At 63.9% G+C, this 57,030-nt stretch carries 51 protein-coding genes and 3 pseudogenes (1 of these 54 cut by a window edge); 28 read left to right on the forward strand and 26 right to left on the reverse strand.

Annotation, left to right across the window (positions count from 1 at the left end; genetic code table 11):
- Window positions 1-228, reverse strand: the 5' end (the start) of a protein-coding gene (locus ACVOLS_RS06145; RefSeq protein ID WP_481544881.1) for a TlpA family protein disulfide reductase. The gene continues 336 nt to the left of window position 1, outside the view; 228 of the gene's 564 nt are visible here — the first part of the coding sequence; it begins with the start codon at window positions 226-228; the stop codon falls past the left edge of the window.
- Window positions 225-1,499, reverse strand: a complete 1,275-nt coding sequence (locus ACVOLS_RS06150; RefSeq protein ID WP_481544882.1) for a YihY family inner membrane protein — start codon at window positions 1,497-1,499, stop codon at window positions 225-227. The genes ACVOLS_RS06145 and ACVOLS_RS06150 overlap by 4 nt, the downstream gene beginning before the upstream one ends.
- A gap of 78 nt (window positions 1,500-1,577) precedes the next feature.
- Between ACVOLS_RS06150 and wrbA the strand changes: the two genes are divergently transcribed.
- The 4 genes from wrbA (at window position 1,578) to ybaK (ending at window position 3,815) form a co-directional block, all read left to right on the forward strand.
- Window positions 1,578-2,171 (forward strand): NAD(P)H:quinone oxidoreductase, encoded by a 594-nt coding sequence (wrbA, locus tag ACVOLS_RS06155; protein WP_481544883.1) that lies wholly within the window; start codon window positions 1,578-1,580, stop codon window positions 2,169-2,171.
- On the forward strand, window positions 2,168-2,512 hold the full coding sequence (locus tag ACVOLS_RS06160) for a DUF2069 domain-containing protein (protein WP_481544884.1): 345 nt from the start codon (window positions 2,168-2,170) through the stop codon (window positions 2,510-2,512). The genes wrbA and ACVOLS_RS06160 overlap by 4 nt, the downstream gene beginning before the upstream one ends.
- A gap of 340 nt (window positions 2,513-2,852) precedes the next feature.
- On the forward strand, window positions 2,853-3,338 hold the full coding sequence (locus ACVOLS_RS06165; protein ID WP_282267147.1) for an asparaginase domain-containing protein: 486 nt from the start codon (window positions 2,853-2,855) through the stop codon (window positions 3,336-3,338).
- Window positions 3,339-3,815, forward strand: a complete 477-nt coding sequence (ybaK, locus tag ACVOLS_RS06170) for a Cys-tRNA(Pro) deacylase (protein WP_481544885.1) — start codon at window positions 3,339-3,341, stop codon at window positions 3,813-3,815.
- A gap of 67 nt (window positions 3,816-3,882) precedes the next feature.
- Here the strand turns inward: ybaK and ACVOLS_RS06175 are convergent, their stop codons facing one another.
- From ACVOLS_RS06175 to sufT, 6 genes and pseudogenes are all read right to left on the reverse strand, one after another.
- Window positions 3,883-4,257: a proprotein convertase P-domain-containing protein gene (locus ACVOLS_RS06175; protein WP_481544921.1), complete on the reverse strand. Its 375-nt coding sequence runs from the start codon at window positions 4,255-4,257 to the stop codon at window positions 3,883-3,885.
- Window positions 4,237-5,997: pseudogene (locus ACVOLS_RS06180) on the reverse strand (S8 family peptidase); the annotation flags it as partial. The gene ACVOLS_RS06175 and the pseudogene ACVOLS_RS06180, both read right to left, overlap by 21 nt.
- A gap of 446 nt (window positions 5,998-6,443) precedes the next feature.
- On the reverse strand, window positions 6,444-6,785 hold the full coding sequence (locus ACVOLS_RS06185) for a proprotein convertase P-domain-containing protein (RefSeq protein WP_481544922.1): 342 nt from the start codon (window positions 6,783-6,785) through the stop codon (window positions 6,444-6,446).
- Window positions 6,786-6,809: 24 nt separating this feature from the next.
- Window positions 6,810-8,543, reverse strand: a pseudogene (locus ACVOLS_RS06190) (S8 family peptidase); the annotation flags it as partial.
- A gap of 332 nt (window positions 8,544-8,875) precedes the next feature.
- Window positions 8,876-9,976, reverse strand: coding sequence for a branched-chain amino acid aminotransferase (locus ACVOLS_RS06195; protein ID WP_282267110.1), 1,101 nt, complete (start codon window positions 9,974-9,976; stop codon window positions 8,876-8,878).
- Between the two features lie 98 nt (window positions 9,977-10,074).
- Window positions 10,075-10,626 (reverse strand): putative Fe-S cluster assembly protein SufT, encoded by a 552-nt coding sequence (gene sufT, locus ACVOLS_RS06200; RefSeq protein WP_057628710.1) that lies wholly within the window; start codon window positions 10,624-10,626, stop codon window positions 10,075-10,077.
- Between the two features lie 107 nt (window positions 10,627-10,733).
- Between sufT and ACVOLS_RS06205 the strand changes: the two genes are divergently transcribed.
- The 3 genes from ACVOLS_RS06205 (at window position 10,734) to ACVOLS_RS06215 (ending at window position 14,903) form a co-directional block, all read left to right on the forward strand.
- Window positions 10,734-11,156 carry a hypothetical protein gene (locus ACVOLS_RS06205; protein WP_481544886.1) on the forward strand — a complete coding sequence of 141 codons (423 nt, stop codon included), beginning with the start codon at window positions 10,734-10,736 and terminating at the stop codon, window positions 11,154-11,156.
- 155 nt (window positions 11,157-11,311) lie between these two features.
- A complete protein-coding gene (locus ACVOLS_RS06210; RefSeq protein ID WP_481544887.1) occupies window positions 11,312-14,266 on the forward strand; it encodes a TonB-dependent receptor plug domain-containing protein in 2,955 nt (984 codons plus the stop codon).
- Window positions 14,267-14,363: 97 nt separating this feature from the next.
- On the forward strand, window positions 14,364-14,903 hold the full coding sequence (locus tag ACVOLS_RS06215; protein ID WP_481544888.1) for a 2OG-Fe(II) oxygenase: 540 nt from the start codon (window positions 14,364-14,366) through the stop codon (window positions 14,901-14,903).
- On the opposite strand, the gene ACVOLS_RS06220 is transcribed toward ACVOLS_RS06215, so the two are convergent.
- A complete protein-coding gene (locus ACVOLS_RS06220) occupies window positions 14,888-16,708 on the reverse strand; it encodes a sulfotransferase family protein (RefSeq protein ID WP_481544889.1) in 1,821 nt (606 codons plus the stop codon). The two genes, ACVOLS_RS06215 and ACVOLS_RS06220, sit on opposite strands and share 16 nt — an antisense overlap.
- 109 nt (window positions 16,709-16,817) lie before the next feature.
- On the opposite strand from ACVOLS_RS06220, the gene ACVOLS_RS06225 reads away from it, so the two are divergent.
- Together ACVOLS_RS06225 and ACVOLS_RS06230 are read left to right on the forward strand one after the other, a co-directional pair.
- Window positions 16,818-18,014, forward strand: a complete 1,197-nt coding sequence (locus ACVOLS_RS06225; protein ID WP_481544890.1) for a helix-turn-helix domain-containing protein — start codon at window positions 16,818-16,820, stop codon at window positions 18,012-18,014.
- 459 nt (window positions 18,015-18,473) lie between these two features.
- Window positions 18,474-19,421 carry a helix-turn-helix domain-containing protein gene (locus tag ACVOLS_RS06230; protein WP_481544891.1) on the forward strand — a complete coding sequence of 316 codons (948 nt, stop codon included), beginning with the start codon at window positions 18,474-18,476 and terminating at the stop codon, window positions 19,419-19,421.
- Between the two features lie 16 nt (window positions 19,422-19,437).
- Here ACVOLS_RS06230 and ACVOLS_RS06235 read toward each other — a convergent pair whose 3' ends face one another.
- From ACVOLS_RS06235 to ACVOLS_RS06245, 3 genes are read right to left on the reverse strand one after another with little or no spacing between them, the layout of a single operon-like run.
- The gene (locus tag ACVOLS_RS06235) at window positions 19,438-20,874 is read right to left on the reverse strand and encodes an NAD(P)(+) transhydrogenase (Re/Si-specific) subunit beta (RefSeq protein WP_481544892.1); all 1,437 of its coding nucleotides are present in this window, start codon (window positions 20,872-20,874) and stop codon (window positions 19,438-19,440) included.
- Window positions 20,871-21,368: a hypothetical protein gene (locus ACVOLS_RS06240; RefSeq protein ID WP_481544893.1), complete on the reverse strand. Its 498-nt coding sequence runs from the start codon at window positions 21,366-21,368 to the stop codon at window positions 20,871-20,873. The genes ACVOLS_RS06235 and ACVOLS_RS06240 overlap by 4 nt, the downstream gene beginning before the upstream one ends.
- Window positions 21,365-21,667 carry an NAD(P) transhydrogenase subunit alpha part 2 gene (locus ACVOLS_RS06245; RefSeq protein WP_282267096.1) on the reverse strand — a complete coding sequence of 101 codons (303 nt, stop codon included), beginning with the start codon at window positions 21,665-21,667 and terminating at the stop codon, window positions 21,365-21,367. The genes ACVOLS_RS06240 and ACVOLS_RS06245 overlap by 4 nt, the downstream gene beginning before the upstream one ends.
- 138 nt (window positions 21,668-21,805) lie before the next feature.
- On the opposite strand from ACVOLS_RS06245, the gene ACVOLS_RS06250 reads away from it, so the two are divergent.
- From ACVOLS_RS06250 to ACVOLS_RS06260, 3 genes are read left to right on the forward strand one after another with little or no spacing between them, the layout of a single operon-like run.
- Complete coding sequence (locus tag ACVOLS_RS06250; RefSeq protein ID WP_481544894.1) at window positions 21,806-22,357, forward strand: RNA polymerase sigma factor; 552 nt, start codon at window positions 21,806-21,808, stop codon at window positions 22,355-22,357.
- Window positions 22,354-22,704, forward strand: a complete 351-nt coding sequence (locus ACVOLS_RS06255) for a hypothetical protein (protein WP_481544895.1) — start codon at window positions 22,354-22,356, stop codon at window positions 22,702-22,704. The genes ACVOLS_RS06250 and ACVOLS_RS06255 overlap by 4 nt, the downstream gene beginning before the upstream one ends.
- A gap of 5 nt (window positions 22,705-22,709) precedes the next feature.
- A complete protein-coding gene (locus ACVOLS_RS06260; protein ID WP_481544896.1) occupies window positions 22,710-23,147 on the forward strand; it encodes a DUF3106 domain-containing protein in 438 nt (145 codons plus the stop codon).
- Between the two features lie 649 nt (window positions 23,148-23,796).
- Here the strand turns inward: ACVOLS_RS06260 and ACVOLS_RS06265 are convergent.
- Together ACVOLS_RS06265 and ACVOLS_RS06270 are read right to left on the reverse strand one after the other, a co-directional pair.
- On the reverse strand, window positions 23,797-24,900 hold the full coding sequence (locus tag ACVOLS_RS06265; RefSeq protein ID WP_481544897.1) for an NAD(P) transhydrogenase subunit alpha: 1,104 nt from the start codon (window positions 24,898-24,900) through the stop codon (window positions 23,797-23,799).
- 87 nt (window positions 24,901-24,987) lie between these two features.
- Window positions 24,988-27,297 (reverse strand): DUF1631 domain-containing protein, encoded by a 2,310-nt coding sequence (locus ACVOLS_RS06270; protein ID WP_481544898.1) that lies wholly within the window; start codon window positions 27,295-27,297, stop codon window positions 24,988-24,990.
- Window positions 27,298-27,608: 311 nt separating this feature from the next.
- On the opposite strand from ACVOLS_RS06270, the gene ACVOLS_RS06275 reads away from it, so the two are divergent.
- From ACVOLS_RS06275 to ACVOLS_RS06290, 4 genes are read left to right on the forward strand one after another with little or no spacing between them, the layout of a single operon-like run.
- On the forward strand, window positions 27,609-28,184 hold the full coding sequence (locus ACVOLS_RS06275) for a nitroreductase family protein (RefSeq protein ID WP_481544899.1): 576 nt from the start codon (window positions 27,609-27,611) through the stop codon (window positions 28,182-28,184).
- Window positions 28,172-29,119, forward strand: a complete 948-nt coding sequence (locus ACVOLS_RS06280) for a 5'-3' exonuclease (RefSeq protein ID WP_481544923.1) — start codon at window positions 28,172-28,174, stop codon at window positions 29,117-29,119. The genes ACVOLS_RS06275 and ACVOLS_RS06280 overlap by 13 nt, the downstream gene beginning before the upstream one ends.
- Entirely contained in the window at window positions 29,116-29,667 is a 552-nt protein-coding gene (locus ACVOLS_RS06285; RefSeq protein WP_481544900.1) for an NUDIX hydrolase, read from the forward strand. The genes ACVOLS_RS06280 and ACVOLS_RS06285 overlap by 4 nt, the downstream gene beginning before the upstream one ends.
- A complete protein-coding gene (locus tag ACVOLS_RS06290; protein WP_481544901.1) occupies window positions 29,648-30,478 on the forward strand; it encodes an N-formylglutamate amidohydrolase in 831 nt (276 codons plus the stop codon). Before ACVOLS_RS06285 ends, ACVOLS_RS06290 begins: the two co-directional genes overlap by 20 nt.
- Window positions 30,479-30,753: 275 nt before the next feature.
- On the opposite strand, the gene ACVOLS_RS06295 is transcribed toward ACVOLS_RS06290, so the two are convergent.
- Together ACVOLS_RS06295 and ACVOLS_RS06300 are read right to left on the reverse strand one after the other, a co-directional pair.
- Window positions 30,754-31,440 carry a DUF7716 domain-containing protein gene (locus ACVOLS_RS06295; protein ID WP_481544902.1) on the reverse strand — a complete coding sequence of 229 codons (687 nt, stop codon included), beginning with the start codon at window positions 31,438-31,440 and terminating at the stop codon, window positions 30,754-30,756.
- A complete protein-coding gene (locus ACVOLS_RS06300) occupies window positions 31,437-32,870 on the reverse strand; it encodes an MFS transporter (protein ID WP_481544903.1) in 1,434 nt (477 codons plus the stop codon). The genes ACVOLS_RS06295 and ACVOLS_RS06300 overlap by 4 nt, the downstream gene beginning before the upstream one ends.
- Before the next feature lie 104 nt (window positions 32,871-32,974).
- Between ACVOLS_RS06300 and ACVOLS_RS06305 the strand changes: the two genes are divergently transcribed.
- On the forward strand, window positions 32,975-33,862 hold the full coding sequence (locus tag ACVOLS_RS06305; protein WP_481544924.1) for a LysR family transcriptional regulator: 888 nt from the start codon (window positions 32,975-32,977) through the stop codon (window positions 33,860-33,862).
- A 490-nt stretch (window positions 33,863-34,352) separates the two neighbouring features.
- Here ACVOLS_RS06305 and pip read toward each other — a convergent pair whose 3' ends face one another.
- The 3 genes from pip to prmC form a co-directional block, all read right to left on the reverse strand.
- Window positions 34,353-35,297, reverse strand: a complete 945-nt coding sequence (gene pip, locus ACVOLS_RS06310; protein WP_481537287.1) for a prolyl aminopeptidase — start codon at window positions 35,295-35,297, stop codon at window positions 34,353-34,355.
- Window positions 35,298-35,371: 74 nt separating this feature from the next.
- A complete protein-coding gene (locus ACVOLS_RS06315; RefSeq protein WP_481544904.1) occupies window positions 35,372-36,634 on the reverse strand; it encodes an erythromycin esterase family protein in 1,263 nt (420 codons plus the stop codon).
- A 197-nt stretch (window positions 36,635-36,831) separates the two neighbouring features.
- The gene (prmC, locus tag ACVOLS_RS06320) at window positions 36,832-37,674 is read right to left on the reverse strand and encodes a peptide chain release factor N(5)-glutamine methyltransferase (protein ID WP_481544905.1); all 843 of its coding nucleotides are present in this window, start codon (window positions 37,672-37,674) and stop codon (window positions 36,832-36,834) included.
- Between the two features lie 300 nt (window positions 37,675-37,974).
- On the opposite strand from prmC, the gene ahpC reads away from it, so the two are divergent.
- The 5 genes from ahpC (at window position 37,975) to ACVOLS_RS06345 (ending at window position 43,042) form a co-directional block, all read left to right on the forward strand.
- Complete coding sequence (gene ahpC, locus ACVOLS_RS06325) at window positions 37,975-38,538, forward strand: alkyl hydroperoxide reductase subunit C (protein WP_057633045.1); 564 nt, start codon at window positions 37,975-37,977, stop codon at window positions 38,536-38,538.
- 185 nt (window positions 38,539-38,723) lie between these two features.
- The gene (ahpF, locus tag ACVOLS_RS06330; RefSeq protein ID WP_481544906.1) at window positions 38,724-40,316 is read left to right on the forward strand and encodes an alkyl hydroperoxide reductase subunit F; all 1,593 of its coding nucleotides are present in this window, start codon (window positions 38,724-38,726) and stop codon (window positions 40,314-40,316) included.
- Window positions 40,317-40,395: 79 nt separating this feature from the next.
- A complete protein-coding gene (locus tag ACVOLS_RS06335; RefSeq protein WP_481544907.1) occupies window positions 40,396-41,334 on the forward strand; it encodes a LysR substrate-binding domain-containing protein in 939 nt (312 codons plus the stop codon).
- A 282-nt stretch (window positions 41,335-41,616) separates the two neighbouring features.
- Entirely contained in the window at window positions 41,617-42,042 is a 426-nt protein-coding gene (gene rnk, locus ACVOLS_RS06340; protein ID WP_282272444.1) for a nucleoside diphosphate kinase regulator, read from the forward strand.
- Window positions 42,043-42,073: 31 nt separating this feature from the next.
- Window positions 42,074-43,042 (forward strand): transaldolase, encoded by a 969-nt coding sequence (locus tag ACVOLS_RS06345; protein ID WP_481544908.1) that lies wholly within the window; start codon window positions 42,074-42,076, stop codon window positions 43,040-43,042.
- 168 nt (window positions 43,043-43,210) lie between these two features.
- Here the strand turns inward: ACVOLS_RS06345 and ACVOLS_RS06350 are convergent, their stop codons facing one another.
- The 4 genes and pseudogenes from ACVOLS_RS06350 to ACVOLS_RS06365 all read right to left on the reverse strand — a co-directional run bounded on the left by ACVOLS_RS06350 (window position 43,211) and on the right by ACVOLS_RS06365 (window position 45,352).
- Window positions 43,211-43,720, reverse strand: coding sequence for a flavodoxin family protein (locus ACVOLS_RS06350; RefSeq protein ID WP_481544909.1), 510 nt, complete (start codon window positions 43,718-43,720; stop codon window positions 43,211-43,213).
- 3 nt (window positions 43,721-43,723) lie between these two features.
- A complete protein-coding gene (gene msrA, locus ACVOLS_RS06355) occupies window positions 43,724-44,374 on the reverse strand; it encodes a peptide-methionine (S)-S-oxide reductase MsrA (RefSeq protein WP_481544925.1) in 651 nt (216 codons plus the stop codon).
- A gap of 30 nt (window positions 44,375-44,404) precedes the next feature.
- Window positions 44,405-44,671, reverse strand: a complete 267-nt coding sequence (locus ACVOLS_RS06360) for a putative signal transducing protein (protein ID WP_481544910.1) — start codon at window positions 44,669-44,671, stop codon at window positions 44,405-44,407.
- Between the two features lie 34 nt (window positions 44,672-44,705).
- Window positions 44,706-45,352, reverse strand: a pseudogene (locus ACVOLS_RS06365) (glutathione S-transferase family protein).
- 103 nt (window positions 45,353-45,455) lie between these two features.
- On the opposite strand from ACVOLS_RS06365, the gene ACVOLS_RS06370 reads away from it, so the two are divergent.
- Both ACVOLS_RS06370 and ACVOLS_RS06375 read left to right on the forward strand, forming a co-directional pair.
- The gene (locus tag ACVOLS_RS06370) at window positions 45,456-47,204 is read left to right on the forward strand and encodes a glutamine--tRNA ligase/YqeY domain fusion protein (protein ID WP_481544911.1); all 1,749 of its coding nucleotides are present in this window, start codon (window positions 45,456-45,458) and stop codon (window positions 47,202-47,204) included.
- A 95-nt stretch (window positions 47,205-47,299) separates the two neighbouring features.
- Window positions 47,300-47,716, forward strand: coding sequence for a hypothetical protein (locus tag ACVOLS_RS06375; protein WP_481544912.1), 417 nt, complete (start codon window positions 47,300-47,302; stop codon window positions 47,714-47,716).
- A gap of 7 nt (window positions 47,717-47,723) precedes the next feature.
- Here ACVOLS_RS06375 and ACVOLS_RS06380 read toward each other — a convergent pair whose 3' ends face one another.
- The 3 genes from ACVOLS_RS06380 to ACVOLS_RS06390 are packed head-to-tail and all read right to left on the reverse strand — an operon-like array spanning window position 47,724 to window position 50,834.
- Window positions 47,724-48,776, reverse strand: a complete 1,053-nt coding sequence (locus tag ACVOLS_RS06380; protein ID WP_481544913.1) for an ABC transporter substrate-binding protein — start codon at window positions 48,774-48,776, stop codon at window positions 47,724-47,726.
- Complete coding sequence (locus ACVOLS_RS06385) at window positions 48,773-50,158, reverse strand: sensor histidine kinase N-terminal domain-containing protein (protein ID WP_481544914.1); 1,386 nt, start codon at window positions 50,156-50,158, stop codon at window positions 48,773-48,775. The genes ACVOLS_RS06380 and ACVOLS_RS06385 overlap by 4 nt, the downstream gene beginning before the upstream one ends.
- Window positions 50,145-50,834: a response regulator gene (locus tag ACVOLS_RS06390; RefSeq protein ID WP_481544915.1), complete on the reverse strand. Its 690-nt coding sequence runs from the start codon at window positions 50,832-50,834 to the stop codon at window positions 50,145-50,147. The genes ACVOLS_RS06385 and ACVOLS_RS06390 overlap by 14 nt, the downstream gene beginning before the upstream one ends.
- 186 nt (window positions 50,835-51,020) lie before the next feature.
- On the opposite strand from ACVOLS_RS06390, the gene ACVOLS_RS06395 reads away from it, so the two are divergent.
- The 4 genes from ACVOLS_RS06395 to ACVOLS_RS06410 all read left to right on the forward strand — a co-directional run bounded on the left by ACVOLS_RS06395 (window position 51,021) and on the right by ACVOLS_RS06410 (window position 56,862).
- Window positions 51,021-52,196 carry an OprO/OprP family phosphate-selective porin gene (locus ACVOLS_RS06395; RefSeq protein ID WP_481544916.1) on the forward strand — a complete coding sequence of 392 codons (1,176 nt, stop codon included), beginning with the start codon at window positions 51,021-51,023 and terminating at the stop codon, window positions 52,194-52,196.
- 42 nt (window positions 52,197-52,238) lie between these two features.
- Window positions 52,239-53,567 carry a CitMHS family transporter gene (locus ACVOLS_RS06400; RefSeq protein ID WP_296247257.1) on the forward strand — a complete coding sequence of 443 codons (1,329 nt, stop codon included), beginning with the start codon at window positions 52,239-52,241 and terminating at the stop codon, window positions 53,565-53,567.
- A 31-nt stretch (window positions 53,568-53,598) separates the two neighbouring features.
- Complete coding sequence (phbB, locus tag ACVOLS_RS06405; RefSeq protein WP_481544917.1) at window positions 53,599-54,339, forward strand: acetoacetyl-CoA reductase; 741 nt, start codon at window positions 53,599-53,601, stop codon at window positions 54,337-54,339.
- Between the two features lie 246 nt (window positions 54,340-54,585).
- Window positions 54,586-56,862 (forward strand): TonB-dependent receptor, encoded by a 2,277-nt coding sequence (locus ACVOLS_RS06410; protein ID WP_481544918.1) that lies wholly within the window; start codon window positions 54,586-54,588, stop codon window positions 56,860-56,862.
- The last annotated feature ends 168 nt before the right edge of the window (window positions 56,863-57,030 follow it).

Raw genomic sequence — 57,030 nt, forward strand, 5'->3', positions numbered from 1 at the left:
CACCACCCACTGCCCACGATGGCTGGCCAGGTCGTAGGTCTTGCCATCCACGGTCGGCACCTGCAGCTGCGGTACTTCCACCGTCTGCTGGACCACGCCGGGCTGGGTCGCCTCGGGCGCGGCCGGTGCCTCGGGTGCGGCAGCCGGTGCGGCAACAGGCGCCTGCTCGGGCTGGCACGCTGCCACGGCCAGTGCCAGCAGCGCGACGGGAACAAACTTATTGATCATCGACTCTCTCCGCGCTCTACATAGATGTCATCCACACGGCGCTTGAGCAGTTCGCGCAACGGCAGACGTAGTTGATCCAAGGCATCGCAGGCCGCTTGCCCAAGGCTGTCCTCGCGCATTGGCAGGTATTCCTCGGCGGCCGGAATACGCAACTGCGCGCTTTCGTACAGTTCATGCAGGCTGATGCTGTCCAGGTCGCGCGCCAGCAACCATTCGCCACCCTCGTCACGGCGCAGCACGCCAATAGCTTCCATCTGCTCCAGCAACTGCTGCAGCAAGGAGTCGGTGAGCATGGGTTCGAGCAACAACAGCTGGTCTTCATCCAGCCCCCGCCCTTGCTGCCGCGCCTCACGGAAGCGCCCCAACAGACGCAGCAGGCCATAGAGCTCGCAGCCCTGTGGCAGCCGCATTGACGCCGGTTGATAGCGGAAGGCGGCGATCGATGAGGCCAGTGACGCACCCAGCAATACCGACACCCAGCTCAGGTAGATCCACAGCAACAGGATCGGCACGAAGGCCACCGTGCCATAGAGCTTCTGATAGGACTGGAAGCTGCCCAGATACAGACCCATGCCCCACTTCACCAGCTCCAGCATCAGCACCGCGAGCAGCGCGCCGGGAATGGCGTGGCGCCACTTCACCGTGTGGTGTGGCACTACCCGGTAGATCAGCACCACACAGATGAATTCGATCAGTACCGGTGTCAGGCGCAGGCCAAGATCAGCCAGCCAGCGCCCCTCGGTGGTGCCGAACAAAGGCAGCGACAGCACTTTGGCCGAGATCGCCAACGAGGCGGCGGCCAGCAAGGCACCTAGGGTCAACACCGTCCAATAGACCAGGAAGCGGGTCAGCTGCGGCCGCGCCGACGCTACCCGCCAGATCCGGTTGAAGGTCTGCTCAACGCTGTTGAGGGTGATCAGCAGCGACACCACCAGGGCCAGGAAGCCAGCGGCGGTCAGCTGCCCGGCGCTGGCCGAGAACTGTTTCAGATAGCCTTCGGCCGCACGTGCCGCCGAGGGTACGAAGTTGGAGAACACGTAGTCGCTGAGCGCCTCGCTCCAACGATCGAACATCGGGAACGCCGACAGCACTCCGAACACCACGATCGCCAGCGGCACCAGTGCGAACACCGTGGTGTAGGCCAACGAACCAGCGGCCTGGAACAGGCGGTCGTCGAGGAAGCGCTTCCACAGAAAGCGCCCGAAGCTGACGTTGCGCGCCCGGTCACGCAGGCGCTCCATCCATAGGTTGAGTGAATCCAAAGGTTCCATTCGGCAAGGGTACCCGATGCAAAGCGCGGGCCGCATCGTTGATACTGCCGGTTCCTGCAAGAGTGAGTGAATGCTGCGATGGCGGAAATTCTGGTGCTTTACTACAGCCGTGGCGGTTCGGTAGCCCGGCTGGCGCGGCAGATCGCCCGCGGTATCGGCGAGGTGCCGGGCATGAGCGCCCGCCTGCGCACGGTGCCGCCGGTCGCCGCCGTCACCCAGACCAGCGCCCCGCCTGTGCCCGAAGACGGCGCCCCCTACGTGGACATCGCCGATCTGGCCGAATGCGATGGCATCGTGCTGGGCAGCCCTACCCGTTTCGGCAACATGGCCGCGCCGGTCAAGCACTTCCTTGACGGCCTGGGTGCGGAATGGGTCAACGGCACCCTGGCCGGCAAGCCAGCGGCGGTGTTTACCTCCACCGCCTCGATGCATGGTGGCCAGGAGTCGACCCTGTTGTCGATGCACCTGCCGCTGCTGCACCACGGCTGCCTGATCATCGGTATTCCCTTCACCGAACCGGCGCTGAGCCACACCAGCAGCGGCGGCACGCCGTACGGCGCCAGCCATGTGGCCGGCAGCCAGGATGATCCCCAGCCCACGGACGATGAGGCGGTGCTGGCGCGGGCATTGGGCCGACGGGTAGCCGATATCGCCCGGCGTCTGGCGCAATGAGCGGCCGCAGCCGCGATCTGATCCTGGCCTTGGCACTGGCGCTGCTGGCCGGCCTGTATGCGTGGTGGTTCCGCGCCGACCGCCACCTGCTGGCAGTGGCCTTGGTGTTCGTGGCGCCGCCGGTACTGTTGTTGCTGGGCGTACTGGCACAGCGCGCGGTGGCGCGCTTCTGGGCGGGAGTATTGGCGCTGTTCTGGTTCAGCCACGGCGTGATGAGCGCTTGGAGTCACCGCGAGACCGCACTCTACGCATGGGTCGAGATCATCCTGGCGCTGCTGATCGTGGCACTGGTCAGCCTACCCGGCATGCGCGCCCGCTTTGCGGCCAGGAAAGCCCGATAGAGCCGAGCCATGCTCGGCTGGGGCGTTACCGACCTCCCCCTGTAGAGCCGAGCCATGCTCGGCTGGGGCGTTACCGACAATCCACAGTTTGTGGGAGCGGCGCCAGCCGCGAAACTGGCATCACCGAAACAGCAGGCAAGCTGGTGATCCGATGGGCCACCGGCTTCGCGGCTGACGCCGGTCCCACAACCACAGCTGATCCGGCCCAGGGCAAGTCCCAGCCGAGCATGGCTCGGCTCTACCTATGTGACCTGACGTGGCCCGGCGCAGCCTGCGGCATTATCATTCGCAGCATCGCGGCCTGTGCCGCTGGCAGTCACCGCAAGGAATTACCGCAATGATGGAAGAACTCCTGATCGTCACCACCGGTGGCACGATCGACAAGATCTACTTCGACGACAAGTCCGATTACCAGATTGGTGATCCGCAGATCGGCATGATCCTGCGCGAGCTGGGCGTGACCTTCCGTTTCAACGTGATTCCGATCCTGCGCAAGGACTCGCTGCACATCAGCGACGACGACCGCGAACTGATCCGCGCCACCATCGCCGCGCAGCCAACCCGTCACGTGCTGGTCACCCACGGCACCGACTCGATGGTCGCCACCGGCAAGGTACTGGCCACCATTCCCGGCAAGACCATCGTGATGACCGGTGCACTCAGCCCGGCGCGCTTCCGTGGCTCCGATGCCGAGTTCAATATCGGCTGCGCGATCGGTGCGGTGCAGTCGCTGCCCGAAGGCGTCTACATCGCCATGAACGGCCGCATCTGGAATCCGGAGAAGGTCCGCAAGAACGTCGACGCCAACCGCTTCGAATCGCTGTAAGTGGCAAAAAGCACCCGCGCCACCGCCGCATTGGACAAGGCAGGCATCGCCCATGGCGTGCATGCCTATGACTACTCGGCCGATGTCGACAGCAAAGGGCTGGCGGCAGCGCAGGCGCTGGGCATCGCGCCCGCGCGGATGTTCAAGACGCTGATGGCATGGGTGGACAAGCAGCCGCTGATCGCGGTGATTCCCTCCGATCAGCGCCTGTCCCTGAAGAAGCTTGCCGCCCATTGCGGCGGCAAGCACGCGCAGATGATGGAAATACCCGAGGCCGAAAAACGCAGCGGCTACAAGGTCGGTGGCATCAGTCCCTTTGCACAGCAGCGGCCGGCCAAGGTGGTGTTCGCCGCCAGTGCCACCCAGCACGACACGCTGTACATCAACGCCGGCCAACGTGGACTGCTGCTGGATATCGACCCGGCTGACGCCTTGCAGGTTCTGCAGGCCGGTTGCGCCGATATCTGCGAGGACTGAGTCCCCTCACCGGCATGAGCCCGACGACAACACCAGACTCATCCACGCTGACGAGCACTGCCTTGCGCTAGAACGTGATCGACCAGCCATTCAGGCGCCCGGTATCGCCACTGGCCCTATCGTTGACCCGCAGCTTCCAGCTGCCATTCAAGGCCTCCTTGGACAGATCGACCTCGAAGGTCTGTTTGATGTCATCGGCACTGCCGCCTTCGTAGTTGCTCAGCAGATAGACACGGCCACCAGGCGCGAGCAACTCCACCTTCAGATCACCACGCCAGCTATGGCTGATATCCACCGTCACCGGCGTTGCTGCCGGTGCATTGGCGGTACGCCCGGATACGCTGATCGCACTTTCCACCGTGCGGTTGTCGAGGATATCCAGCCCCTCGTCGCTGCTATAGGTCTGCGCCGGCAGCAGACCCCAACTCGCCTTCAAACGCACGCCCGAGTACGTCGAGTAGCCGCTCAACATGACGTGGTACGTGCCTGCTACGGGAACGGGAATGCTGCAGCTTTCAGCATTGCCTGCACTGAACGGACGGCAATCGTAGGTGGAGGCGGTAGGGCGACTGGCAGCACGCACGTACAGATCCGTGTCGCCATTGCCACCGGCAATGCTGATCAGCAGATTCGACGCCTCCGCAGGTACCCGCACGCTGTAATAGCGGTTGCTGCCCTTGCTGCCTGCCAGGCCGTCCAGCACCACATCATTCTCCAGCTCAGTCGCCGGGTCGGGCTGCGGCTCCGGTGGCAGCGGGCCACCCAAGGCTACGGCCACCGCCGCTTGCGCATTGACGATGCCGGCGCCGATCTCACGATCCGGTGCAGTTGGGAAAGGAGTCACCGTCGCCTTGATCAAGGCTTCAATCTGCGTAGGCGTACGCACAGGATTGGATACCTGTTGCACCAGCGCCACCACGCCAGCCACATGCGGCGCCGCCATCGAGGTCCCGCCATAGGAGGCGTAGCTCTCGCCCGCCGGGCCCTTGCTGCCATTGTTGAGCGTGGAAACAATGGAGCTGCCCGGCGCCGCAACATCCACCAGCGGCCCGTAGTTCGATTGCTGGCTGTTGCTCCAGATCGAACGTTTGCCAGCGCTGTCGCTGGCAGCAACGGCGATGACATTGTTGCAGTTGGCAGGCGAGGCATTGCCCACGTTGCTGTTGCTGTTGCCAGCGGCTATGACCAGCGTTGCGCCCTTGCCTACAGCGCTGTTGATCGCATTCTGCATTGTGCTGCCGCAGGTGCCAGCGCCGCCCAGGCTGAGATTGATGACCTCTGCCGGATTGGCATTTGCGGGCACGCCGGATACCTGCCCGCCAGCGGCCCAGACAATGGCATCGGCAATATCCGAGGTATAGTCACCACAGCGACCCAGCACGCGTACAGGCACGATCCTGACACCAGGCGCAACGCCCGCCACCCCCTTGCCGTTATCGGTCACCGCCGCAACGGTGCCGGCCACATGGGTGCCATGCCAACTGGAGTTCCGCGCGCCGTGGTTGCCACCACATTGATTGGCTGTCACCCAGTCACCAGGGTCGCTGGCATCGCCATCTCGACCATCGCCATCATTGGCCACCTCCATGTCATCAATGAAGTCATAACCAGGCAGAACATTGGCATTCAGGTCGCTGTGGCTGGCAATGCCGGTATCCAGCACCGCCACCACCACGCCCGCCCCGGTCGCGCTTTCCCAAGCCTCGGCGGCCTTGATGCCATAGGCGCCGGACAGCCCCCATTGCTCACCGAACCGCGGGTCGTTGGGGGCTGCATCGATGGTGTGCAGCCGATCAATCTCGACGTACTCGACATTGCGATCCGTAGCCAATCGATGCATCAGTGCTTGTGCCTCGATGCGATCCAGCGGGATGTCCACCTGCACCACATCCGCGCCTACCGCCAACCGGCGCAGGCGTTGCAGCGAGCCTGACTTGCCAGCGCGCGTCGGCAGCGCACGTGCAGCGGCGGTCAAGGCATTGCCCAGCCCAATCCCTCCCTCAGTTTGAGTTGTGTCCTGGCGGAACTTGACGATGAAGCGTTGATGCACAGGTGCAGAGTCCAGGCCTGCAAGGTGCACTTCGCCGGCCAAGGCCGGCTTGCACAACAGCAGGGGAAGCAGCGAAGCAGTACCAACTGCCACGAACCCACGGCGAAGCGCACGGCGCGAAATGGATGACATTGTTGAACCCTTCTGCATGGAAGTTGCCGCTTGCGCGGCGCCGGTCCTGCCTGGCGTTCTCTGTGTTGACTGCAACCATCACCTGGACAGAACACTCCGGATCGCCCCCTGTTACCGACCCGCCTGCCGACACTAGGCATCCGCCTTGCACACTCCCATCGGAGTACTACTGAAACCGCTGTCCCAGCCGAAGTCAGAACCTCCCAACGCATCAGTCAGGGAAGCGCACAGCACTATCTTCAATGCATCCCAGGTACATCAATGCGGGCAATCACTGCTCGCGGCGTGACAACGCAACACACTGAAGAGTGGCGGGATCCGCACGCGCTGAAATCCACCAACGAGCAAACAAAAAGCCCCGGCGAGAACGCCGGGGCCCTGTCACATCACAACAAGGCAATGGTGCCTTCGGTCGGCCATTGCCTGCCGCTTGAACCTTGCTCAACTCAGAACCTGATCGACCAACTGTTGATACGACCGGTGTCGCCACTGGCCTTGTCGTTGACGCGCAGCTTCCAACTGCCGTTGAGCGCCTCGCTGGAGAGGTTCACGTTGAAGGTCTGCTTGATGTCATCCGCGCTGCCACCTGCATAGTTGCTCAGCACATAGACGCTGCCGTCCGGCGCGACCAGGTCCACCTTCAGATCGCCCTTCCAGGTATGGCTGATATCCACCGTCACCGGCGTCGATGCCGGTGCATTGCCGGTTCGCCCGGAGACGGCGATGGCGCTCTCCACAGTGGCGTTGTCGACGATGGTGACGTCGGTAGCGTTGCTATAGGTCTGCACACCGCCACTGCCACCACCGGTACTCCAACTGGCCTGCAGGCTGACCCCGGAGAACGCCGAGTACGCGGACAGCATCACGTGATAGGTACCTGCAACTGGTGTTGCGAAGGTGCAGCTCTCGGCATTGCCGGTCTTGTACGGCCGGCAATCATAGGTGGACGTGGTCGGCTGGCTGCCGGCGCGCACATACATGTCCGCGTCGCCGCTGCCGCCCGAGCTGGCAATCACCAGATTGCTCGCACCCGCCGGCACCTGCACGGTGAAGGACTGCGTACTGCTGGCAGCGCCGGAAAGCCCGGTGATCGGCACGCCATTGTTCAGCACCGTGCCACCCGGATTCGGATTGCCACCGCCATTGGCTGCATCCACCACTGCCTTGGCATTGAGGATGCCGGGGCCGATGCTCTGCGACGGCGTGGACGGGAACGGCGTTACATTGGCCTTGATCAGCGCTTCCACCTGCGCCGGCGTTTTCGGCGTAGTTGAAACCGCCTGCAGCAATGCGACAACACCAGCCACATGCGGGGTCGCCATCGAGGTGCCGTTGTAGGACGCATAGCTTTCCGTGCCCGGCGTGGTGGTACCGCTATTGAGCGTGGACAGGATGTTGGAGCCCGGTGCGGCGATGTCGATCAACGCACCGTAGTTGGAGAAGCTCGAACGTGCGCCGGTGCTGGTCGTCGATGCCACCGCGATCACGTTGTTGCAGTTGGCCGGCGAGGCGTTGGAGACATTGGTGTTGTCATTGCCTGCAGCAATCACCAACGTGGTGCCGCGACTGACCGCGCCATTGATCGCCGCCTGCGTGGTGCTGCCGCAGGCGCCAGAGCCACCCAGACTAAGGTTGATTACCTCGGCCGGATTGGCATTCGCCGGCACGCCGGATACCGTGCCACCGGAAGCCCAGATGATGGCATCGGCAATATCCGAGTCGTAGCCACCGCAGGTGCCGAGCACACGCACCGGCACGATCTTGGCGCCATACGCCACACCGGCAACGCCCTTGGCGTTGTTGGTGACCGCAGCAATGGTGCCGGCCACATGCGTGCCGTGCCAGCTGGAACTCTGCGCGGCATGGGTGCCACCGCATTGGTTGGCGCTTACCCAATCACCCGGATCACTGGGATCGTTGTCGCGGCCATTGCCATCGTTGGACACCGTGGTGTCGTTGATGAAGTCATAGCCCGGCAACAGATTTGCAGCCAGGTCGCTATGTGCGGTGATACCGGTATCCAGTACCGCAACCACCGAGCCGGCGCCATTGGTCACATCCCAGGCCTGGTTGGCCTTGATGCCGTAAGTACCCGAATAGCCCCACTGCTCGCCGTAGCGGGTGTCGTTCGGGGTCAGGCGGATGGTGTTGAGACGATCGACCTCGACGTACTCGACGTTCGGATCGGCAGCCAGCTTGCGCATCAGGGTTTCGGCTTCGACGCGGTCCAGCTCGGCATCGGCGCGGACCACATCCGCACCTACCGCCAGTCGCCGCATGTGCTGCACGCCGACGCTCTTGCCGGCACGGGTCGGTAGTGCGCGGGCAGCGGAGACCAGGGTTTTCTGCAAGGCGGCGTCGCCTGCGGCCTGGCGGCTGTCCTGACGGTATTTGACGATGAAGCGCTGATGCGTCGGCGCGGAATCCAGACCGGCCAGATGCACATCACCGGCCCAGGCCGGCGCACACAGAAGCAGGGACGACAACGAAGCAGTGCCAACAACCAACAACCCACGAACAAGCGTACGGCGCGATTTGGATGACATTGATGAGCCCTTCTGCATTGAGAGGAAGCCGCTTGCACGGCATGCGTCCTACCCCAGGCCCTGCCAGATGCGAAGAGGTTGCTGCCCGGGTAGAACTACCCGAACCAGTCCCCTGTTACCGATCCGTTGGCGGACAGTAAATGGCGACTGAACCGATGACAAGAGGGTTACAACAGAAACTGTTGCTTCGTCACGTTTACCTAAGTGAGTGATTCGTAAAGATTATTTACTTATTCCTTGGTACAGCTGGGCTGCGCGGGTGGGTGTCCGGACAAAGAAAAACCCGCTGCGGACAGGCCGCAGCGGGTTCTTTACTTACCCGGCCCGGACGCTCAGGCGTCCAGACGCACCAACCAACCATGACGGTCCGGCTGACGGCCGTACTGGATGTCGGTCAGTTCCTTGCGCAGCGACATGGTGACCTCGCCGGCCGGCGCGTTGATATCGCCTACCGAGAAGTCTTCGCCCTTGAGCTGGCCGATCGGGGTGATCACCGCAGCGGTACCGCAGGCAAACACCTCGGTGATCTCGCCCGAGCTGACGCCCTGCTTCCACTCATCGATGGTGACCTGGCGCTCTTCCACATTCATGCCGCGGTCGCGGGCCAGCTGCAGCAGCGATTCGCGGGTGATGCCTTCCAGGATGCTGCCCGACAGCGCCGGGGTGACCAGCTTGTTTTCCTTGCCGTAGACCAGGAACACGTTCATGCCGCCCAGTTCTTCCAGGTACTTGCCCTCGACCGGATCGAGGAACAGCACCTGCGAGCAGCCCTGTGCCTGCGCCTGCTGCTGCGGCAGCAGCGAAGCGGCGTAGTTGCCTCCGCACTTGGCCGCACCGGTGCCACCCTTGGCAGCGCGCGCGTAATCGGTGGACAACCAGATGGCGACCGGTGCAACGCCCTTGGCGAAGTACGGGCCGGCCGGGCTGGCGATCACGTAGTAAGTAGCTTTGTGCGCACCGCGCACGCCGAGGAAAGCCTCGTCACCGATCATGAAAGGACGGAAGTACAGGCTGGCTTCATCGGCATCGGACACCCAGTCCTTGTCCAGCGCGACCAGCTGCTTGAGCGATTCGACGAAGATGTCAGCCGGCAGCTCCGGCAGCACCAGACGGCGCGCGGAACGCTGCAGGCGTGCGGCATTGGCTTGCGGACGGAAGGTCCACACCGAGCCATCAGCGTGGCGGTAGGCCTTGATGCCTTCGAAGATTTCCTGGCCGTAATGCAGCACCGCAGCGGCCGGGTCCAGCGAAATCGGGCCGTACGGCGTTACCGCCGCGTTGTGCCAGCCGGTGTCCTTGTCCCAGCGTACGGCCACCATGTGGTCGGTGAAGTGCAAACCAAAGCCCGGCTTTTCCAGGATTTTGGCGCGCTCCTCGGCGCTACGCGGATGGTCCGAACGGGTGACATCGAAGCTCAACGAAGACTGGGACACCGGATAATTCCTTCCAGATTGCGGGATGGGACAGCCCCGCTGCCACAGCGGCAACGGGGGTGCAGCACAAACCGTCACCGGCAGCCGCCGGTGCGGCCTTACAGCATGCCAGTTTCCAGGCGCGCCGCCTCGGACATCATGTGACGGCCCCACGGCGGGTCGAACACCAGGTCGACGTCGGCCTGGGCCACGGTCGGGATCATCTCCAGCTTGCTGCGCACGTCATCGACCAGGATCTCGCCCATGCCGCAGCCGGGCGCGGTCAAGGTCATCTTGACATCCACCTCGCGCTGGCCATCGTCCAGGTGTTTGATATCCACCTCGTAGATGAGCCCAAGATCGACGATGTTGAACGGAATTTCGGGATCGAAACAGGTGCGCAGCTGTTGCCACACCAGTTTTTCGACATCTTCGTCGCCAGCGTCGTCGGGCAGTTCCAGCCCCGGCGGCGGCTCCTTGCCGATAGCGTCGCCGTCCTTGCCGGCGATACGGAAAAGGTTGCCTTCGACAAACACCGTATAGCTGCCACCCAGCGCCTGGGTGATGTAGCCATAACTGCCGGCCGGCAAGGTCACGCTATCGCCCTGCGGCACCATCACGGCCGGGCAATCACGCTCAAAATGGACAGGTTCACTGCTACGGGAATACATGGAGATGGATATGGGGACGCGGTGGCTACCCGCAATGGCCCCATTTTATCCGACTGGGCGTCATCGCCGCTGAAACGCTATGCTGCGGAATCTGTTCGGGAATGCCCATGTCGCCTGTTTCCACCTCGGCCAGCCGTAGCCGCCACTGGCTCTGGCCCACTTTGTTGCTGCTCGGAAGCATCACCCTCACGCTGGCCTGGATGTTTGCCGCCCTGGCCACCGGCACCCAAGCTGGCTGGATGGCGGTCCTGGCCGCGCTGGAAGCGGCGTGGATGTTGCGTCTGGGCACCTTCCGCGCCGGTCCCGCTCGCATCGCTATCGCCGTCCTCGCAACCCTGCTGATCACCCTCGCCGCCAACTGGCTCATCGCCGCAGCCTATGTGGGCGGCCCGATGGGGCTGACACCATGGGAATCGGCACTGCGGATGGGCCCGCATTTCGCCTGGACACTGCTGTCGCTGGCCAATGGAATGGGCGAGCTGCTCTGGCTGACTGTTGCCCTGCTGGTGGCGTGGCGCGCCGCCCGCTGAATCCCCGCTGGTCACAGCATGGACGGAAGGCCAAATGGACAACTGAGACAAAATGTCAGTTTTTGCACATTGCCAAGGGCCTGATCCGCACATTCGTTGCGGTTAAAAATTCGTAATTTCGTGACTCCCTCGCACCACTTTGCGGAGAGTCATACGTGAGTATTCAGCCACTGAGCCAAGCTGTTCGCCTCGCACTGCTACCAATTTCGACTGCCGCCCTTGCTCTGGGAGCAACGGGCAGCGTCCTCGCACAGGACACCGCACCCAAGGAAGAAGCCACCAACCTGGACCGCATTCAGGTTACCGGCTCGCGCATCAAGCGCGCCGATCTGGAAACCTCCAGCCCCGTCTTCACCATCGACCGGCAGAACATCGAAAGCTCAGGCGCTGCCACCGTCGGTGAGTTCCTGCAGCGCACACCCGCCATCGCGGGCGCGGCAACCAATCCACAGGTCAACAACGGCGGCGGTGCTGGCGCGGCCACCGTCGACCTGCGCGGCCTGGGCGTGAACCGTTCACTGGTGCTTGTGGATGGCAAGCGCTGGATCGGCACCATCTCCAACGCCAACGGCGCGGTGGACGTGAACTCCATTCCGATGGGCCTGATCGAACGCGTGGAGGTTCTGAAGGACGGTGCCTCTGCGATCTACGGCTCGGACGCCATCGGCGGCGTGGTCAACTTCATCCTGCGCAAGGATTTTGAAGGCGTGGAAGCCAGTGCCTTCTATGGCATTTCATCGCGCGGCGATGCGGATACACAACGCTTTGATGCCACCTTCGGTATGGCCGGAGAAAAAGGCCGGCTGATGCTTGGCGCAAGCTATGACAAGGAAGACTCGGTCAGCGCCGCTGATCGCAGCTACTCCAGCCAACCCTACCAGCTGTATGCCGGTGAAAAAGGTATCGGTGGCACCAGCCGCATCCTGACCGGTCGTTACGTGGTGCCGCGCGATGTCGCGATAGCCCGTGGCACCGCGTTGGATGCGAATTGTGCCCAGCCCAGCGCCACAAATCCCAACCCCAATGTCGTTCTTACCCGCATCGACGGGCGGGCGGGTACCGCAGGGTCAGACTTCCGCTGCTTCAACGGCAACACCGACACCTACAACTTCCAGTCCGACGGCAACCTCAACTTGACGCCGCAGGAACGTACCGCGCTGTTCATGAGCGGCAACTACCAGATCACCGACAACATCGAGGCTTTCGTACTCGGCTCGTGGTTGCGCACCGAATCCTCGTTCTTCATCGCGCCTCTGCCCTTCGATGGCCGCGCCGATGTCGACAACGTGCCGATCAGCAAGGACAGCCTGTACAACCCGTTCGGCGTCGACATCACCGACGCACGCCTGCGTCTGCGTGATTTCATTCCCACCCGCACCACGCGTTTCGAAACCGAGACCTACCAGATTACCGGTGGTCTGCGCGGCGTGTTCGGTGACAGCACCTGGAGTTGGGATGCCTCTTACGGTTACGGCCGCACTCCGCAGTCGTCGACAGTGCGAGGCTACCTGATCGGCCAAGGCCTGACCGATGCATTGGGACCGTCGATGATCGACCCGGTCACCGGCAACCCCATCTGCGTACGTACCGCCGGCAATGCCGCAACCGCCATCAATGACTGTATCCCGGTCAATTTCATGGGCCCGGCACCGGATCCGAACACAGCCACCGGCAAGGCCCAACTGGCAGCGCTGGAGCTGATCAACCCCACCATTCACAGCACCAGCGAAAACGACCTGAAGGTCTTCAACGCCAACGTCACCGGCGATCTATTCAGCCTGCCTGCAGGCGCTGTCTCGCTCGCGGTTGGTGCAGAGCGCCGTATCGAGTCGGCCTCCTCCAGCAGCGACTTCCTGACCATCATCCCGCCTGGCAAGACGGTGTGCCGCATCACCCAGGAAGCCTGTACCGGTGGCGACATCAACGGCAAATTCGACGTCAATGAAATCTATGCAGAAGCCTTGATCCCGCTGCTGGCCGATGCACCGTTCGCCGAGAAGCTCAACGTCTCACTCGGCACGCGCTATTCGGACTACTCCAACTTCGGCGGCACCACCAACTCCAAGATCGGCGTGGAATGGAAGCCCTTCGCCGACCTGCTGGTCCGCGCCACCTATGCCGACGTATTCCGCGCCCCGACCATCGGCGATCTGTACTCGCCTACGGTACCCAGCGCCAATACCTATGCAGACCCCTGCAACGGCTATGAAGGTGGTAATCCTGTTGCGTGTGCGGGCGTTCCCACCGACGGCTCGTTCCGCCAGAGCAACAACCAGGTGACTTCGTTCCAGGTCTCGGATCCGAATCTGCAGCCGGAAGAAGGCGATGTATTGACCTACGGCTTCGTCTACAGCCCGAGTTGGCTGGAAGGCTTCAGTGTTACCGCCGACTACTGGCGGGTGAAGTTGGATCAGTTCATCGTCAACCTGCCTGAAAACATGCTGCTCAACCAATGCTTCAACTTTGGCCGCTTCTGCGACACATTCATCCGCGATGCCAACGGCGACGTTGCGCAGATGACCAACCAGATCGGCAACTACGGCTCGATGAAGACCTCCGGCATGGACCTGGGCTTCCGCTACCAGCTGCCGGAAGGCGCATGGGGCAAGCTGGTCTGGAACCTGGACACCACCTATCTGGCGCAATACGACGTGCAGCTGGTGGCAGGCGATCCGACCAGCAACGTCGGTGCCTTCCCAGGCATTCCGGAAAGCACCGGCCTTGCAGGCACCTTCGTCGACAACGCCTCGTCGGGCTTCGGCAACATGGCCCGCTGGCGCGCCCTCAACGACCTGACCTGGTCACGTGGCAACCTCAGCGCCAGCCTGACCACCCGCTACGTGCACCACGTGTACGAAGCACCTGACGTGGCCGACGTCACCGAGCCCGGCTATGTCGCCAAGCGTCGGGTGCCCTCCTTCACCCAGACCGACCTGCAGATCGGCTACCGCTTCGAGGACCTGAAGAACAGCTCCATCCAGATCGGCGTGCGCAATCTTACTGACCGCCAGCCGCCGTTGATCTATTCTGGCTTCAACGCCTCGACGGATATGCGGACCTACGATGCAATCGGCCGTTTCTACTGGATGCGCTGGACTGCCCGCTTCTGAGTCCGGATCAGCAACACCAGCATCCGCTGCGGCTCCTGCCGCAGCGGATGTTCCTGGCAGCGATCTCCGGCACTACATCCGCACCTACGAGCACAGCTTGCCTGCTGAGATGTGCGCCAAACTGATCGAGTCCTTCAACTCGCTCTCCCGTTTCCAGCAACGGAATGGCCGCGGGGTACGTCCCGGCCTCGATGACAGCGCCTGGACCGAATTGGACGTTAGCCGCCTGTCCGACGCCGGCTTTCTCAGCTACTTCCGGCAGCTGATCAGCAACGCTTTGCGCCAGTACAACGCCGATGTCGGCCTGCCGATCGCGGTACCTGACAGCCCTCTGCTCAGCCCGCTGATCCTCAAACGCTACCGTGCCGGCAGCGAGGAAAAATTCCAGACCCACTTTGATTCAATCAATGAGGTCTGCGACCGCTACCTGGTTTTCCTGTGGTACCTCAATGATGTGGAGACCGGCGGGGAAACCTGGTTCCCGGGCCTGCACACCGGCGTCGCTCCGCGCGCCGGCAGGCTGCTGATGTTCCCGCCGTACTGGCTGTATGCCCACCAAGGGCAGCCAGCCCCGGAGCAGGACAAGTACATCCTGTCCACCTACCTGAGATTCCCGCAGGCTCAGTCCAGCGCGTAGCCATGGCGCGTCACCCATGGCGCGAGCATTGCAAGAATTTCATCGCTGAAATGCGCGCGGTAGCTGCGCCATCTGCCCACCGCCCCTGCGTTGAGCGGTTGCACAACCTGTGAATAGCTGGGCGTGTTGATCCGCCGGTTTCGCGACGCCGCAAGATTGTCGAAAGAGAACTGCTGTTGCTCCGCCGACAAGGAAAGGAAATCCATCAACCTGGCCAGCTCTTCACCGACATTGCCAACCAGGTCTTCGTAGCGCAGGGTATGAACGCGTGCAGGCGAGTAAGCACGCTGCTCATGCCACCACTCCATTATCGCGACATAAGTCCGCGCGGTGGATTCCAGAGTGGCGAACGCCTTTGCCCCGCCGTTGCTGCCAAACGCCTGCATGTAGCAGCTCAACACGCAGTCGCACGGGTGGCGCAACAACAGTATCCAGTCCGCCTTCGGAAACAGGCGTGCCACATAGGGCAAGCGCGTCATGGTCAAGGGATACTTGTCCACCAGTCGTCCCTGTGGCTGTAGATGACGTTGCACCTCGTTCCAGTAACGCCGTCTCGACGCTTCGATCGAAGATGGCGCAAGCTCGCACAGCCCCTTGTCCAGATCATCACCTGGCCAGCCATCCGCAGCGCGCAACTGCTCGATTGCCACTTCCAATGCAGGACGCTCATCCAGCACATCCAGCTGCGAATGCGCATCCAGCATGCGCTCCAACAAGGTTGTTCCCGAACGCGGAAAGCCGACAAGGAAGGCGGGATCTTCCGGCAGTCCATCAATGCGTTCCTGCTGCCAGGTTGGCGGCGCTGCCCGCCGCAGCCGCTGCTGCAGCCAGTCCAGTACGCCGGGCAGGTTATGCCCGGACGAACGCTGCTGGAACGCAGCTTCCGCCGCTGTGTGTGCTGCCGACAACGCCTGCATCGCCAGGTCAACCTGCCCAAGCCGGTCGTGGTTGCGGGCCAGCTCAAACCCCAGCTGAGCTCGCATCGCGGGATCAAGCTTGCGTTGCAGTCCGGTGGCAAGGCAGGTGATTGCAGCGTCCGATTGCTGTTGTCGGCGCAGGATGCGGGCAGCAGCGAGCGCATGCATTCCGGTGACCGCAGTTGTGCTGGTGACAGCGATGCCCTTCAGTACGTTGTCGGCTTCGTCGACACGATTCAGGCGCTCCAGCAGCAGCGAGAACTGCACGCGCGACTCCTTTGCTTCTGGCGCCTCACGCAGGATCTGGCGGTAAACATCCTGTGCAGCAAGGTCGTCGCCAGCCTGCGCCAGCAGCCATGCAAACGCCTGCCGTTGGCCCATATCCAACGACCTCGCATCCATTCCGTGCAGGCACCGAGCAAGCGCTTCAAACCGCTCCATCTCAGCGAGGCTCTGCGCATAGGCCAAACGCACATCGGCAGCTTCCGGCTCAATGGCCAATGCTGCATGTAAAACCCGGTTGGCCTCGGCGAACTTCCCCAACCCCAGCAACGACAGACCGAAACCCAGCAGCCACGCCACGTCACCAGCCCCCATGGCATGTGCATGCGTGAACGCTGCTTCGGCAGCGGCGTGATCGCCAGCCTCAAGACAGACGTTGCCCAGATTCATCCAGGCACCTGCGGACGCGGGCTGCAGTTCAGCAGCTCGCATGAACAGCCTACGCGCTTCCGTGAGCTGCCCCTGCGCGGCCAAGGCCATCGCCAGCACTTCCATGCCCGGTGCGAAATCAGGGTTCTGAGCCAGCAGCCGGCGCATCCTCGTTTCAGCCAGATGCTGCTGCCCCTGCGCAAGATCCTCCAGCGCCAGTACCAACTCGTCCTGCATCGAACCCCCGATGGTTACATTTGATCCAAATAAAGTCGGCGCGAAATCTTAATTTTTGGCAATCCAACTGCGAACCTCGGCTGGTCGTTCGCCTCCGCCGCCCAGCAGCATGGAACTGTTCGGAGACTTGGAAACACTCTCTTCTCTCTGCACAAGTCAGACCTTACTGAGCCCCAAATCAGCGGGCAAGCTGGTCCGCTCCGAACCTACCCGGCAATCGCCGGGTTTTTTTTGGGGCGGAGGATGGCCGATACGGCCAATTCTGAAATATCGGTTCTCGTTGCCAGAACGCGGCCGCTTATGCGATGTTTTCGGCACAATCCAAGGTTGCAGCGGGCCAGTTGGGCTCTCCTACCCGGTACGTATTTCGGCCTACTCGGAAAACGGAAGCGAAGTGAGAATCAAACATCACCGCCTTCACGGCCCCCAGGTCCTGGACCTGTCCGGGCAGCCCGGGGGTAGCGCGCACGCCGTCGTCTGCCATGGCCGCGGCAGCCGCCTATTGGTCCCTGCTGGCTGGATCAGCCTCACCCTGGTCCTGACCGGGCTGCTGGAAATCAACAACAGCGATGCACCCTGGCAGCTCGCCGCACATCACATCCAGTTGTGGCTGGAAGGCGACCTTCGCCATACCAGTCGCAGCTACGCATGGTGGATATGCATAGCAGCCCCTGCAGCATTCTGGGAAAGCCTGCCAAGCGCGCCAACGATTGCATGCCACCTCATTCCCCGCGAGATCCGCTGTGACCGTGAGTTGGGCCGCGCCGTCCTGCATATGGCACGTCCGCGCTTCTTCAACAACAGCCGCGATACCACCGCAGTCATCGATGGAATGACCGTAGTACGCGACATACTGCTGGAACGGCAGCAATCATTGCAGGATCAACTGAGCCGCTGCAGCGGACGCACTGCATTGCGGCGGCACCAGACAATGCTGCGCCTACTGCGGGTACAACACCTCATACGCTGCAATATGGATGCCCGTTTGGACCTCCACCGTCTGGCCGAAATTGCGAACTACTCCCCACCGCACCTGATCCGGGTCTACCGGGACGTATTCGACGAAACGCCATTCGAGTACGCCACGCGTATCCGCCTACGGCGCGCCTGGGACCTGGTATGCAACACCAATCTCTCGATTTGTGACATCTCCGACTCCTTGGGTTTTGAAACCGAGAGCGCGTTCTGCCGGTCCTTCAAACAGACGTTCTGCTGCACTGCCAGCCAAGCCCGCCGGCACAACAGCGCCCTCTCGAAAGTCACGGACAACCAGCAACAGCCAAGGCTCAACCTGCGCGCAGGTTGACGTCACAGACAGGTTCGTCATCGGGGCGAATCCCTACTGTCTACACACACCTGCAATTGGATTCACATCCGCTGCGCTTGGGCTGCTGCAGTCGAATTCGCGAACGTGATCCGTCCACAGGCGAACGATCGCTGCGGGCAACGCCTGCTTGAATCTCCCCGGACGGCGCCGCGTATCACCCAAGGCCAAGGTACGACCGCGGCGGAGCACAGCGCCCGCCACCGCATCCGGGTGCGATCACATCCACCGTCGCCCCAATTCAGCAACGTTGGTGCCCGGCTGGACATCTTTTCTGTTCGTACAGGTGAGGTGATCGGCATCCCCCTACGTCTGAACTGAGTAGAGCTTCACAAAAGCTCACACGACGGCCGGAACGAAACCGGTGAATGTGCACGTGGTTCCGCTCCACGACCATGCGCCCGTCGTCCGTTCACGCAGGCACTCTTGGGGGAAGTTGCGATGGGCATCAAACATCATCTGATTCAGGGTTCACAGTCACTCGATCTATCCACACAGCGGCCAGACTGCATCCATGCCATCAGCGGCCGCGGCAAGGGTGGACGATTGGTCATTCCATCGGGCTGGATCAGCGCGACGCTGGTGCTGGCTGGTGCGTTGGAACTGGGCAGTGGCGATCTGCCGTGGCAGCTCGAAGCCCGCCAATTGCAGCTATGGGTCGATGGCAGCCTGCGTCATATCAGCCGTGAGCAAGGCTGGTGGCTGTGCGTCGCCGCACCCGCGGGACTCTGGCAGAAGCCGCCAAAGTCCACGGCATCCATCATCAACGGTTTGATTCCCCGCGAGATCATCTGCGACAAGGAGCTCGCACGCGCGATCGTGCACCTGTGCCGCCCGCGCTGGTCCAGGCACATCCTCGCCAGCAACGACGCGGCATACAAACTGGGCTTGCTGCGCGATGCGCTGATCGAGCGCCAGCAACCGTTGCAGGGTCAACTTGAGCGCTGCAGCGGCCGCACCGTATTGCGTCGCCATCAAACGCTGCTGCGGCTGTTGCGCGTGCAACACCTGATCCGTTGTACGGTCGAGACCCGGCTGGACCTGATCAGTCTCGCCGCCGTGGCCAACTACTCCCCCACCCACCTGATCCGCATCTACCGCGACGTCTTTGGTGAAACACCCAGCGAGTACGCCGCAAGATTGCGTAACAAGCGTGCACTGGACATGGTGTGCAACACCGACCTGTCCGTCTGCGAGATCGCCGAATCATTGGGATTTGAAAGTGAAAGCGCGTTTTGCCGCGCGTTCAAACACGCCTTCGGCTGCACCACCACCGCCGCCAGACGCGGCCGGCAGGTGCAGGCGAGCGCATTGGTCGCCCCCAATCTGCAGCCTCCCCGCAATACCGTGGTTGCAACTCCCATGCAGCAATGGGCGGTGGCCTCCTGACCACCACCCAGCCGCCTCAATGCCCGCCGTCCAGCGCCTTGAGTTCACTGACCAGGGCGCTGGCCGCTTCGGCACCGTCGCCGTACAACATGCGGGTGTTGTCGGCGTAGAACAGCGCGTTCTCGATACCGGCAAAACCAGTGCCCTTGCCGCGCTTGATGACGATGGTGTTCCTGGAATTGACCACATCCAGGATCGGCATACCGTAGATCGGGCTGGTCGGGTCGGTTTTGGCGACCGGGTTGACCACGTCGTTGGCACCAATCACCAACGACACGTCGGTGTTGGCGAACTCCGGATTGATGTCGTCCATGTCGGCGATCAGGTCATAAGGCACACCAGCCTCGGCCAGCAGCACGTTCATATGCCCGGGCATGCGCCCGGCCACCGGGTGGATCGCGAACTTCACCTTGACCCCGCGTTCGATCAGGCGCTGCGCCAGCTCCCAGATTTTGTGCTGGGCCTGCGCTACCGCCATGCCGTAACCGGGCACGATCACCACGCGCTCGGCGAAGGCCATCATCGCCGCGACATCGGCCGCCTCGATCGGCTTCTGCGTGCCGCTGATTTCCGCACCCTGCCCGCCGCCACCGAAGTTGGAGAACAACACACCGCTGATCGGCCGGTTCATCGCCTTGGCCATCAGGCGGGTCAGCAGGATGCCGGCCGCGCCAACCATCATGCCGGCGATGATCAAGGCCTCGTTGCCGAGCACGTAACCTTCGAACGCCACTGCAAGACCGGTAAACGCGTTGTACAGCGAAATCACCACCGGCATGTCGGCGCCGCCAATCGGCAACGTCATCAGCACGCCCAGCGCCAGGGCGACCACGAAGAAGCTGATGATCGCCAGCGGCTGCAGGCTGATTGCTGCCCACGCGCCCAGCACCACCATCGCGACGGCGACCAATAGATTGAAAATCTGCTGCCCCGGGAAGGTGACGCGCTTGTCCAGCCGACCATCGAGCTTTGCCCAGGCAATAATCGAGCCCGACAGCGACACCGCACCGATCGCCGAACCAATCACTGCCAGTGCCAGCACCGTGTTCGACGGTAGCCGCGCCGAAAGATCGGCGATGGCCTGCGCGCTCCAATGGCTGGTATCGCGGTTGGCAAGGTCTGAGAAGCGCAGCAGCTCCACCGCACCAATCGCTGCCGCCGAGCCACCGCCCATGCCGTTATAAAGCGCCACCATCTGCGGCATGTCGGTGATGGCCACTTTTTTCGCCGACACCCACGCCAAGCCTGTGCCCAGCACCAGGGCAACGGCGATCAACGCCAGGTTGTGCAGTCCCGGCAGCAAAAACGTGGCCGCGGTGGCGATCAGCATGCCGGCGCCAGCCCATTGGATGCCGCTGCGTGCGGTCTTGGGCGAGGCCATGCGCTGCAGCCCCAGCAGGAACAGCGTGGCAGCGACCAGATAACTCGTGTTGACCAGGATCGATATGCTCATGCACCGGCCTCCAGAGCCGTGTCGGTATGGCGAGGAGACTGCTTGTCGAGGCGATGGTGTTCGCGCATTTCAATGGCGGTCTTGAGCAGGCCGATCATGCCAAGCCCGAACGCCACCATACCCAGCGCCAACTGTGACAAGGCGGTGGTCGGCGCAAGCGCGGCGCCCAGCAATCCCAGCACGATCGGCAGCAGTGCCTGCGCGCTGAGCAGCCACAGCATCAAGCCGCCCTTGCGCGGGTCCTGCCAGACTTTCCTGGACACGTTGTTCTGGGTCTTGGACGGGTCCTGCAGCGAGGACATGCCCACGCCCACACCCGCATACAGTAGTGCGCTGTTGTAGGCATCGAGCGCGCCCTCCATGCCATTGAACAGCGGCCGCGCCGCATAGGCGAAGGCGACCAGCAAGGCCGGGTACTGCAGGTAGCTGAGCCACTGGAAAACCCGCCGTGCGCCGATCGGGGTTCGGTCTGCAACACCGGTGGATGAACTCACTTGTCCTTCCCTTCCGGCTTCTTCGAGCTCTTGAACATGTCCAGCATGCGCTCGGTCACCACGTAGCCGCCGGCCGCATTGCCTGCACCCAAGGCCACGGCGATGAAGCCGATGACCTTCTCCAGCGTGGTATCGGCGTGGCCGAGCACCACCATCGCCCCGATCAGCACGATGCCGTGGATGAAGTTGGAACCGGACATCAAGGGTGTGTGCAGGATCACCGGCACCCGCGAGATGATCACGTGGCCGGCAATCGCTGCCAGCATGAAGATGTACAACGCTACGAACCCGTCGCTCATTGCTTGGTCTCTCCGAGGCTGGAAGCGCCTGTCGGGCATCATAACCATCTGGCCGAAGCCGGCGCGACCGTTGCGTTGTCAACCGTTTGCGCGCCCGTGCGTTATCTGCCCCAGAGACCACGACCGAGACGCTACCCTGTGCTGGTGACCAGCCCGCCCCTGATGCCGCCTGCCGCTGTACCTGCCTCGCTGGATACCTTCCTGGCCGGCATCGGCCCGCGTGCGTTCCGTTTTGCCGAAGCCGGCCTGCGCCAGCGCGACGATGCGCTGGACGCGGTACAGGACGCCATGGAGCGCATGCTCGGCTACCGCCAGCGGCCAGCAGAGGAATGGACAGCGCTGTTCTGGAGCATCCTGCGTCGGCGCATCATCGACCTGCAGCGGCGCCGCAGCTTCCGCCTGAAGTTCTGGGCTCCTCAGGAAGACCACGACCAGGACAGCACCATCGACTGGGCCGACGAAGCCCCTGGCCCGGCGCAGACGCATGAGCAACAGCGCGAGTACGCGCAGCTCGTGCAGGCCCTGCGGCAGCTGCCGGCCCGGCAGCGCGAAGCTTTCAGCCTGCGCGTGCTGCAGGAGCTGGATGTGGCCACCACCGCCAAGGCCATGGGCTGTTCTGAAGGCTCGGTAAAAACCCACCTGTCGCGCGCCCGCGACGCATTGCAGAAACAACTGGAGGCCACGCGGTGAACCGCCTGCCCACAAGTCCCGAAGCATTCGACCATCAGGCCCGACAGCTGCAGCAGCAGGCCGATGCCGCATTGTCCCCGGCTACCCTTGCGCGGCTGCGACATGCCCGTCAGCAGGCCAGCATGGCGAGCACGCCATCGATATGGCGCCGTCATCGCTGGTGGCTGGCTACCGCCTGCTCGGTACTGCTGGCCGTGCCGGTGGCAATGCAGTTCAACCACAGCGCGCAGCCACCTGCTGCGCCCCTGATCGCCAGCCAGAACCCCGACGCTGACGACAGCTTGCTGTTCGACGAAAGCCCAGAGCTGTACCTGTGGCTGGGCTCCGACAATCTGGCGATGGAATGACGACGATGAAAACCTTGCTGCCCCATCTGCTGCCCCATCTGCTGCTGCCGCTGCTGCTGGCCTGCGCCAGTGCCCCGGTCGCTGCCCAGCAACAACTACCCGAATGGGATCAGCTGACCCCGGCCCAGCGCGAGACCCTGATCGCACCGGTGCGGGATCGCTGGAACAGCTCCTCCCCCGAACGCCGCCAGCGCAACTATGAGCATGCCCGCAGCTGGCAGCAGATGACCCCCGAACAGCGCGAACAGGCGCGACGCGGCATGCACCGCTTCGAGAACATGTCCCCGGACCAGCGCCGCGATGCGCAGGCGCTGTTCGACAAGATGCGCGGCATGGACAAGGACCAGCGCCAGCAGCTGCGCGAGCAATGGAACAAGATGAGCCCGGAACAGCGCCGGCAATGGGTGCAGGCCAACCCGCCAGCGACACGCTCCCCGCGCTGATCCCGTCGGTAGTGCCGAGCCATGCTCGGCAGGGGCTTTCCCAGCGAAAAGCCGCCCTCACCCCAACCCCTCTCCCGTAAACGGGAGAGGGGCTAAAGCCTGCGCGCCGCCTGCGTGTAGTGCCGAGCCATGCTCGGCAGGGGCTTTCCCGGCGAAAAGCTGCCCTCACCCCAGCCCCTCTCCCGTAAACGGGAGAGGGCTAAAGCCCGCGCGCCGCCTGCGTGTAGTGCCGAGCCATGCTCGGCAGGGGCTTTCCCAGCGAAAAGCCGCCCTCACCCCAGCCCCTCTCCCGTAAACGGGAGAGGGGCTAAAGCCTGCGCGCCGCCTGCGTGTAGTGCCGAGCCATGCTCGGCAGGGGCTTTCCCGGCGAAAAGCTGCCCTCACCCCAACCCCTCTCCCGTAAACGGGAGAGGGGCTAAAGCCCGCGCGCCGCCTGCGTGTAGTGCCGAGCCATGCTCGGCAGGGGCTTTCCCCGCGACGTATCAGCGCTGTAGGAGCGGCGTCAGCCGCGAAGCTGGCTTCAATGAAATTACGGACAAGCCCGCACCCCGATGGATGACCGGCTTCGCGGCTGACGCCACTCCCACAAGATGGTCTCCGGCTAGACCTCCAGCCGAGCAGGGCTCGGCTCTACACCTGGCGCTGCTGGTCACACCGGCGGGATTTCACCACCGGCCGGGCGTTGCGGCCACACCGTCTTGGCCAGCAGGTCATCGTTCCAGTCGAACGCCAACTTGCCGTCCTTCAGGAACAAGGCCACAAAGTTGTAGACGTTGCGCGCGAACATTTCGCTGGCGTGCACCGCGCCCATGCTGGCCAGATTCAGCGGACCCGCAACCGTCACCCCACCAACATCGATGGTCTGGCCCGGTTGGGTAGCTTCGCAGTTGCCGCCGGTCTCCGCCGCCAGGTCGACGATCACGCTGCCCGGGCGCATACCCGCCACCATCGCCGCGGTGACGATCTTCGGCGCAGGACGCCCCGGCACCGCAGCGGTGCAGACAACCACATCCACACCTTTCAGATGCTCGGCCAGGCGACGCTGCTGTTCGGCACGCTCTTCGTCGGTCAGCTGCCGGGCGTAACCGCCCTCACCTGCCGCACTGACGCCCAGATCGAGGAACTTGCCGCCCAAAGATTCAATCTGCTCGCGGGTTTCCGGGCGCACATCGAAGCCCTCGACTGCGGCACCCAGGCGCTTGGCCGTGGCGACCGCCTGCAGGCCGGCAACCCCAGCGCCAACGATCAATACCTTCGACGGGCGGATGGTGCCGGCAGCGGTGGTCAGCATCGGGAAGAAGCGCGGCGCCAGTTGTGCGGCGATCAAGGTCGCCTTGTAACCGGCCATGCCGGCCTGCGAGCTGAGTACATCCATCGCCTGCGCACGGGTGGTGCGCGGCAATCGTTCCAATGGAAAGGTTTGCAACTGCCGTGCCTGCAGTGCTGCAGCGCGCCCAGGATCGGCTTCAGGCTGCACACCGCCCACCAACACCGCACCGGTCTTCAGGCGCGCGATAGTCGGCAAGGAGGGCGCCTGCACGCACAGCACCAGCTCCGCGCTTTCCAGCGCGTCGCCCAGCTGTGCTCCGGCATCCACATAGGCCTGATCGGGGAAGCCCGCGGCCGTTCCCGCGCCAGCCTGCAGGTGGACCTGTGCACCGGCTGAAACAAGCTTCTTCACCGTTTCCGGCGTGGCGGCGACGCGCCGCTCGCCTTCGGCGGTTTCCTTCAATACCAAGACATCTACGGCCATTCCAGTCCTCGATGCGCAGCGGATCAACCGCCGGATCGTAGCAAAGCCGGTGCCCTGTGCGGCAGGCCCTGGCCTGCCGGTTTGCAATCAGTGCGTTGCGCCCTGTGGCTCAAGGCGGTCGATCACCCCTTGCATGGCGCTGTCGAAGGCGCCGTCATCCACGTGCGGACGCAGCCGCTCCAAGCGCACCATCACCGCCAACTCTTCCGGGGAGGCCACGCAGAAACGGATGCCGCGACGGTTGACGAACAGCAGCCGCGAGGAGATCGGACTCACCCACGACAACTTGCCGGCCTGCATCTTGCCGTCCTTGTCGATGAAATCCAGCCAGGTACCAATCTCCATCCTGCGGAAACGCTCGGCATCGGTGTCATCGAAATCTTCGGCCTTGGTCGCACTGCCAAATTCGATGGCGGGCGTTTCCGGGGCGGGGGGCGTCGGCAGCGCAACCTGTGGCAGTTCCGGCAACGCGCGTTCCAGTTCAGGGCGCAGCTCGGCGACGGACTGCAAGGTGTCATGCAATGCGTCGATCGCCGTAGTACCCCCATCGCCGTGCAGGCCGACACTGGCAAACACCTTGCGCAAGCCAGGCTGGCAAGATTGCAGCCAGGGCTTGCCAACGATATGACGGCGCGCCTCGGCGACTTCTTCCAGTACGTCGTCGGCCAGCTTCAAGGCTTCGGTCACGCCCTCGCCTTCGTCGCCCTCGCGCAGCAAGGTAAGGGTGAGATGGTGATTCCAGGGCTGGCGCAGGAAATCTGCAATGGCCTTGGGCAGGGTCGCGTCGGCAACACGCTTGTCCAGCTCGGCAGTAGCACGGTTGCGCGCGACTTCCAGCTTTTCCTGGCCGCGCTGGGTTTCTGCCGCACGCCGTTCAGTGATTTCAACCCGGCGCCGATGCTGGGCCAGGAAGTCGCGGAATTCTTCCTCCAGGGTGAGGAAGATCGCCAGGTTCTCGTTGAACTCGGCGGTCAGCCTTTCAATGATTTCTTCGACCTTGCCCATCAGCGCGCGCTCGGCCTGGCTTTCACCGGCATTGCCCTCGCAGGCCTCGGCCAGCGAATTGAGCAGCTTGCGCGCAGGATGGGTCTTCTGCACGAACATGCGCCGGTCGAGCATGGCGACCTTGACGAAAGGCACCACCAGCCGACCGATCAGCTCGCGCGAGCGCCCTTCCAGATCACGCTCATCCAGCATCACGTCAAACAGCATCCCCACCAGGTCGATGGCATCCTCGTCCTGCGGGTCCAGATGCGTCTGCTGCGGGTCAACGCCCAGCCGCGTCGCGCCGGACAGCACTTCACTTTTGAGCCGCTGCGCCAGCGATTCACCATCCTCGCCCACCGCCGCACGCAGGGTTGCGCTGGGCGTGGCCTGCAGCAATGACAACACCGACATCATCTCGCGCTGGTTCAAGGAACGCTGATGACCAGCACCGGCCTGCCCCGCTTCCGCGAAAGACGGCGAGCTGCCTTCACGGGTCTGCCGGCTTTGCGCCAGCAGTTCGTGCAGTGCTTCCAGCACCATGTTCTGCGGGTTGCCATAGGCCTGCTCGGCCTCGAAACCCGCCGCGGCCTGCGCGGCAGCCTGGCCAGCCATGCTGCCGCGGCGCTGGCTCCAGCGTTCGGAGAAGCGCCGCGCCCACATCGGCGCGTGACCCGGGTCAAATCCTTCCTCTTCTTCCTGTGCAGCCTGCTCCATCTGTTCAGCAGGCGTGCGCTGCGGTGCGGAGCGTCGTGGTGCAGCGATCTCGGGGGCGGCACCGGCCTGAGCCAGTCGCTCGTCTACTGCCTGGTAGAGCTTGCCGATACCGGCCGCAAACTCACGCTCGCACAGCTTGAACAGCACCAGCCGCACTTCTGCGGTCAGGTCGCAGGTATAGAACGCCTCGTGCACGGCAACACCAATGTGCTCCGGGCCGATCGGATTGGTATCAGCATCCAGCGCCGCCACCCCGGCCACCCAGGCCAGGCGATGATCGATGCGCAGCAATACCTGCTTCCAGTCGCGCAGCAGCACGGTCGCAAAATTGCGCACGGCCAGGCGTGACTCAAGAATGTGTTCGGGTACCAGACTCAGACCGCCCTCACTCTGCCCGGCCAGTACGGTTTCCGCCGACTGCGGGGTGCCTGCTTCAAGCGCGGCCCAGGCCTGCTGCAGGTGCGAGTCGAAGCGACGGGAGATTTCATCGCGGCGGCGGCGCAGCTCACGCATGCCATCAAGGAACGCCAGCTGCGACGGGCCCGCTGTCTCCGCACGGTCGAACAAGGCGTCGTCAAACCCCGCCAGCACCTTGGCAAAAGCCTGTGACAGCACAGGCAGGGCAGCCTCGCGGGCCACACCAAGCAGGTTCTGGTTACGACCGGGCTGACCGGCGGGATGCGGACTGGACATCATGCGCAAAGGCTCCACACCCATACAGGCGCTGATCTTCTTGTAAACGATTGAGGAAATGCAGACGCGGCCCCTGAATCCGCACGCGCATGGTAGGCGGAGAAGATGAACAGGGTAAGTGATGCAGTACGCATTTCCCACCTCATGATCGCTTCACCGCAATACCAGCAATGCTAAGCGTCTCGACGCATATTAGCGACCCACGGTTTGTTCAGGGCACATAACAGAGCGCACAAAACTGACCCCGGTCTGCGGCAAGGGGCCGGTACATCGGCGACGTCTATAATCAATAGCCGCCTCAGCCCCTGTGACCCATGTCCGACAACTGCTTCCTGCAAGCGCTGGATCAGCGCCATTCGGTGCCCTCCCTGCAACTGGGCGAGCCAGCGCCGGACCACGCCACGCAGCTGCGCATGCTGCAATCGGCCGTCCGGGTACCGGATCACGGCAAGATGGTGCCGTTCCGCTTCCTGCGTCTGCAGGGCGACGCCCGCCACGCCCTGGGTGAGTTCCTGGCCCAGCGCAGCCGCCAACGCGACCCCAATGCATCTGACGCGGCGGTCGAGAAGGACCGCAAACGCTTCTCGCATGCACCGCTGATCATCACCGTGATCGCCCGCCTGCAGGACAACCCCAAAGTGCCCATGCAGGAGCAACTGCTCACCGCCGGCTGCGTCTGCTTCGCGCTGCTGCAGGCCGCGCAGGGCGTTGGCTTCGGCGCGCAGTGGCTGACCGCGTGGATGAGCGGCGACCCCGAAGTCGCCCGCCACCTGGGCCTGGCCAGCAACGAGCAGATCGTCGGCTTCATCCATATCGGCACGCCGAAGATCGCCGTGCCCGACCGCGAACGCCCCGATCCGGCAAAGCTGCTGCAGGACTGGCAGCCGTGAGCGCTGCCAACGCCCCGCTGCAGCCGCTCTACCTGATTGATGCCAGTCTGTATGTGTTCCGCGCCTGGCACTCCATCCCCAATGAGTTCCAGGATGCGCAGGGATGGCCGGTAAACGCAGTTCACGGTTTTGCCCGCTTCCTGCTCGACCTGCTGGAACGCGAGCGCCCGCAGCATATCGCCGTGGCCTTCGACGAGGCACTGGACAGCTGCTTCCGCCACGCGCTCTACCCCTCTTACAAGGCCAACCGCGATCCGGCCCCGGAGGAGCTGCGCCGCCAGTTCGCCCATTGCAAGGCGCTGTGCGCTGCGCTGGGCCTGGAAGTGCTGGCCGACCGCGAATTCGAGGCCGATGACCTGATCGGCAGTGCCCTGCACGCCAGTCGCGGCCGCCTGCGCGGCGTGATCGTCTCGGCCGACAAGGATTTGTCGCAGCTGCTGCTGGAGCACGACGAACAGTGGGATTACGCCCGCAACCAGCGCTGGGGCGCGGACGGAGTGAAGGCACGGCAAGGCGTGCACGCCCACCAGGTCGCCGACTATCTGGCCCTGAGCGGCGATGCGGTCGACAACATCCCCGGCGTCTCCGGCATCGGCGCCAAATCGGCGGCGGTACTGCTGGCCCATTTCGGCAGTATGGACACCCTGCTCGAACGAATCGACGAAGTGCCATTCCTGCGCCTGCGCGGCGCCGCCACCATGGCGGTACGGTTGCGTGAGCAGCGCGAACAGGCGCTGCTGTTCCGCCAACTGACCACGGTTGCCTTGAACGCACCGCTGCACAACGCTGCCGGCGGCTTCGTGCGCGCCAATGGCGACGGCGACATGCTCGGCGGCCTGTGCGAGGCACTGCGTTTCGGCCCGATGACCCGCCGCCGGCTGATGACTGCTGCCGGCCTGCAATCCCCTTCCACTCCAGCCAACGAGTTCGCATGAGCCAGAACACTGCTGAACCCCGCGTCGTCTACGAAGGCAAATACCAGCGCATGCTGGTGCGCGGTACCTGGGAGTACAGCGAGCGCACCCATGCCGGCGGGCTGGCCGCGATCATCATCGCGGTCACGCCGGACGATGAAGTGCTGTTCGTCGAGCAGTTCCGCGTGCCGCTGCAGGCGCGCACCATCGAGATGCCGGCCGGGCTGGTTGGCGATATCGATGCTGGTGAATCCATCGAGGTTTCGGCCGTGCGCGAGCTGGAAGAGGAAACCGGCTGGACCGCCGACCATGCCGAAGTGCTGATGATCGGCCCCACCTCCTCGGGCGCCAGCAGCGAGAAGATCGCCTTCGTGCGTGCCACCGGCCTGCGCAAGGTCGGCGACGGCGGCGGCGATGCGAGCGAGGACATCACCGTGCACAGCATCCCGCGCCAGCGCGCAGCTGCCTGGCTGGTGGAGAAGATGGGCGAAGGCTATGAGCTGGATGCCAAGCTGTGGGCCGGGCTGTGGATGATCGAACACCATCTGGATGGACGTGCGCGTGGCTGATTCTGGCTTGAACGGCATCGCTGCGCTGTTCGGCGCCGATGATCCAGCGGTTTACACCGTGCACAACCCGCACGGGGCCTCACCGTTCCTGTTGCTGGCCGACCATGCCGGCCAACGCGTGCCGCTGGCGCTGCAGGACCTGGGCTTGCCGCAGGCCGAACTGGACCGGCACATCGGCTGGGACATCGGCATCGCCGGCACCACCCGCATCTTGGCCGAACGCCTGGACGCCTGGGCCATCGAGCAGACCTATTCGCGGTTGCTGATCGACTGCAACCGGCCGCTGGTGTCGCCGACGCTGATCCCTGAAGTCAGCGATGGCACCACTGTTCCCGCCAATCTCGGCCTTGATCCGCAACAACGCCAACAGCGTATCGATGCGATCCACGCGCCCTACCATGCGCGCATCGATGCCGAGCTGGACCGCCGGCGCGATGCAGGTGTGCCGACCCTGCTGGTGATGATGCACAGCTTCACCCCGGCGATGGCCGGCGTTGCGCGTCCGTGGCACGCAGGCGTGCTGTATCACCAGGACACCCGCTTTGCGCATGCGCTGCTGCAGGCCTTGCGCGAGGAAGGCGATCTGGAGGTTGGCGACAACCAGCCGTATTCGGTGAACAGCAGCAGCGACTATGCGGTGCCGGTGCATGGCGAAGGCCGCGGCCTGGTGCATGTGGAACTGGAGATCCGCCAGGACCTGATTGCCGATGCGGCTGGGCAGCAGGCGTGGGCGCAGCGACTGGAGCGGGTGTTCCGCAAGTTGCAGCCGACGTTGCTCGCCATGCGGGAACCTCGCAGCGCCGTGCTGTAGGAGCGGCGTAAGCCGCGAAGCTGATGGCGTGTCGGATGTTGCGCTTGTAGAGCCCCTGCCGAGCATGGCTCGGCACTACAGGTGCTGACGCTTTTGTGGGAGCGGCGTAAGCCGCGAAGCTGATGGCGTGTCGGATGTTGCGCTTGTAGAGCCCCTGCCGAGCATGGCTCGGCACTACGGGTGCTGACGCTTTTGTGGGAGCGGCGTAAGCCGCGAAGCCGGTGCAGCTTCCGGCAACTGCAATGTCTCGCATCATGCATTGCCAGCTTCGCGGCTTACACCGCTCCTGCAACAACCGTCGGCGTCGGCACTGCTGACCACGGGAAGGGTTTGTAGCCCCGCACCTGCAACGGCACGCCGAAGGCATCGAAGGCCGCGACAATCCCGGCACAGCGCTTCCGGTCCAGCTGCTCACCCAGACACACCGGCAGATCGCGGCAAGCAGCCAAAGCCTCGCCAATCGATACAGCCAACACTCCCGCCACCTGCCGCGCTGCATCCTTCACATGCTGCGCAGGACATTGCGACAGCACCACATCGAAGCTGGCGTAGATACCGGGCCCGACACCAATCGCCAGCGCTGCTGCCTGCTCCGCATCGGAAGCCTCGCCCAGGGCTTCATCGATACCCGGCACCTGCAGGAACGCGTCGTACTCGGCGTAGTAGTCCAGCGCCGCCGCGTAGTCCTCCAGCGTCGATAGCGGACGCTGGCGCTTCTGCACATCGAGCACATCGGCAAAGGTGGCCGGTTCCAGAAAACTCGAAAGACCCAAGGCACGTGCGGCCGTCGGCAGCTCGTCATCATCAAACGCTTCCGCCTCGCTGGCCGGCAGCCAGAACGAAGCACGCAACGCACCGCCATCACTGGCGTGGACCCAGCCGTAGCGCGCCCACACCTCATCGTCGTCGTTGCAGCTGGCGAAGCTGTCCAAGGTCTGGCGGAGATCCAACAGTTCAATCATGCGTCGCTGGGCTGGCAATCTGCGGAGCTGCAGTCTAGCGGTGCAGGCCGCAGACGCAACGCAACCACCACACCGAATGCAGCGAACAGTGCAGCGCCATATTGCGCATGGACCAATCCCTGCAGCGCCTGCGCGCTGTCGGCCGGCGCGGCTGCACGCGCCGCATTGGCCAGCATCACCAGCACAGCCAGGCCCAACGCTCCACCGATCTGCTGCGCGGTCGCCGCCATGCCCGAGGCCACGCCTTGCTGCGCGGCAGGAACGCCCTGCCCGGCCACGATCCACATTGCCGTCCACGTCATGCCCTGGCCCAGGCTGAGCAGCACGATACCTGGCAGCAGTGGCCAGTAAGCCGCGCCGTGCGGCAAGGCGGCAGCAACGCCTGCGATACCCACTGCCCCCGCCGCCAATCCCCACGCCAGCACCTGCCGCGGCGAGCGCACCGCCAGCATGCGTTCGGCGATGCGGATGCCGACGGTGCATACCAGGGTCGGCGGCAGGAAGGCCATGCCTGCCTGCAACGGGCTCCAGCCGTAGCCATCCTGGTAGTACAGCGCAAGGAAGTAGTACTGCACGCCGAAGCTGCTCATGAACAACATGGTCAGCCACATCGCGGCGCGCAGCCCCGGCACCCGCAGCAAGGCGAAGTGCATCAGCGGATCGGCACTGCGCTTTTCAATCAGCACGAACGCTGCCAGCAACAACAACGACAGCAGCAGGCAGGCCAGCGTAATCGGCGCTGCCCAACCCCATTCCGGCCCCTGCACCAGGGTGGTGACCAGCAGGCTGCCGCCGACGGTCACGGTGAAACAGCCGGCGAGATCGAAGGAACGGCCGCGCGCACGCGGGCCGTCCAACGGCAACCAATAGCCACCCAACACTGCACATGCGCCGGCAATCGGCACGATCACCAGCAGCACCGATGCCCAGCCGAACTGCTGGGTGAGCACGCCACCAAGCAAGGTTCCCAGTGCGAGGCCACCGGCGCTGGCCATGCTCCAGATCGCCAGCGCGCGATTGCGCGGCGCGCCTTCGGCGTACAGCGTATTGATCAAGGCCAAGGTGGCCGGGAACAACAAAGCCGCACCAATACCCTGCACCGCCCGTGCCGCCACCAACAGCCAAGCGCTGCTGCTGAAGCCGCCAACCAGCGAAGCCAACGCGAACAAGGCCATGCCCAGCCGATAGAAACGCCGCTTGCCAAGCAGATCCGCCGCGCGGCCACCCAGCAACAGGCAGCCGCCGAAAGCGACGGTGTAAGCGCTGACCACCCATTGCAGCTGCTGCGCATTGATCTGAAGCGCGCGCCCCATGTCATGCAGGGCGACGAAGATGATGGTTGCGTCGAGCGCGATGATCAGTTGTGCCGTGGCCAGCAGCGCAAGCGCCAGCCGCGGTGTAGCGGAGGGTGGAGACGATGAAACCTGCATTGCGTGAATCCAGAAGCGCGGGGCGCACAGTCTTATTGATGACGTCGCGCAGATAAATCAGGATACACACATATGTGTAATGCGGATTTGCATCAATGGACGCCATGGACCTCAACGCCGTACGCATGCTGGTGCAGGTTGCCGATGCCCGCAGCTTCACCGTTGCCGCAGGCCAGCTTGGACTGAGCCAATCCGGCCTGTCACGGGCGATCAGCCGACTGGAGCAGTCATTGGGCGTGCGTCTGCTCCACCGCAACACCCGCAACGTCAGCCTGACGCCGGACGGGCGCCAGTTCGTCGAACACTGCCAGCCACTGCTGAATGGACTGGAAGACGCACAGCGTCAGCTGGGAGATCGCCCCTGTGTTCCCTCCGGCGTGTTGAAGCTGACCGCGCCCTCGATGTTCGGGCGCAAGGTTCTGGTGCCCTTGGCCGGAAAACTGATCGCCGCGCATCCGCAACTGCAGTTCGAACTGGTACTCAATGACCGCCTGGTCGACCTGGCCGAAGAAGGTTTTGACGCAGCCCTGCGCACCGGCCCGATCAGCGACGTACGGCTGGTGGCGCGCCCGTTACGGCCCTTGCGCTGGGTAACGGTTGCCGCGCCGGACTACCTTGCCCGCCATGGAGAGCCTGCAACGGTGGAAGCGCTGCAGGAACACACCTGTCTGGCGGTGCGCAATCTGCGCAGTGGACGCCTGGTCGACTGGCAGTTCCGGGCGCTGGATGGGCAGATGCACGACTTCACCCCGCCGACGCGGATGGTGTTCGACAGCGGCGACCCGCTGGTGGAAGCCGCGCTGGCAGGCGTCGGCATCGTCCAGGTGATGGACTTCGCCGTCGCCGACGCCCTGGACGATGGGCGTTTGCAGCGGGTACTGCAGGCCCATGAAGGGCGAACTCGTGCACTGTCGCTGGTCTATCCGCCATCGCGGCAGGTATCGCCCAAGTTGAAGGTTCTGGCAGAGGCCCTGTTGGCCGGCGAATGGTGAGACCCGATCGCGCCGATTCCAGCTCGCGTTGTCCACACGGGCTGTGTCCCGGCATATATACAAGCTGTGGATAAGAGCCTGCAGCCCTTGTGTACCAACGCCCCGCAGGCACTGGTGATTTTTTGGCCAAACAGCTTTGTAGTGCCGAGCCATGCTCGGCAGGGGCCTTACCAGCAACCCGACAAATCCAGGAACAGCATCAGCCGCGCAGCTCTGAAAGCACCAGCCAAAGCCCCCCTCCCCAACCCTCCCCTTCGCTGCGCGAAAGGGAGCAAAGCCGTAGTGCCGAGCCATGCTCGGCAAGGGTTTCCCAGCAAACCAACAACTGTGGGAGCGGCGTCAGCCGCGAAGCTGGGAACAATGATCCATCGGGCACTTCTGCCATCTGGACATCTACGAGCTTCGCGGCTAACGCCGGTCCCACAATCTCAAGGTTTCAGCGGTGAAGCCCCATGCCGAGCATGGCTCGGCACTACAGGGGCTTCGCTTATCAGCCGGCGAAGCTGTCGGTTGCGCGTACCAGTGCGTCAACGTTCTCGGCTTCAAATGCCGAATGGCCAGACGCCGGGCTGATCTGCAACTGCGCCTTCGGCCAGGCCTTGTGCAGTTCCCAGGCATTGGCCAACGGGCAGACCACGTCGTAACGGCCGTGCACGATCACGCCCGGGATGTGGGCAATCTTGTGCGCGTCGCGCAGCAGCTGGTCTTCCACCTCGAAGAAGCCACCATTGACGAAGTAATGGTTCTCGATGCGGGCGAAGGCCAGCGCGAACTGCGGGTCTTCGTGGCTGTTGACGAAGTCATCGTCCACATGCAGGAAGCTGGTGGCACCTTCCCACACGCTCCAGGCCTTGGCGGCGGCCAGGCGCGTGGCCTCGTCGTCGCTGGTCAGGCGCCGGTGGAAGGCCGAGATCAGGTCATGGCGTTCGACTGCCGGAATCGGCTTCAGGTAGTGCTCCCAGGCATCCGGGAACAGGCGGTTGGCGCCTTCCTGGTAGAACCATTCCAGCTCCCAGCGACGCAGCATGAAGATGCCGCGCAGCACCAGCTCGGTCACGCGCTGCGGGTGGGTTTCAGCATAGGCCAGGGCCAAGGTCGAGCCCCAGCTGCCGCCGAATACCTGCCAGCTGTCGACGCCGAGCTTCTCGCGCAGCTTTTCGATGTCGGCGACCAGATCCCAGGTGGTGTTGTCGACCAGGTCTGCATGCGGGGTGGAACGGCCCGAGCCACGCTGATCGAACAGGATGATGCGGTACTTGGCCGGGTCGTGGAACTGACGCATCTTGTCGCTGCAGCCGCCACCGGGGCCGCCGTGCAGCATCACCACCGGCTTGCCGTTGGGGTTGCCGCATTGTTCGAAATACAGCGTGTGGCGGTCGTCGACCTTGAGCGTGCCGGTGTCGTAGGGCTCGATGGCGGGGTAGAGCGTGCGCATGGCAGCCTCGCTGGGAACAGGACGATTAGTTTAACGCAGCGTTGTTGCGGTCTTGTCTGCGCCGCAGCGCTCCATCAGGGCGTTGCATACGTCGCCGGGGTGATGCCATCCAGCAGCCAGATGCCATCGAAGCGTTGCCGTGCTTCGGGCAGCGTCAATTCATCGGCGTAGTCCATGCCCCACAGCCAGCTGGCCGGATCCTCCTCGCCGGGCAAGCTGCCCGCATGCAGATCGACGAACACCGCTGTGACCGCGGTATCGGCAGTCAAGCGCGACTCCAGCTGCGACGGCCGTGCGTCCACCTTGCGAACCTGCTGATCGATGTAATCGAGGTAGCTTCCTTGCGCGCCTGCGTAGTGCAACACATAGGTCTGCTTCTGCAGCGCAGGCGGCAAAGCGCGGGTCACGTTGTCCACTACCGGAAATCCACGCGAATGACCGTCGCGGTAGCCGCCAAGTCTGTTCAGATGCGCGTAGTGCCCCCAGACGACTGCCTTGCGTCCCGGGTAGGCCTGCTCCAGCAACCATTGCAGGTTGGCGGCCATGACCGGATCGTGTTCGTCGAACGGCCGCAGCTGCCAAGCCACTTCGGCCATGCGTTGCAGACTGGCGTTGATGCGCCGCCAGAAGCCATCGCTGTTGAATACATCGTCGGCGTGCTCGGCGTCCGGCGCTGGCAGCAGTTGCAACAGCCATTGCGAATCATCGAGGAAGCGCCTGCGTGCGCCGGCGTCCGCCATTGCCAGCTTGCCATCGAGCAATTGCTGCACCTGTTGCAGATGCAGCTGCAGGCGTTGCCGTGCCATTTCATCCAGTGGCTGCCGCAGCAAGCGTTCGCGCAGCTGTGGCACCAGCTGGCGCCGCGAAAATGCGCCGCTCAAACGTCCATCAAATCCAGCCAGCTGCATCGCATCCGGCGTATCACGTTGTGCGTCCAGATAGTCGTACAGCGGCCACACCTCGGCGCTGTTGGCGTACATGTAGAAGATGTTGCCGGGTGCGTTGGCACGCAGTGGCAGCCGCGATTGCCATAGGCGGGCGACGTCGAACAAGCCGCTTTCCAGCACCAGCAGGTCAAAGCCCTTGCGCTCATGCAGGTAGCGCACAGTGCGCACCTTGCTTTCGTAGATATTGCCTTCGCCATGGGTGAGCTCATCGAGCATGACGATGCGCTTGTCGCCAATGGCCTCGCCAAGGGGCGCCAGATCGGCGAAGTCATCCTGCATCGGCGAGCCCTCGCGCAAGGGGTGGATGGGCGCGTGTTTGCTGGTAGCCGGCGTTGCGGCGCAGCCCAGTGATGTGGCCAGTAGTACGGCAGCGAAGGCGGTACGGATCATCGGCATCTCCGGCTTGGAAACGGCGATGCTACGGGAGATCCCCGGGTGTGTGATACGGACAGGAAATGGCTTCAATGACCAGCTTGAGCAGTACTTTTGGCTCTGCTTTGGCTTTGGTTCCGCTTCTCGGTGCTGTCATTCCTACGAAGGCGGGAATGACCAGCTTAAAAGCGGCAAGCGCAACAGCGACAACAACCTCAACCCGGCCAACGCCCCAGCGTCACCCGATCACGCTGCTCCAGATCCTGCACCGTCTGCGCTTCCACAAACCCAGCCTGCTCCAGCAGAGCGCGGATCGCCTCGCCCTGATCCCAACCGTGCTCCAGCAGCAACCAGCCACCGGGCACCAGATGCTCATGCGCACCGGCAACAATCTCGCGGATCGCATCCAGGCCATCCGGCCCCGAGGCCAAGGCCGGCGGCGGCTCGAAACGCAGATCACCCTGCACCAGATGCGGGTCACCTGCAGCGATATACGGCGGGTTGCTGACGATCATGTCGAAGCGATCCGCGCCCAGCGCCGTGTACCAGTGCCCTCGCCGGAACCACACGTTCTCCAGACCGTGCGCCTGTGCGTTCTTCACCGCCATCGCCAGGGTCGGGCCCAGCACATCGGTCGCCATCACAGTGGCCAAAGGCCGCTCGCTGGCGATCGACAAGGCGACTGCGCCACTGCCGGTGCCCATGTCGGCCACCCGCACCATGTCATCGGCCGGCAGCCGCGCCAGCGCCTGCTCGACCAGCAGCTCGGTTTCCGGACGCGGAATGAGGGTCGCCGTGTTGACCTGCAGGTCCAGCGTCCAGAAGCCGCGACGGCCGGTCAGATAGGCCAGCGGGTGACCCTCGGCACGACGCGCCAGCAGCACCTCGAAACGCTCCACCGCGTCGGCATCCACCTCGTCGGTGGCATGCGAGAACAACCAAGCCCGCTCCACGCCCAGCACGTGGATCAGCAACTGCTCGGCTTCATGGCGGGCATCTTCACCCGGCAGGCGTGCAGCGGCCTCCCGCAACAGCTCGGCAACCTTCAACGTGGACACTGCAGTACCTCTTCGCGGGTTCGTTCAGGAGGGCGAGGATAGTCAGCGCACCCGTCCCTGCCTACCGCCATGATCCTTGCCTTGGGATTAATCCTGTCTATGCCGCGCCATTCAGCTTGGCCCTGGATGGCTTGGAAAGCCCGCAAAGCACCCGATATCAGGCCTTGAGGCAGCTTCAGCGCATCAATTGATAGGCCTTATCTATTGATACGATGCATCCAATTCATTTGTTTTATTAGTTTCTGCCTATTAGTCTTTGCTCCAACGATTCACCCCGCCCTACACCCAAGAGGAAACTTCATGTCCCTTATCAACACCCAGGTCCAGCCGTTCAAGGTCAATGCTTTCCACAACGGCAAGTTCATTGAAGTCACCGATGCGTCGCTGAAGGGCAAGTGGTCGGTCCTGATCTTCATGCCGGCAGCCTTCACCTTCAACTGCCCGACCGAGATTGAAGACGCCGCTGACAACTATGCCGAGTTCCAGAAGGCCGGTGCCGAGGTCTACATCGTGACCACCGATACCCACTTCTCGCACAAGGTGTGGCACGAAACCTCGCCGGCCGTGGGCAAGGCCAAGTTCCCGCTGGTCGGCGACCCGACCCATCAGCTGACCAACGCCTTCGGCGTGCACATTGCGGAAGAAGGCCTAGCCCTGCGTGGCACCTTCGTGATCAACCCGGAAGGCGTGATCAAGACCTCGGAAATCCACTCCAACGAGATCGCCCGTGACGTGTCCGAGACCCTGCGCAAGCTGAAGGCTGCCCAGTTCACCGCCGCACACCCGAACGAAGTGTGCCCGGCCAAGTGGAAGGAAGGCGAAAAGACCCTGACCCCGTCGCTGGACCTGGTCGGCAAGATCTAACAAGTCTTGCCCGCTCCCACCCCGCCCTCGCGGCGGGCGTGGGGGTGAACCGCAGCGTGTTGATGCCAGCCAGCACCACGCCCGCACGCCACGCAGCCCGCTGCGGTTCACCCCTACTTTTTACTGGCGCCCCGCTTGACGCAGAGGCGTCACTCCCCCGCTTTGCCTCAACGAAGGAGTTGACCGTGCTCGACGACAGCCTCAAGACCCAGCTGCAGCAGTACATGGGCCTGCTGCGCCAGCCACTGCGCCTGATCGCCTCGCTCGACGACAGCAGCGCAAGCCAGGACATGCGCGGCCTGCTTGACGATATCGTCGCGGCCGGCGGCGGCAAGATCTCGCTGGACAGCTCCGGCGACGATGCGCGCAAGCCTTCCTTCATGATCGCCCGCGAAGGCCAGAACCACGGTGTGCGTTTCGCCGGCCTGCCGCTGGGCCACGAATTCGAATCGCTGGTGCTGGCCCTGCTGTGGACCGGCGGCCATCCGCCGAAGGTCGCGCAGGAAGTCATCGACAGCATCATCGCGATCGACGGCGAGTACAGCTTCGACGTCTATATGTCGCTGACCTGCCACAACTGCCCGGACGTGGTGCAGGCGCTGGCGCTGATGGCGATCCTGAACCCGAAGATCAGCACCACGGTGATCGAGGGCGGTACGTTCCAGCAGGAAGTGGAACAGCGCCAGGTGATGGCAGTGCCGATGGTGTTCCAGGGTGGCGAGATGTTCGACTCCGGCCGCATGAGCCTGGAGCAGATCGTCGCCAAGCTCGACACCGGCGCCGTTGCCCGCGAGGCCGAGAAGATCAAGGCCAAGGATGCATTCGACGTGCTGGTGGTGGGCGGTGGCCCGGCCGGTGCGGCGGCGGCGATCTATGCCGCACGCAAGGGCATCCGCACCGGCGTTGCTGCCGAGCGTTTCGGCGGCCAGGTGCTGGACACCATGGCGATCGAGAACTTCATCTCGGTGCAGCACACCGAAGGCCCGAAGCTGGCTGCCGCGCTGGAATCCCACGTACGCGAGTACGAGGTGGACATCATGAACCTGCAGCGCGCGGCCAAGCTGGTGCCGGCCGGTGCCGATGGCTTGGTCGAAGTGCAGCTGGAGAATGGTGCTTCACTGAAGTCCAAGACGGTGATCCTGTCCACCGGTGCCCGCTGGCGGCAGATGAACGTGCCGGGCGAAGACGAGTACCGCAACAAGGGCGTGGCCTACTGCCCGCACTGTGACGGCCCGCTGTTCAAGGGCAAGCGCGTGGCAGTGATCGGCGGCGGCAACTCCGGCGTGGAAGCGGCCATCGACCTGGCCGGCATCGTGAGCCATGTCACCGTGTTCGAGTTCGACAGCAAGCTGCGTGCCGACCAGGTATTGCAGGCCAAACTCAACAGCCTGCCCAACGTGAAGGTGGTGCTCAACGCACAGACCACCGAAGTGCTGGGCGACGGCCAGAAGGTCAACGGCCTGGTCTATACCGACCGCGTCGGTGGCGATTCGCACCGGGTCGAGCTGGAAGGCATCTTCGTGCAGATCGGCCTGCTGCCGAACACCGAGTGGCTGCGTGGCACGGTGGAGCTCAGCGGTCGCGGCGAGATCATCATCGATGATCGCGGCCAGACCAATGTGCCGGGCGTGTTTGCGGCCGGTGACTGCACCACGGTGCCGTACAAGCAGATCATCATCGCGATGGGCGCCGGTTCGACCGCCGCACTCAGCGCCTTCGATCATCTGATCCGTACGCCGGTGCTGCAGCCTGCAGCGGTAGAGGCAGCAACCGCCTGAAGCCCTCAAAGCCCCGCGTTGCGGGGCTTTGATTTGACCGCGCCGGCAGCTGCCGGCGCCTGCCTGAGCGGAGCCCGACATGAACCTTCGTGACCTGAAATACCTGGTGGCGCTGGCCGAGCACAAGCACTTCGGCCGCGCGGCGGCGGCAAGTTTCGTCAGCCAGCCCACCCTGTCCACCCAGATCAAGAAGCTGGAAGAAGAGCTGGGCGTGCCACTGGTGGAGCGCGCGCCACGCAAGGTGATGCTGACCCCGGCCGGCCGCGAGGCCGCCGCGCGTGCCCGCAGCATCGTGGCCGAAGTAGAGCAGATGAAGGAAGCCGCCCGTCGCGCCCGTGACCCGGAAGCCGGCACCGTGCGTTTGGGAATCTTCCCGACCCTCGGCCCCTACCTGCTGCCGCATGTGGTGCCAGCGATTCGCCAGCGCTTCCCGCAGCTGGAGATGTTGTTGGTCGAAGAGAAAAGCGATGTGTTGCTGGCACAGCTGCGCAATGGCCAGCTCGATGCAGCGCTGCTGGCCCTGCCAGTCGCCGACGAGCAGCTGCACACCGAGTTCCTGTTCGAGGAACCGTTCGTGCTGGCTGCGCCGGAAGGCCATCCACTGACCAGCCACCCCTCGCTGACGTTGGATGACCTGTCCGACCAACGCCTGCTGCTGTTGCAGGACGGTCACTGCCTGCGCGATCAGGCATTGGATGTCTGCCATATGGCGGGTGCGCTGGAGAAATCCGAGTTCCAGGCCACCAGTCTGGAGACCCTGCGGCAGATGGTCGCGGCGAACGTGGGCGTCACCCTGCTGCCGATGCTGGCAGTGAAGCCGCCAGTAGCGCGCCCGGAGAACGTGCGGTTGATCCCGTTTGCTGGCAATCCGCAACCGAACCGCAGGATCGGCATGCTCTGGCGCCGCAGCTCGGCGATGGGCGCGTTTCTGGAGCAGTTCTCGCAGTTGTTCAAACAGCTGCCGGCTGGGTTGTTGGAGGCGCCGGGGCAATCACTGCTGCCCCAAGCGCAAGCTTAAAAGCTACCCCTCCCCAACTCTCCCCTGCGCTCCGCGCAAGGGAGGGAGCCAAGCCTTGCTCCCTCCCTTGCGCCGCAGGCGGAGGGGAGGGTTGGGGAGCGGTGCACTTCGCAGCACCCCCAAAACCTGAACATCCCCCTCCCCCACATTGCATCCGGGCCGCACCGGCCCCATGATCTTCACAGGGCCGCCGATGGCCCGCTTCACCAGCACAATCGAAATCCGGGCGGCGCCGACAAAGCGTCGCCTTTTGCTTGCTCTTCAATCAGATAAGGAATTCCCATGACCAGCCACAGCGGTCTGCCACCATCCATCGTTGTTTCCACCCGTGACATGGCCCGTCTTGAGGCCCTGCTGGACTCCCCGGCCCTGAGCCGGCACCCGGCCGCTGTTGCCCTTGCGCAGGAACTTGAACGCGCGCAGGTGCTGCCGCCGGAAGAAATCCCCGAAGGCATCGTCACCATGCACTCCCGTGTGGACTGCGAAGACGAACTGCACAACGAAAAACATTCCCTGACCCTGGTCTATCCGCACGAAGCGGACTTCGACAAGGGCCGCGTGTCCGTGCTGGCACCGGTCGGCAGCGCCCTGCTGGGCTTGTCGGTTGGCCAGACCATCGACTGGACCGCACCGGGCGGCCGCAAGCTGCGCCTGCGCGTCACCGCTGTTCACTACCAGCCCGAAGCGGCTGGCGATTTCCACCGCTGAGCGCACTGCGCCGCACCTGCAACAGGAAACCATGATGTCCCAGGCCCCCTCCAAGCTCGCCCAGTTGCGCGAACTGTCCGTCGTCGTCGCCGATACCGGCGATTACGACGCCATCAAGCGCCTGCGCCCGGTCGACTGCACCACCAACCCGACGCTGGTGAAGAAAGCCCTCGACCTGCCGGTCTACGCCGGCCTGATCGAGCGCGAGCTGCAGTGGGGCCGCGCCCAAAGCGGTGACAAGCAGGCCATCGCCAATGCCGTGGTCGATCGCCTGACCGTCGGCGTCGGTACCATGCTGGCCGAGCTGGTGCCGGGTCGTGTGTCCACCGAGGTGGATGCCGACCAGGCGCACAACACCGAGGCGACGATTGCCAAGGCGCGCGAGTTCATCGCCATGTACGAAGCGGCCGGCGTGCCGCGCAGCAAGGTGCTGATCAAGATCGCCGCGACCTGGGCCGGCGTCGAAGCCGCACGCGTGCTGCAGGCCGAGGGCATCGACTGCAACCTGACCCTGATCTTCAACCCGACCCAGGCCCTGGCCTGCTCGGAAGCCGGCTCCTTCCTGATCTCGCCGTTCGTCGGCCGCATCCTGGACTGGTACGTGGCCAACGGCCAGACCCCGGCCAACATCGACGAAGACCCGGGCGTGGTGTTTGTGCGCGGCGTGTTCGCCGAGTTCAAGCGCCGCGGCTCCAACACCGTTGTCATGGGTGCCTCGTTCCGTTCGACAGCGCAGATTGAAGCGCTGGCTGGCTGTGATCGTTTGACGATCTCGCCGGACCTGCTGGAGAAGCTGGATGCGGATTTCGGTGAGCTGCCGCGCAAGCTGGCGGCCGGTGCTGCTGAAGCAATGAACGTCGCTGCGATAGATGAAGCAAAGTTTGATGCGGATATGGCGGCCGATCCGATGGCGACCGAGAAGTTGGCTACTGGTATTGAGGCGTTTGCGAAGGATCTGCAGACCTTGCGTCAGCGGATTGCGGATGAGCTGGGGAACTGACAGTTCAAGCAAAACCTGACTACTCCCTTCTCCCGCGAGCGGGAGAAGGTGCCCCGAAGGGGCGGATGAGGGGAGCTTCTAAAGCTTTAAAAGCTTTTACTCTACGTGCTTTAAGAGCGCCCTCACCCCAACCCCTCTCCCGCATGCGGGAGAGGGGCTTAATCAAAATCAAAAAACTCCGAGCTCCAGCCCTGCTGCGAGCAGCGCGCCCAGCTCTCGGCCTCGCGCCAACTGCAGCTCAGGCAATTTCTTCTCAGCAACAATCGCCTCCGCCGTCTGTGCCTGCGTACACACCAGCGCCGGCTCGGCCACTTCTTTCAAACGCAGCCCCAAAGCAACCCTGCGCAACTGTGCAATCGTCGGCTGGCCATCCGAGCCTGCACATACCAGCAGCGCATACGGCTTGCCCTCGCAGCGCCCCAACAGCGGGTAGTAGCTGCGATCAAAGAAATCCTTCATCGCCCCGCTCATCGAGGCCAATGTCTCCGGCGTGGCGAAGACCACCGCATCGGCAGCAAGCACATCGTCCGCACCGGCATCTGCAGCGCGCAAGGCAATCACCTGCACCGCACCGCCGGTACTCGCGCGTGCACCCTCCACCAATGCTTCCACCATCGCCGCAGTAGCGCCGGTGAAGCTGTGCCACACCACCAATAAACGACGCGGTGTGGCACTCACAGCTCAGACATCCAGACCAATCGGGCAGCTCACGCCGGTTCCGCCGATGCCGCAATAACCGTTCGGATTTTTCGCCAGATACTGCTGGTGGTAATCCTCGGCGTAGTAGAACGGCGGTGCCGGGAACAGGATCTCGGTGGTGATCTCGCCGAAACCAGAAGCAGTCAGCTGTTGCTGGTAAGCAGCACGGCTGGCAAGCGCCGCGTCGTACTGCTCCTGCGTATGGCAATAGATCGCCGAGCGGTACTGGGTGCCGGTGTCGTTGCCCTGGCGCATGCCCTGGGTGGGATTGTGGTTCTCCCAGAAGGTGCGCAGCACGGTTTCCAGCGTTACCTGGGCCGGGTCAAACACCACCCGCACCACTTCGGTGTGGCCGGTTAGCCCGGAACAGGCTTCCTCATAGGTCGGGTTCGGGGTGGCGCCGCCCTGATAGCCCACCGCCGTGGTCACCACGCCCGACAGCTGCCAGAACTTGCGCTCGGCGCCCCAGAAACAGCCCAGGCCCACGTCCAGTACCTGCAGCCCATCAAAATCGGCCTGCAAGGGCTGGCCGTTGACGAAATGCTGGTTGTGCAGCGGCAGCGGTGTGTCCCGCCCCGGCAACGCTTCCTCCGGGCGCGGCAGGCGCTGCTTGAACGCGCCGATACCCAGTATTCCCTGGCCGATTCCCAACATGTCAGCTCCTCAGGCCGGGAGGAATCCCGGCGCTTCATCGTCATCCGAGATGGGGTCGGCGGGGCCGTCGTCCAAGCCCAATGCAGTGACGATGTCCTCGGCTTCGGGCTTGGCCGAATCGGGTACGCAGACCCGCAGCAGGCCAAACAGGGGCAGTTCACCACCCGCCCCCAGCAAAGACTCGCCGAACACGAAGGCCGGGATGCCGGCATCCTCCAGCGCATGCTTGACCAGATGCGCGTCGAACAGATTATTGCTCTGGTAGATCAGCTGCATTTGATTCTCCGTTCAAACCGGCTGGCGCAGGTCATCAGTGGCCGCGACGTGCTCGCTTTCCGCCGCACCGGCCTGGCGCCACTCGCACAGTGCCGGCAGCGCCAACAGCGCCTGCAGGTACTCACCGGCAACGCCTTCCGCGGCCACGCCATAGCCGTCGAAGCGTACCGCCACCGGCGCGAACATCGCATCGACAATGCCGAACTGGCCAAACAGGAACGCCCCGCCCGCGCCGTACTGGCGGCGCAGCTCGCTCCACAGCGCGCGGATGCGGTTGATGTCGGCTTGGGCGGCGGCATCCCAGCGGTAGCCGTCCGGCTGGCGGCGGCTGTTCATCGGCAGCTGGCTGCGCAACCCGGTGAAACCTGAATGCATTTCCGCCGCGGCAGCCCGCGCCACGGCGCGTTGGGCCAGATCGGCCGGCCAGCCGCGTCCGCCCAGCCAGCGCTCGTTGGCGTACTCGCAGATGGCCAGAGAATCCCAGACCTGCAGCGCGCCATCACGCAGCGCCGGCACCTTGCCGGTCGGCGAGTGTTGCAGCACTTCGCTGGCAAAACCCGGCGTATCCAGGGCCAGCCGCACCTCGTCGAACTCCACCCCGAAATGGCGCAGCAGCAGCCATGGGCGCAGCGACCAGGAAGAGTAGTTCTTGTTGCCTATCACCAGAACGGGGCGGTCCATCAGGGCAAATCCAAGTGGCGTGAGACCCCAGCATAGCTCCGCCCCGGCAGCCAACGCCCGGCTCGGCTAAACTTGCGGTTTACTTCAATACACTGCGTCCCCCATGTCCGAGAACACGCCTGCTGTCGCTGCCACGCCGGAAAACGCCCCCGAAAAGCGCGATTTCATCCGTCAGATCGTCCGTGAGGACCTGTCCAGCGGCAAGCACACGGCCATCAAGACCCGCTTCCCGCCCGAGCCCAATGGCTACCTGCACATCGGCCATGCCAAGTCGATCTGCCTGAACTTCGGCATCGCCGGCGAGTTCGGCGGCGTCTGCAACCTGCGCTTCGATGACACCAACCCGGCCAAGGAAGACCCGGAATACGTGCAGGCCATCCAGGACGACGTGCGCTGGCTGGGCTTCGAGTGGAACGAGCTGCGCCACGCCTCGGACTACTTCGATGCCTATTACCTGGCCGCACAGAAGCTGATCCGCGACGGCAAGGCCTATGTCTGCGACCTGTCGGCCGAGGAAGTACGCGCCTACCGCGGCTCGCTGACCGAGCCGGGCCGTCCCTCGCCGTACCGTGAGCGCAGCGTCGAGGAGAACCTGGACCTGTTCGCGCGCATGCGCGCCGGTGAGTTCGCCGATGGTGCCCGCACCGTGCGCGCCAAGATCGACATGGCCAGCGGCAACATCAACCTGCGCGACCCGGCGATCTACCGCATCAAGCACGTCGAGCACCAGAACACCGGCAATGCCTGGCCGATCTACCCGATGTACGACTTCGCGCATGCGCTGGGCGACTCGCTGGAAGGCATCACCCACTCGCTGTGCACGCTGGAATTCGAAGACCACCGACCGCTGTACGACTGGTGCGTGGACAACGTCGACTACGCCCACGACAACGCGCTGACCCAGCCGCTGGTCGACAAGGGCCTGCCGCGTGAAGCCGCCAAGCCGCGCCAGATCGAATTCTCGCGCCTGAACATCAACTACACGGTGATGAGCAAGCGCAAGCTGATGGCGCTGGTCACCGAAAACCTGGTCGATGGCTGGGAAGACCCGCGCATGCCGACCCTGCAGGGTCTGCGTCGTCGTGGTTACACCCCGGCGGCGATGCGCCTGTTCGCCGAGCGCGTTGGGATTTCCAAGCAGAACTCGCTGATCGATTTCAGCGTGCTCGAAGGCGCCCTGCGCGAAGACCTGGACAGCGCGGCCGCACGCCGCATGGCGGTGATCGATCCGCTCAAGCTGGTGCTGACCAATCTGCCGGAAGGCCACGAAGAAGCCCTCACCTTCAGCAACCACCCGAAGGACGAAAGCTTCGGCAGCCGCGACGTGCCGTTCTCGCGCGAGCTGTGGATCGAGCGCGAAGACTTCGCCGAAGTGCCGCCGAAGGGCTGGAAGCGTCTGGTCCCGGGCGGTGAAGTGCGCCTGCGCGGCGCCGGCATCGCCCGCGTCGATGAAGTGATCAAGAACGATGCCGGCGAGATCGTCGAGCTGCGCGGCTGGCTGGACCCGGAATCGCGTCCGGGCATGGAAGGCGCCAACCGCAAGATCAAGGGCACCATCCACTGGGTCAGCGCCCAGCACGCGGTGGAAGCCGAAGTGCGCCTGTACGACCGCCTGTTCTCGGTGGCCAACCCGGACGATGAATCCGACGGCAAGACCTACCGCGACTACCTGAACCCGGAGTCGCGCAAGGTCGTCACCGGCTACGTCGAACCGGCCGCTGCACTGGCCACGCCGGAGCTCAGCTACCAGTTCGAGCGCACCGGCTACTTCGTCGCCGACCGCCGCGACCACACCCCGGCCAAGCCGGTGTTCAACCGCAGCGTGACCCTGCGCGATACCTGGTCGGCCTGATCAGGATGGGCGGGGTTACCGGCTGACAGCCCGGTAACCCCCTGCTCACACGGGTCGCGGCTACCATGGCCGCGTGCCCAGAACAGGATTCGCCCATGTTCCGTCTGTCACTGCTACTCTGCCTGCTGCTCACCCTCACCGCCTGCAGCTCACCGGCTGCCACTGCGCCGGTCACCTCGCAAGCGCCCACGCCAGTCCCGGCCAGCGAACCATCAACACCTGCCAAACCTGCTGCCACGCCCGTCGTGGTCGACAGCAGCTGCAAGGTCGATGCCGATTGCACGGTGAAGAACGTCGGCAACTGCTGCGGTCAGTATCCCGCCTGCGTCAACGTCAACAGCCCCACCGACCCAGCCGGCGTACAAGCCAGCTGCCAGGCCAAGGGCATGATGAGTGTCTGTGGTTTCACCGAGATCCAGGGCTGTAGTTGCGTCAAAGGCCAGTGCGCCTCGACGGACAGCAGCAATCCGCTGCGCCAGCCAATGACAGAGAATCCCGCACCAGCACGCTGAGTGGCGCTCAGCGCGGCTTGGGCTCCACGCTGCTGCGCCATGCATCGAGGAACTGGCGGCGTTTTAGCGCATCCAGGTAAACCAGCAGCCCCGGCCCAAGCTGGATCGGCCGCCGGTTCTGGCCTGGATCGCTGTCACCGCCACAGTTGCGGATGATCGGCATCAGCCGTGCCTCGCGCGACAGCACCTGCTGGCCGCGCGCCGACAACAGGTAGTCGAGGAAGCGCTTGGCTTCGGCAGGGTGCGGGCTGTTGCGCGGAATCACCGCCGTGCGCAGCACCACCAGCGTGTAGTCCTCCGGCTCGACGATGCCCAAAGGCGCACCGGCATCGATACGCGCCTGCGCGTAGGAACCCAGCACGTTGTAGACCAGCGACAGCTTGCCACTGCTGACCTGGTCCAACAGCACGCCGGTACGCTCCTCGCGCACCACGCCGTTGTCACCCAGCGCGCCGAGCAAGGCACCGGCAATGCTGCCACGCTGTGCATCCTGGGTCGCCAGCAGATAGCCGACGCTGCTGCGTTCGATATCGTAGGTGCCGACCTTGCCGCGCAGCGGTGTGCCTTCGGCACGCAGCAGGTCCAGCAGCTGGCGGCGCGTGTGCGGTACTTTTGCCGCGGGCAATGCACGCGTGTTGTAGACCATCGCCACCGGCTCGTAGCTGATGCCGAAGGCTTCATTGCGCCACTTCGCCCAGGAAGGCACGGCTTCGGTCTGCGGCGAACGGTGCGGCAATGCGTGGCCATCGTTGACCAGCTTGGTCTGCAGGTCCATGCCACTGGAAATCAGCAGATCAGGCGTGGTCGCGGTGTTGCGGTCGCGCAGGAAACGCGCGTACAGGTCCTGGGTGATGATGTCTTCGTAAACGACTTCCGTGCCCGGATGCAGGCGCTGGTAATCGGCGATCACCACCGCGAATACTTCGATATCGGTGGTGCCGTGGATGCGCAGCTGCTCGGTCGCCACGCCCTGCGCTGGGAAACGCTGTACATCACCCGGCGCAGCGCGCAATGACGGTGCCAGCAGCAGGCCCAACAACAGGATCAACAAGCGGCTCATGCGGCATGCCTCGGCAGATGGATGGTGGCGACCAGGCCACCTTCTGGCCGATTGCTCAGGTCGATGCTGCCACCATGGCTTTCAACCACGCGCTTGACGATGGCCAAGCCCAGGCCGGCACCACCGGCAGGCGCGTTTTCACCACGTCCGAAGCGTTCGAACACGCGCTCGGCATCTGCGGCGCTGATGCCGGGGCCGTGGTCGGCGATGGTCAGCACCGCCTGCGTGTCCTGCACGGTCAAGGCGATCTGCAGCGGGCCATCGCCACCGTATTTCATCGCGTTGTCGATCAGGTTCTTGATCGCCTCGCGCAACAGCAAGGCGTCGCCGTTGACCTGCACCGCGCCGGTGGTGATCGCCAACTGCACGCGTGGCGCCGGGCCGGCCTGCGGCAGTGCTTCGTGCAGGGCCTGATGCACGGTTTCGACCAGGTCCAGCGGCGCGAAGCGCTGCAGGTTGGAGCGATGGATGACGCTGGCATCGCTGAGCAGCTGGTTCAACAGGCGACTCATATGGGTGGCGTTGCGCTCGATCGCACGCAGGCTGCGCTGCATGTCCTCGGGCTCTTCTTCATCCAGGGCCAGCTGCGCCTGTGCGCGCAATGCCGCCAGTGGCGTGCGCATCTGGTGCGCGGCCTCGGCCATGAATGCACGCAGGGTTTCGTTGCTGCTGGACAGGCGTTCCATGAAGCGGTTCAAGGCGCCAACCATCTGGTTCATCTCGCGCGGCACGCGCGTATCCAGCGGCTTCAGGTCGGACGGCTCGCGCCGCGACAATTCGCGCTCCAGCCGCACCAACGGACGGAACGCGCGGTGCACGCCGAAGGCCACCAAACCCAGCAACAAGGCCGACAGCACGCCGATGGCGATCAAGGCGCGGTTGACCATTTCCTGCGCCAGGGCAGCGCGCGCGCGCCGGGTCTGGCCCACCTGCACCTGCACTTCGCCCTGCGCGGACGCAGCAGCAAAGCTGCGTTTGACCACCACGAAGCGCACGGTTTCGCCGCTGTACTCGGCATCGAACAACTGCGGCTGGCTGCCGGTCTTGCGCGGTGCGAGCGGTAGGTCCTCATAACCGGTGATGGTCAGGCCACGGCTGTCAGCAACCCGGTAGAACACCCGGTCTTCCTCGGCCATCGACAACAGGTCCAAGGCCGCATATGGCAGATCCACCTGCCATTGGCCATCAACCAGTGCCACCGAATCGGCGATGGACAGCGCCGAAGACACCAACAGGTGATCGTAGGAGCGGTTTGCAGCACGTTGCCCGTAATCACGCGCGGCGAACAACAGCGCCACCGCGAACACCGCCAGCAACGCACCCAGATATAGCATCAAGGTGCGCCGCAATGAACCGGAGGCGTGGATCTCAGCCGTTGCCATCGTTACCGCCGTCGCTGGCCTCCAACATGTAGCCCACGCCACGCACGGTGGTAATGCGCAATGGCGCGGCCACCAGCTTTTTACGCAGTCGGCCGATGTACAGCTCGATGGCATTGGGCCCGGCTTCGTCGTCGAAGCCGAACAGACCCTTGGCTATCTCATCCTTGCCCACAACTTGGCCAAGCCGCCCGACCAGGATCTCCAGCAGACGGAATTCGCGGTTCGGCAGTTCGATCACTTCGCCGTCCAGGCTGACCCGGTGCGCGGCATTGTCGAACTGGAAACCGCCGATCTGCACCACTTCGCTGGCCTGGCCACGGCCTCGCCGCAGCAATACTCGACAGCGCGCCTCGAACTCGCGGAAATCGAAAGGCTTGCCGAGATAGTCGTCCGCGCCCACATCCAGCGCCTGCACCCGGTCCTCAATGCCATCGCGCGCAGTCAGCATCAGCACCGGCGTGCTGTCGCCGCGCTCGCGCATGCCCGCCAGCACGCGCAGGCCATCAAGCTTGGGTAGCCCAATATCCAGCACCACCAGATCGAAGCTCTGGTAGCGCAGCACGCTGGCTGCGCCCATACCATCGGCCTGCCAATCCACCGCATGGCCGTTGCGGCGCATGCGACGGATGATGGCGTCGGCCAGATCCGCATTGTCTTCAACCAGCAGCAGGCGCATCGCGGGGGAAAGTATCGGGAAGGCGCGAATGCTAACGCGGAAGCCGCAAAGACGCAGTGCCGGCCCGCATTGCTGCGCCGCACAAATCCCTGACAGGCGGATGACAGCTAGTCCCGGCCAGACTGCGGCCACGCACCAGCAGGTGCCCATGTTTGCCGCGCGCCTGGCGCGCACCTGGGAGGGTTTGTGGAACTGAGTGTTTTCCAAAAGCGCAGCCTTGCTGCCGCTGTCCTGCTGAGCCTGGGCGCTCCGGCGCTGGCCGCAGAAGACGATGGCCCGGTCACGGCCACCATCGGCGGCCGCCTGCACCTGGATTTCGCCAGCTTCGACAATGACCACCGTGGCACCCCGAACAAGGACGACACCGAGATCCGTCGCGCCTGGCTCGATGTATCCGGCAAGTTCTTCGTGGTCGACTACAAGCTGGAAGCCGATTTCTCCGGTGACCGCCCGGAAGCCAAGGACGTCTATGTCAGCCGTAGCTTCGGCGATGCCGGCAAGCTGACGGTGGGCCAGTTCAAGCAGTACTACTCGCTGGACGACCGTACCGGCTCCAACTACGGCAGCTTCCTGGAGCGCGGCAACGCCGGCACCAGCCTGGCCCCGCTGTACCGCCTTGGCGCCTCGTGGCAGGCCAATCCTGGCGACATGACCTGGGCGGCCAGCGTCTACAGCCTGGAAAGCATCGATGCCTGGCAGGTAAAGGGCCGCGCTGCGGGTGGCCGCGTCACCTGGGCGCCGAGTCCAGCCGCTGGCGATGTGCTGCACCTGGGCGTGTCGCTGGCCCGCGAGGCCTATGACAACCCAGGCGTGAATGGCGTTCCTGCCTTGCGCATCCGCCCACGCCCGGCCGGCCATCTGTCCGATGAAAGCCGCCTGACGATGGTCGACTTCTCGGCCGGCCGCGATACCGACGTCAACAAGTGGTCACTGGAATACGCGCAGGTGCGCGGCCCGCTGTCATGGCAGGGCGAGTTCAGCGGCGCCACCTTCGACGACGGCGCGCAACGCGGTGAGGTGATGGCCGCCTACGGCATGCTCAGCTGGTTCGTCACCGGCGAATCGCGCAGCTACGACCGCAAGACCGGCCGCTTCGCCCGCATCAAGGACATCCGCCACAAGCCCGGCGCATTCGAAGTCGCCCTGCGCTACGACCAGATGCGCGGCAACCAGCACCTTGATGGCCAGCCCGACCTGCGCAACGGCAGCACCGAAGCCTGGACCCTGGCGGGCAACTGGTACCTGCGCGACAACCTGCGTTTCATGCTCAACCTGATCGACAGCCGCAACCGTAATCGCCTGACCGATACCACCGTGGACCACACCCGCGCGGTCACCGGCCGCCTGCAGTTCGATTTCTAAACACCCCCTTCCCGTCCTGTCTCTTCAAGGAGTCTGCAGATGATGCTGACCATCCTCGGCTTCGGCATGGTCCTGACGTTCATGTATCTCATCATGAGCAAACGACTGTCGCCGCTGGTCGCCCTGATTACCGTACCCATCGTCTTCGCCCTGATTGGCGGCTTCGGTGCCGGCCTCGATGACATGATGCTCGACGGCATCAAGAAGATCGCGCCGACCGGCGTGATGCTGATGTTCGCCATCCTCTACTTCGGGGTGATGATCGACGCAGGTCTGTTCGATCCGCTGGTGCGCATCATCCTGCGCATCGTCAAGGGCGATCCGCTGAAGATCGTGATGGGCACCGCGGTGCTGGCGATGCTGATCTCGCTCGATGGTGATGGCTCCACCACGTACATGATCACCGTGTCGGCAATGCTGCCACTGTACCGTCGGCTGGGCATGAACGCGCTGAGCATGACCTGCGTAACCATCCTCGCCGGCGGCGTGATGAACCTCACCCCGTGGGGCGGCCCGACCGCGCGTGCGGCCACTGCCCTGCACGTGGATCCGGCAGATGTGTTCGTGCCGCTGATTCCGGCGATGGTTCTGGCATGCGCCGGCATCCTCGCACTGGCCTGGTACCTGGGCATGAAGGAACGCCGCCGTCTTGGCGTGGTCGCCCTGCCGCATGGCGGCTCGTGGATGGACGCCAGTGTTTCCGATGACAGCGATGCGCTGCCGACCGTGGAAGACGCCGAAGACACCAAGCGGCCGAAGCTGCTGTGGGTCAACTTCGCCCTGACCCTGGCGTTGATGGCGGCACTGGTGATCGGCCTGCTGCCGATGCCGATCCTGTTCATGGTCGGCTTCGCCATTGCACTGGTGATCAACTACCCGAACCTGGCCGAGCAACGCCGTCGCGTGGTCAACCATGCAGGCAATGTGTTGTCGGTGGTGTCACTGATCTTCGCTGCGGGCATCTTCACCGGCATCCTGTCCAACACCGGCATGGTCGAAGCGATGTCGCGCGGCTTCCTGTCAGTGATTCCGGAAGCCTGGGGCCCCTACCTGGCGGTGATCACCGCCGTGGCATCGATGCCCTTCACCTTCTTCATGTCCAACGACGCCTTCTATTTCGGCGTGCTGCCGATCCTGTCCGAAGCAGCGGGTCACTACGGCATCACCCCGGTGGAAATGGCACGCGCTTCGCTGGCCGGTCAGCCGGTGCATCTGCTCAGCCCGCTGGTGCCCTCGACCTATCTGCTGGTTGGCCTGGCCAAGGTGGATTTCGCCGACCACCAGAAGTTCACCCTGAAGTGGGCCGTGCTGATCTCACTGATCCTGATGGCCGGCAGCCTGCTGTTCGCCCTGTATCCATTGGCCGCCTGAGCGGCACCGACCTGACGCATTGGAGAGCACCATGACGCTACGTATCGCTTACGTCACCAGTGGCATGGGCAGTGTAGGCACTGCCATCTGCCAGACCCTGGCCCGCGCCGGCCACACGGTTGTGGCAGGCTGCGCGCCGGATTCACCGCGCAAGGCCAACTGGATCCGCGAGCAGCGCGAACTCGGCTTTGATTTCATCGTCTCCGAAGGCAATGCTGCCGATTGGAACTCCACCACCGCTGCGTTCGCCAAGGTGCGGGCGGAAGTGGGTGAAGTGGATGTGCTGGTCAACAACTCCGGCGGTAGCCGCGACATGCTGTTCCGGCAGATGAGCACCGAGGACTGGAATGCGGTGATCGCCTCCAACCTCAACACCTTGTTCAACCTGAGCAAGCAGGTGGTTGATGGCATGACCAACCAGAACTGGGGCCGCATCATCAACATCGGCTCGGTCAGCGCACAGAAGGGCCAGATCGGCCAGGTCAACTACGCAACGGCCAAGGCTGCGATGCACGGTTTCAGTCGTGCGCTGGCTGCCGAAGTCGCCGCGCGTGGCGTCACCGTCAACACCATTTCGCCGGGCTATATCGCCAGCCAGGCGATCAGCAGCTTCCCGCCGGATGTGCTCGACCGGCTTGCGGCCTCGGTACCGATCCGCCGCCTCGGCAAGCCCGAAGAAGTGGCTGCGCTGTGCGCGTGGCTGGCCAGCGATGATGCGGCCTATGTCACCGGCGCTGATTATCCGGTCAACGGTGGTCTGTACATGGGTTGATGTTGCGATTGATGGATGCAACACCGGACGCCGCGCTTTGTCGCGGCGTTTTTTTGGGAGGCCTGCGCACCGTTGCTGTCGAGCGTCCGGTGTTTCATATCGACTGCGTCGCACTTCTGTTCGCATCTGTGCGCAAAACACCGTGGAACAGCAATGTTTCGCATCTGCGTAAACGAGCTTTAACAATCGTCCGACAGGCTCCTTGGACCGGCGTACACGCCGGCCTTTCCATGGACCCGGTAGACAATGAATCTCCAACGCCTCAGCTTCGCCATCACCCTCGCCCTGTGCACAAACCACGCCTTCGCCGAAGCCGCTGCAGACAGCGGCGCCTCCGCGCAGACACTGGATACGATCTCGGTGATCGGCCAAGGCCAGACCCGCCAGGTGCAGCGTATCGGCGAGGTCGACAAACAGGTGTTGCCGCCGGGCAGCAGCGGCCAGAAGATTCTCGATCGCCTGCCCGGTGTCTCCGTGCAGTCCAACGACGCCTTCGGTGCCAACGAAGAATCACAGACCATCAGCCTGCGCGGTTTCGACAAAACCCGTCTGGGCTATACGCTCGATGGCATCCCGCTCGGCGACAACAGCTATGGCAACTACAACGGCCTGAGCATCGCCCGCGCCATCATCGCCGAGAACCTGGGCGGTGCCGAGTTGTCGCAGGGTATAGGCTCGCTGGGCGTGGCCTCGACCAGCAACCTGGGCGGGGCAATCCAGTACTTCTCGCAGGACCCGTCCACGGTGTTTGGTGGTCGCGCCAGCGTCACCGTCGGCGATGACAACCAACGCCGCGGCTACCTGCGCGTGGATACCGGCGACCTGAATGGTTTCTCGGCCTATGTCTCCGGCGTGCACCAGGACGCGGACATGTGGGCCGCGCCACACCAGAACCAGACCACCCGCCAGTTCAATGCCAAAGCAGTGTGGAATGTTGGCGATCACCGCTTCGGCGCCTTCGTCGCCACCTCGCGGGCCAGCCAAGCCAACTACGCCTACCTGTCCAAGAGCATGCTGCAGCGTGGACTGGGCTATGACTGGAACATCTACGCACCGGATTGGGACCGCGCGGTGGCTGCCGCCTATTGCGCACCGGCGACCTTCGACGCCACGCGCTGCGCCTTCAGCGGCGGCGTAAACAGCATCGACGATGCCTACTACCAGAGCCGCGCCCTGCGCGACGACAACCTGTACTCGCTTGACGCCGACTTATGGCTGGCCGACAACCTTGAGCTCAAGCTGCTGGCCTATCACCACGACAACCGTGGCCAAGGCCACTGGTGGGCACCGGGCCAGGCCTCGCATCCGGGCACCGACAAGATGCTGCCGATCTCCATCCGCAGCACCAACTACACCATCGATCGTCAGGGCCTGACCGCTGCGCTGTCCTGGAATGTCGGTATCCACGAACTGGAAGCCGGCCTGTGGTTCGAGCAGAACGACCACAACGTCGAGCGCAATTTCTACTACATCGACGGCCCGTTCCTCGACGACACCTACCTCGAGAATCCGGACCGTCGCCTGTTCGACCAGGACTTCGACATCCGTACGCGCCAGTTCTACGTGCAGGACCGCATGCGCTTCCTCGATCAGCGCCTGACCGTGGATATCGGCATCAAGAGCCCGAACACCCGCATGCGTGCCACCGCAAAGCCAGGCACCGAGCAGAAGCTCGCTTCGGGCACGTTGACTGCCAAGGAATCGCTGCTGCCGCAGCTGGGTGTCGGCTTCAAACTCAATGCCAACAACGAGCTTTTCGCCTCGTATGCCGAGAACATCGCCGCTTTCGTCGGTGGTGGCAGCGGCGGCCCGCTGCAGGTTTCGCCGGAGTCGTTTGCCGCCAGCGCCGGCCTGGAACCGGAGAAGTCCAAGACCTTTGAAGCCGGCTTCCGTACGTTCGGCAGCAAATACCAAGCCTCGTTGGCCGCGTATCACGTGATGTTCGACAACCGCCTGCTCTCGCTCAATCCCTGCACCAGCATTGAAGTTGGCACGCGCCCGGAATGCATCACCCGCTTCATCAACGTCGGCTCGGTGAAGAGCCAGGGTGCGGAACTGACCTTCATCCTCAAGCCGACGCAAGGCCTGCAGTGGTACAACGCGCTGTCCTGGAACAAGACCACCTACGAGGACGACTATGTCTCCGGCGGTGCCATCGTACCGGTGGCCGGCAAGATCACCGTCGATACCCCGCAGCGCATGGCCTCCAGCGAACTGAGCTGGAACCGCGATGGCTGGTTCGCCAGCCTGCGCGGCAAGTACACCGGCAAGCGCTACTACACCTATACCAATGACCAGTCTGTGCCGGGCGTGACCACCTTCGATGCCGGCGGCGGCTACAGCTTCGGCCCCGGTCTGGGCCTGCAGAACGTCAAGGTGTCCTTGAACGTCACCAACCTGACCAACAAGCGCTACGCCGGCCAGCTCAGCTCGTTTGCCCCGACCGACCCCAACGGCACCCGCTACGCCATCCATGCCAGCGCGCCGCGGCAGATCTTCATGACAGTGGGCGCGGAGTTTTAAGCCTTTCAAGCCCCTTCCCTTTGGCGCAGCCAAAGGGCACTAAACCCCCTCCCTTTGGCCGAAGGCCAAGGGGAGGGTTGGGGAGGGGTGCTTTTCGCGTCATCCGCAAACCCCAAAGCAAAAGCCGACCCCTCCCCAACCCTCCCCTTCGCTGCGCGAAAGGGAGGG

This window comes from Stenotrophomonas sp. STEN038, from assembly GCF_056759895.1.

Excerpts from the sequence above, each read along its gene's own strand:
- ACVOLS_RS06235 (WP_481544892.1), bottom strand. The coding sequence starts at position 20,874 with ATGAGCATATCGATCCTGGTCAACACGAGTTATCTGGTCGCTGCCACG.
- ACVOLS_RS06300 (WP_481544903.1), bottom strand. The coding sequence starts at position 32,870 with ATGCAGGTTTCATCGTCTCCACCCTCCGCTACACCGCGGCTGGCGCTT.
- sufT (WP_057628710.1), bottom strand. The coding sequence starts at position 10,626 with ATGTATTCCCGTAGCAGTGAACCTGTCCATTTTGAGCGTGATTGCCCG.
- ACVOLS_RS06275 (WP_481544899.1), top strand. The coding sequence starts at position 27,609 with ATGTCCGACAACTGCTTCCTGCAAGCGCTGGATCAGCGCCATTCGGTG.
- ACVOLS_RS06295 (WP_481544902.1), bottom strand. The coding sequence starts at position 31,440 with ATGATTGAACTGTTGGATCTCCGCCAGACCTTGGACAGCTTCGCCAGC.
- ACVOLS_RS06260 (WP_481544896.1), top strand. The coding sequence starts at position 22,710 with ATGAAAACCTTGCTGCCCCATCTGCTGCCCCATCTGCTGCTGCCGCTG.
- ACVOLS_RS06380 (WP_481544913.1), bottom strand. The coding sequence starts at position 48,776 with ATGAGCCGCTTGTTGATCCTGTTGTTGGGCCTGCTGCTGGCACCGTCA.
- ACVOLS_RS06220 (WP_481544889.1), bottom strand. The coding sequence starts at position 16,708 with ATGCAGGACGAGTTGGTACTGGCGCTGGAGGATCTTGCGCAGGGGCAG.
- ACVOLS_RS06345 (WP_481544908.1), top strand. The coding sequence starts at position 42,074 with ATGATGTCCCAGGCCCCCTCCAAGCTCGCCCAGTTGCGCGAACTGTCC.
- ACVOLS_RS06360 (WP_481544910.1), bottom strand. The coding sequence starts at position 44,671 with ATGCAGCTGATCTACCAGAGCAATAATCTGTTCGACGCGCATCTGGTC.
- ACVOLS_RS06385 (WP_481544914.1), bottom strand. The coding sequence starts at position 50,158 with ATGGCAACGGCTGAGATCCACGCCTCCGGTTCATTGCGGCGCACCTTG.
- ACVOLS_RS06245 (WP_282267096.1), bottom strand. The coding sequence starts at position 21,667 with ATGAGCGACGGGTTCGTAGCGTTGTACATCTTCATGCTGGCAGCGATT.
- ACVOLS_RS06150 (WP_481544882.1), bottom strand. The coding sequence starts at position 1,499 with ATGGAACCTTTGGATTCACTCAACCTATGGATGGAGCGCCTGCGTGAC.
- pip (WP_481537287.1), bottom strand. The coding sequence starts at position 35,297 with ATGCGCACGCTCTACCCCGCCATCGAGCCCTACGACACCGGCACGCTC.
- ACVOLS_RS06160 (WP_481544884.1), top strand. The coding sequence starts at position 2,168 with ATGAGCGGCCGCAGCCGCGATCTGATCCTGGCCTTGGCACTGGCGCTG.
- ACVOLS_RS06290 (WP_481544901.1), top strand. The coding sequence starts at position 29,648 with ATGGACGTGCGCGTGGCTGATTCTGGCTTGAACGGCATCGCTGCGCTG.
- ACVOLS_RS06400 (WP_296247257.1), top strand. The coding sequence starts at position 52,239 with ATGCTGACCATCCTCGGCTTCGGCATGGTCCTGACGTTCATGTATCTC.
- ahpC (WP_057633045.1), top strand. The coding sequence starts at position 37,975 with ATGTCCCTTATCAACACCCAGGTCCAGCCGTTCAAGGTCAATGCTTTC.
- ACVOLS_RS06265 (WP_481544897.1), bottom strand. The coding sequence starts at position 24,900 with ATGGCCGTAGATGTCTTGGTATTGAAGGAAACCGCCGAAGGCGAGCGG.
- rnk (WP_282272444.1), top strand. The coding sequence starts at position 41,617 with ATGACCAGCCACAGCGGTCTGCCACCATCCATCGTTGTTTCCACCCGT.
- ACVOLS_RS06205 (WP_481544886.1), top strand. The coding sequence starts at position 10,734 with ATGTCGCCTGTTTCCACCTCGGCCAGCCGTAGCCGCCACTGGCTCTGG.
- ACVOLS_RS06390 (WP_481544915.1), bottom strand. The coding sequence starts at position 50,834 with ATGCGCCTGCTGCTGGTTGAAGACAATGCGGATCTGGCCGACGCCATC.
- ACVOLS_RS06305 (WP_481544924.1), top strand. The coding sequence starts at position 32,975 with ATGGACCTCAACGCCGTACGCATGCTGGTGCAGGTTGCCGATGCCCGC.
- wrbA (WP_481544883.1), top strand. The coding sequence starts at position 1,578 with ATGGCGGAAATTCTGGTGCTTTACTACAGCCGTGGCGGTTCGGTAGCC.
- ACVOLS_RS06165 (WP_282267147.1), top strand. The coding sequence starts at position 2,853 with ATGGAAGAACTCCTGATCGTCACCACCGGTGGCACGATCGACAAGATC.
- ACVOLS_RS06315 (WP_481544904.1), bottom strand. The coding sequence starts at position 36,634 with ATGATCCGTACCGCCTTCGCTGCCGTACTACTGGCCACATCACTGGGC.
- ACVOLS_RS06270 (WP_481544898.1), bottom strand. The coding sequence starts at position 27,297 with ATGATGTCCAGTCCGCATCCCGCCGGTCAGCCCGGTCGTAACCAGAAC.
- ACVOLS_RS06230 (WP_481544891.1), top strand. The coding sequence starts at position 18,474 with ATGGGCATCAAACATCATCTGATTCAGGGTTCACAGTCACTCGATCTA.
- phbB (WP_481544917.1), top strand. The coding sequence starts at position 53,599 with ATGACGCTACGTATCGCTTACGTCACCAGTGGCATGGGCAGTGTAGGC.
- ACVOLS_RS06375 (WP_481544912.1), top strand. The coding sequence starts at position 47,300 with ATGTTCCGTCTGTCACTGCTACTCTGCCTGCTGCTCACCCTCACCGCC.
- ACVOLS_RS06335 (WP_481544907.1), top strand. The coding sequence starts at position 40,396 with ATGAACCTTCGTGACCTGAAATACCTGGTGGCGCTGGCCGAGCACAAG.
- ACVOLS_RS06225 (WP_481544890.1), top strand. The coding sequence starts at position 16,818 with ATGGAACTGTTCGGAGACTTGGAAACACTCTCTTCTCTCTGCACAAGT.
- ACVOLS_RS06410 (WP_481544918.1), top strand. The coding sequence starts at position 54,586 with ATGAATCTCCAACGCCTCAGCTTCGCCATCACCCTCGCCCTGTGCACA.
- ACVOLS_RS06285 (WP_481544900.1), top strand. The coding sequence starts at position 29,116 with ATGAGCCAGAACACTGCTGAACCCCGCGTCGTCTACGAAGGCAAATAC.
- ACVOLS_RS06370 (WP_481544911.1), top strand. The coding sequence starts at position 45,456 with ATGTCCGAGAACACGCCTGCTGTCGCTGCCACGCCGGAAAACGCCCCC.